Below are 51507 nucleotides of genomic sequence, written 5' to 3'. Positions count from 1 at the left end.
TTGAACGCCGCTTTGGTGATGCCGCCGCCACGAGTTTCAAACTCAACCTCTATAAACAGAGCCCCACTTTTCCCAAATGTGATACTAGCCCGTTTGTTTGCGTCATCGGCGGCAGTGAGCCTGTATTGCAGTCCGCTCATTCCCGTTCCTCCTGTAGGGCTGCGGTGATCATGGCTTTCCAGCATTCCGGAGCGTCTGTCTCGTTGACATCATCAACGCCGTTCGCTGCAAGACCCGTTTCTCCGGCCTCACACATCGCCGGCGTCGGCTCCCGCATTGCCTCTATGGCAGCACGGGCCAGCGCATTGAATTCTTCCGGGCGGCGTTCATAGGCATCGTTTCCGGTCATGCCGTAGTCGCCGTCCTCGTGCATTTTCCCCGCTATCGCCCGCGCCACGCGCTCAATCATTCCGGTCATCAGCAAGCCCTCGCGTAATCTGGCGCTTCTGGCACGAAATCGATGTCGTTCAGAATATCGATGATCTTCTTCCGGTTCTGGACGATGAACTCAGCCTCAATCTCGTGGATTATGCAGTCAGGCCCTTCATTTTGGGTGTGGTCGAGATGAATAAGATCAGACATGGCCGCGCTCTCCCGTGTCTTGTGGATTGTTCCGTCTGTTGCTTCGTATGCTGTGATCTCTTTCATGTCTGCTTTCCTCTCTGCGCTCATTGGCGCGGTGGGGTTTTATCAGCCCGCGACAAGCGTTGACGGGCGCCACGATCGCGGATTAAATTCGTAGTCGTTGCAGTCGATTTCGTCTGACACCCACCCCTGAACCGACGGGTGAACATACCAGTGGCATTCGACCCATCCGCAATCTGGATCAAAGGCCTGAAACGATCTTCCGTCTTTCGGCGCGGTGTCCATGCTTTCGAAATCATCATTCGGGGTTGTCATCCATTCACTCCTCTATATCGTTTCCGTTCCGCTCTCGCGGGTGTTGGTCATGTGGTGACGGCGCATTAAGTTTGTCCACGACCTCCCGAGGTAAGCCCCGTACCCTGAAGCTTTTGCCGTTTTTCAGTGTAACCTCTGATAGGCGGGAACTCTCGAAGCCGTCCTTCTTGACGTGAAGAACTTCAGTTGGATCGACGGCGAAATCATCATCAAGCAGTACGATCATTTGCCTTCCCCCGTTTCCTGTTCCACAGGGTTGCTGGCGTGAGAGGCGAGGGCGAATCCTGCGATTACCTCGATGTTCTCAAGGGCAATATTCACGCCGTCATTGTAAGCCGTCGATCGCTTGTGGCCTATCGCTTGACGCTGGATTTCCTCAAGCGCCTCAATCAGCGCCGACGCATCCACGGCAGGGACAGGGGCGGCGTAGAGATAGACCACTTCCGGGTCGCTGCCGACCATCTTGGCGTTCTTCTCAATGGCAGAGATGTCGCGGGACATGTGCTCGCAGCCCGTTCCGTCGATGAAGTATGCCGCTTCAGGCTCCTGCTCCTTCAGCCCGGCAAGCTCGGCGCGCAGGCGTTCTATGGTGTCGGCGGCTTCAAACCGATCTGCATGCATCGTCTGCCACCCTTCCGGCTTCATGCTCGGTGACTTTCTGAGCCGTTCCACGATGTCAGTCATTGCCGATCTCCTGTCCAAATATCGGAAGGCCATTCTCGATCTGATCGCGGGCCGCTTTCGTCCTCGGCACATAGCCGAATTTCACCAAGTACTCGCGCCGAGCCGCTTGCCATGCTTTGCGCGGCCACGAACCACGGACGCCGGATCCGACCTGATCGACGATCCTGATGCGCTCTTGCAGCGACGTGTCTCGCGGCAGATCAGCGGTCGCCTTCTGAATGTCGCGAGCGTATCTGTCTTTCCATGATCCCGTCATTCTGTCTTCTCCTTCAGGTGTTGGCGTCCGGCATCGGTGATCGAAAGGTTTCGCGCGCCAAAGCTTGATGGTCCGAGTTCGGCAAACCCAAGCGCAACCAGCTTCTGCGCCGGCTTGTAACTGTCCACCACATTCCGGCTGTTGTCGGATATTTCGACCAGCAAGTAGTATTGCGGTGCTGTCAGTTTCACGGCTTTAGCCATCTGCCTTCTCCCTTACTTGAATAAAGCGAGTTGGGATGGACTGGATTACGCCACCTGACAAAATGCAAACCGCGTGTAGGCCTTCAATTCTTCCTGAAGATTTAGATCTGTCTTGCGTTGACGTATGAATGAACGCGATGATCGTCGCGTCGTATTCTCGATATGGCCGATCTCTCAATCCCGTCGGTTCTGAAACATGAACGTCAATTTGCATCAGCGTTATCCTTCAGTGAGCGGATGGCGAGGGCAAGCCCATTACACGCCTGCTCGTAATCTCCTCCGGTGTTTTCAAGCGCTTCGTCGCTGCACAGTTGCGCCGCTTCCTCCAGCGCCTGATTGCGGGCCTGCGTTGCCGCTCCGGCCATTTCCTTCATGGTTGCGTATGCTCTGACTTCCCGCTCCATCGCATCGGCTCCGGCCCGTAGCATGGCGGCGGTTTCGAACTCCGCCAGCGGATCGTAAGCGTGTTCCGCCTTTCGGCGCAGGTCGTCAGGTGTGAACTTCATCAGAATATCCCCTCGCTTTCATCGCTTTCGCGTTGCTGCTGTTCCGCCTCTTTTTCGAGATGCGAAATGTCGAATTCTTCGATGATTGCCATTGCCCTCGCTCCTGCCTCCAGCATCTTCGCGATTTCTGGTCTGGTTTCCTTATGAAAGGCCGCTGCGTTTCGCAGGTCTTCAGGTGTGTAGGTCATCGCCCCGGCTCCACTTCCGTCAGCATCCCGAGAAGGGCCGGAGCAAACTCCGAAAGCGTGATATCGGAATAGTCCGGATGCATCTTCCGATACATCTCCAGCGCCATTGCTGCGGCTTGGCCGAAACCTGATACCGCAGCATGGAACTGCTTGCCCGGCTGATCCTGAAGTTGCGTGACGGACAAGATTGCTTCTTTCACGCGGTCCATTGCCAGGACGTTCAGGTCGGCGTCTGTTTTGTCGGAATCGGTCATTGTTTCACCCTGATTTGAGATATTGGATATTCTTCGATCAACCCGTTTTCCATCACGCATATGGCGTGAGTCCCGGAATGGTTTCCGTGTCGCCTCGATGTGTCTGGCGTCGATGTGTTTACGAAACCAACGATGGTGACATGATATTCGTAGTATTGAGGGTCTGAAAATCCGGTTGGCTTTTCAATGGTTGCCTTGATATTGGTCATCTTCCCGTCACTCCCTGCATAATCACCGCCGTAGCGGCCTCGGTTGCAGCCCGGCATGCCGCCCGGCCCTTGTCAGTGATCGAGTAGATCCGACGCGGATATCCTTCGATCGTCTCCTCCGGCTCCTCCTCAGACGAAACAAGGCCTGTGGCTTCCAGTCTTGCCAGATGCACATAGACTGATCCTCTCTTGAGGATATTCGAACGTTTCACCATCTGAAGGCCATAGAGGCGCTCGCCTGAAGAAAGCAGCATCAGGATTTCCATGTTGGCAGAAATCATGCTCAATCCCTTTCCATCACATACCGGCCCTTTGACCAGTCGAATTTAGCGCCCTTTGGCTTCTGGAAGCCCCGTGACGGCTTCTTTATGCCAAGGTGCTTGTCCTGCTGCCGTCTCGTCTTCGCAGCTACTGGAACGTCATGCCTGGCTGTTTTAAACCGGTGACACTTGATGCAGACCGCAGCGCAGTTTTCCAGCGAGTTATCGTGCGAGTTGGCATCCAGAATGATGTGGTCAAACTCAACCCCATAGGAGAGGCTTGCGTTGCATCTCTGGTTGCCCTTGAGACCGTACCATGTACCGACTGCCTCGCATAGCATTCCGGAACGCTTCAGGGCTTCTCGCTTTGTCGCTTTGGAGAACTCGTTGCGGGGCATCTCACGTCCTTTCAATCAAAACAGGCAAACTCTTGGATCAAGTCCACGCCTTAGTGCCTCACGTGGCGGGCAGAGCCCTTCAGCTTGCTCCTGCCATCTGCATTCATTCGCCTTCGGACAATCGTATTCCTTTGGAGGCATTCTGGTCTGCCGTCGCGGCTGGTTAGGGCCGACGACAAATGATGCTCCGTCGTGTTCGTCCGCCTCATCGACCGCCATCATCATTCCGCCGCCTTGACAAGCCATTCCCCACCATGCGCAACCTGTCTCAAGGTCGCGATCATGACCGGGGCAGACCGCATCATACTTTCCTGTCCACGGCGACCCGTTTGGAGCGATAAGCGGACACATGCTTGCTGGGCATTTCATACAGGATTCAGACATCACGCATCCTTCCCAAATATCCACCGAATGAACCGTAGCCTCTTTCTGGCGCGGTATTCTCTCATGCAAAGCTCGTTCTCTCTCCGCAACTGTGCTGTCATGGCGTCTCTCTTTTCCTTTTCAGTACAGCGACGTTCGAAGGTGCCTAGCCTTGCATGTGGGTGCTTAGTGGCGGTGGTGTGGAGGTCGTTCATTCGTCACCCTCCATCGCAATCAGGGCACGATCAAGAATCCGCCGTGCCGCTGGGTATTGCCCTTCAAGAGCCCGCAGGTGGTCTACCGTCTCTTTATCCGTAGCGCCGTCAAACATTTCGAGAATGTCGATTGGCGCGCCATCAACAGCATCAAACTGCAGATCCGAAAACAATGCATCCCACAATGAGCGGCATTCTTCGTGGCAATAGTAGCTGTAAAAATCACCATCGAATTTTCCTGCGAACTTCAGTGCCTTTGCTCCAGCTTGAATTTCGCCGCCGCAATGATCACATCGCTTCTTCGTTTTGGTGGCGTTTACGACGCTTGATGAATGAAAATCATAATACCCCATCTCATTGCCCTTTCACCCACCGCTTTTCCTTCGCGGCATATTCCTCTGCCTTGTCTGTCAGCTCGACCATGCCGCGATATAGCTTCGATCGCCGAACCCATCCGCCCGCTTCCATCGCATTCATCAGCCCCGTATCCGTGAACCAGAAAGGCTTTCCGCTTCCTGAGTGCTGCATTATCTTGCTGTGGATGGCGGTGTTCATGTCCAGAATTCCCTCAAGACCGAAATCACGGCCTCGGCCTGCTTGCGCTGCTTCACCTCTCTGATGCGAGCATACGCTTGATCAATGGCCCGCTCTTCATTGTCCGTGAAGTGTTCGACCTTCCCCTCGATTTCAACACGATACGTGCTCTCTCCATCAACAAGGCGAACTAGCTTCATGCTGTATCCGAACTCTGCGCCGTCTATCGCTTCCGCTATCTTCGCTACAATCCTATCATCGACGGTTCTCATGCTGCCTCCTCCTGTGTCTCTATGCCGTAGCTCTCCCACCATTTTTCGAGATCTGACGGCACGGGTAAAACAACCCCTCTCTCTGCCCATACGCGTTGCATCTCATCGAGATAGTTCCGCATCTCTGGCGCTCCCATTTGGCTTGTGACCGGGAACGACATAGGGCCTTCAAGGATTTCCAGTTTCGTGTCATACGGAAGCGGCTTGACGATCCTGTCGTACTGCTCCCGGAATATCTCATTCGTCTCCCGGAGGATCGGAACGCCGTAGTGAAGCTTGCAATAGGCCTTTACCTGGTTCGGCGTTCTGTCTCCGAAATAGGCGGCGATCTCGGCATACCACATGTGTGATAGACGGTTCTGCGGGTTTGACCGCTTCAGTCCGTCTATGATTGTCACGGTGAACTGGCCTTGACGGTGCTCGATGAAGCGGATCAGATCGCGCTTGTCGAAGTCGTTCTTGACGTGCTTCGTGACTGGTTTCTTGCCGTCCATGTCGCCGTCCTTTGTTGGTTAAAACGGAACCTGATCGTCCAGATCGTAGCCGATCGGCCTCTGGTGACTATCCCTTGCCGAGTATCCTGCCGAGGCGTCGCGCTGGGGCGCTTCCCGCTGCTGACCGGCGTCTTCGTTGCTGCGACCGTCGAGTATCGTCAGGACGGCGTTAAATCCCTGAAGGACTATCTCGGTGGAGAACTTGTCCTGCCCGCTCTGGTCGGTCCATTTGCGCGTCTGTATCTGCCCTTCGATGTAGACCTTGCTGCCCTTGCGGAGGTACTGTTCCGCTATCTTGCAGAGGCCTTCAGAGAACACAACTACGCGATGGAACTCTGACCGTTCCTTGCGTTCCCCGGTGGACTTGTCACGCCAATTTTCAGACGTGGCGACCCTCATATTGACTACAGGGTTGCCATTGGCCATGCGCCTTACCTCAGGATCAGCCGTGAGGTTTGCAACCAAAATTGCCTTGTTGACTGTTCCGCTCATGCTGCGTCCTTATTGTCTTCTTCGATCCTCTTGCTGAGGTCGGTTTCGTATCCATCGAACAAATCCTTGAGCTGTTCCATGAAGGTGATATTCCAGCCGTTCTTTTTTGCCTCCTGCCTGTAGCTCTCTTTTAGGCGCTCAAACTCTCCGAACGTGTGAACATCGTTCATTGCATCGGCGATTTCGGTTGATACAGTTTCCCATTGCCCCTCGCGCTTTAGCTGGGCTGAAGATTTGGTCTGAACATCAGGTTCGCTCTGAACCTTGCTCGGCTTACTATCCTTAAAGTCGTCAGCTTCTTCCTCGGAGTAAATGAACCCAGACATTCCCAGAAGCTTAAGCGCAACGCGATCCTTTGCGCGCTTTTCAGCCATGGCATAAGGATATGCGTTCTTGTTGTTGTCCTTGCTCGCTTCTCCAAATGACCATTCGGAGCGGTCGCCAAATTTAGCAGTGATGCAAATAACCACCATCTTTTTGTCTGGGTCGTTTACGATCATCTGCGGCAAGCCGAATTCGATGCCTGCTTTTGCTGCCATCCGCTCGATAGCAGCGTGATAGGCGATCCAGGTGCCGTGGCAATCCCATACCGCATCGCGGCTTTCGCCATACTTTTTGAGCAGCTCGACAAGCCTGTCATCAATCTTAGGCATAGTTAAACATCCTCATCCTGCTTTCGTACCATTTCGCGTTTTCATTCATTCGCTGAGCCTCTCCTTTGAGGTAGGCCCGCCGCCGCTCATTCCGCTCAGCCGCCGCGTCTTGCTCGTATTCCATCGCCAAATGCCGTGCATTGACGAGCGCGTATTCAAGCGCGTCGTTGTATGCCGTCTTTGTCATCGTCCGTCCTCTTGTTAACCAGCCCTGACGCGCCTTATAATCACGTCCTCGCGGGGCTTGAGATTTGCGCGGTAGACAAGGTTGATCGCCTCTCTCATCTCCTCGCCTTTCTGGTAGTCGTAGACGGTCGCCACCATCATCTTGTCGGCGTCTTCGATTGCCCAATGAGGACCGTCGCCTACGATCCGTACCGGGGTCTTGATACTCATTTCCCCATGCTCCCAATAATCGCTCCGATGAGCGCGCATGTCGGCCCCAGCGTAACCATGCAGATGAAGAAGCCGGACCAGAATGCCGCTTGCGTTTCGAGAGATGTCCGGTTGAACTTGCGGATGTGGATCATTTGCCCGTTCCTTTCTCTGCGCGGTCAAGGCGCTCGATCGGATCGAAGTTGCGCCCCTTGACACGGATAGCTGTGAGCGCCGTAGCGTCGTATTCCGTGAGGTCCATGGCATCGACATCGGCCTGAGTGATGCCGCACTGCGCGAGCACGTCAGCGGCTATCGGCGCATCGTGATGCAGGTTCATGAGGTTGCAGCACGCGATCAGGTAGCCGCGCTTGTACTCAAGCGCCTGTATCGTCCCGGTGACTACCGGTTTGAGCGCGGATTCATAGTAGGCTTGAGCAGCAGCTTTAGCTGAACCAATATCAGCGAAAACATCCGGCAGAAGCTTGTCGCACATGCCCGGCATGGACCAGATGACTTCCCACCTTTCATCTCCATATGGCTCTACTTGGATTTTTCCGATGATAGGAAGGAATGCCCACTCCACCTGATCAGGTATCACGATTTGCCATTCCAGCGGCTTGACCTTCACCTGTCCCTCTGTGGTCTGAGGGGAGCGGCCGATGAAGCCCAAGAGGTGCCGTGCGGCGGCTTCAACAGTCGCCTCGTCCTGCTCCGACAGTTCACGACCAGCAAGCATTTCCGTCTCGATAGAGACGATCAATTCGCCGCTGATTTCGACGGCAACGCGCCAGTGTTCATGCGGCTCTGCATTGCTCATGATGCGTCTCCTGTTCCTTCGATCTTGGCGAGGACGGCGCGGGCGTCGTCCCATGCGGGGTGCGGCTCATACACGCCGTTCTCCTGAGCGCGAACCAGAGCTGATAGCGCCTCGTGCATCTCAAGAATGGCGGTTTCCATGGCAGGGACGCGGCGAAATCTCTTGGCGTTCGCAAGCTGCGAAGATGCCCGCCGGACATCCTTTCTCGCCGCGCCAGCACAATAGGGCGTGACAGAGTGAATCTCGGCCAACCATGTATCGAAGTCATTGCCGGTTTCGCCGGCGGGAACGATCACATGCGATTTCGGCATCCCCCAATCGGAAAAGCCCTCTTGCAAGTCGAACTCTCCCGGCGTCCCGTTCTCACGATCTCGCTTGATATCTTGTATGAGGCTCATGACTGGGCCTCCGAGGCATTTATGCTCTCTCTAACCTTGTCGATGTCGATGCGATTGATCGCGTTTTCGGCGGCCTTTCGAAAAAGGTCTCCTTGCGGAACATTCCCCTCTGCTATTGCGCCGGATGCCGCCACTAACCAAGCGGCATTGACGAAAATTTCCGCTGTGAGCGAGGTCGCCTCTCTGACAGACTGACCATACTCTGCAAAGTCTTCAGCTATCCGAAACGCAGCTTCGCTCACCTGCTTCGACAGCACAGGAAACGCCGCTTGTGACTTCTCAGATGCCATGAAGTCGTTTTCATCGCTCATTGCCGTATCCTCTCTTCAGAACTCGTTTCCATGTCCCGCCATGAGGCGAGACGCGGAGGCGCTTCAAACGCCCATCATCTTGATCTGCCCGGCGGCGATCTGGCGCGACAAACGGGCGCGCTGTCTCTTGCCGATGTGCGGGGTGTATTTGCTGCAGCTCTTGAAGCTGCGACCAGTGCCTCTCGACGGAATGTGCCGTGGCTCAATATAGTCAAGGGCGGCATCATCCCCGACGAATGGAACGGCGCTTCCCATCACAAGGGTTGCAAGCGATCCTAGGTGAAAACGTCTCATGATCTTTCCTCTCAAGCCGCTCTGTCTGCGGCGGTCTGGCTTCACAGAGCCGTTGCGTTGTAGGTTCCGTATTCCTTGGCAGGACTGAACGACTTCGGCCCTTCGGCTTCTTCACGCGCCGCGTCGAACTCCGTTTCAGCGTCCTTGCTTTCTTCGATGCGGTCCGCGATCATGCGGAAAAGGCGCTCCTTGAAGGGATCGGGAAAGCCCATGTTGCCGGAGCCCTTGGCAAGCAACAGCGTGCCGTCATCAAGCTTGATGCGCTTGACGTAAAAGCCGTATTCTCCGTCTTCGTCACAGGCTACGAGCGTTGCCGTACCCCATGCCATCACCGCCTCACCAAAGACGCGGATTTCCTCGAAGCGGTATTCCATTTCAAAAAGGTCTGCGCTGTTCATTGGTCTTGTCCTCGTGAACTGGTCACGCCAGCGGCATCAGGCCGCGCGCTGATCGGTGATGATGTTTTCGGAAAGCTTCCGCATCGTTTCGCGAAGCGGGTTCATGAACTCGACTTCCACGCCGTATTCGTTGCCCTTGTCGATGACCTTCGCGAGTAGGTTGGCAAGCTCGCGCTTCTGCCGGTCTTCCTTTGAGGGGATTTTGTCGAGGTATCGATTTGCGTTGCCGATCAAAACTTCGATGGTATCGCCTTCAATATGCTGGAGCGTATCTCCATCCTTGGAGATGCCATCGCCCCACAGGTAAAGAGCCGGTCCTTCGTTTGACTTGAAATCAATCTCCGCGCGTGACCTTGGAATGACGAGGTCCATCATCCGGGCACAGAGTTCATCGACGGCCTTCTGAATTTCATTGCTGCGCATTGCCTTGTCCTCTCTCGTTATCCGCTCCGTTTCGCTGACTTCGCCTTGGCGGGCTCATTCGGTGCGGGGGTGTGTGATCAGGCGGCGCGCATCTGTTCGCGAGCAGCGCGGTCTTCACGGTCGATTTCCCGTGCGCGCAGAAGAAACTGCGCGCAAAAATCTCGGTCTTCATCAGTCATCGCGTAGGTGAAGAACGTCGCCTTCGACATAAATTCCGGATCGCGAATGATGGCGATCATGTCGTCGGTGTAGTCGTTGCTCCAGAAATCATGATCAGTGATCGCGGGCCGGGCTGTTTCAGCCATGCGGCGAGCTTTCTTGAGCGCTTCCATGTGGGTGATGTTCACTTTGTCGTCTCCTCTTGTCCGCATTCGGTGCGGGGGTGTGTTTCGCTTTGTGGTTAAAGCGGCCTGTTGACCGTGCAGTGATCCATGCAGAGATCAGCCGCCTTGATCATGTTGACGGTGGGAGAGAAGCCCGGAAGGCGAGACCCCAAGGCCATTGCTGAGAGAAAGACTGCCCCAGCTTTTCGGGGGTGCGTGGTGGCCCCAATCCTCGTGCTGAAATCGCACTTGCTTCCGCCATATCGAAACGCGATAGCCTTGGCGTTTGCCTGACCAGATACGCCCCGTTTCTTTTTTCCTTCTGCACTCATTGCCGTCTCCTCTTGTCCGCATTCGGTGCGGGGTTGATGAGGATGACTATATACGCAAACCGCGTAATTGCAAGACGCAAATACGAAAAGTGCGTAAAATAACGACACGCTTGAGGAACCCCATGAATTTCAGGCACAAAAAAGCCCGCACGGGGCGGGCCTTAATGAGAGGATTGATTGTTGGTTCCGCTAATGGTAGGTTGATCTCGTCCCATAACGCGAAGACCGAGGAGATGTCCTTGCCTGCCGGAAACGGATAGCGTTATGGGACCGCGATTTTCGGCTTAACGTTCCAGACGTTGAATATTCGATCATCCATGGCGTGGGAGTGCTCGACGTCAATCGAGTATTTGTTTACCACATAAGCGACCAGCTCCTTCTTGAAGTCTCCAAGTTCACCCGATTCATGCCGCTTGTTTCTGGCACAAGCAAGGGCGCCAAGGGTGACGTCAAGCAATTGCAGCATATGCTCTTTCTTTGATGAAACAGGCTTTATCTCAGCAATTGAAGGCCCTTGCACATCAAAGCGCGTGGATATTTCATTATTGAGGCCTGTCAGCATATTGGGAAGATAGCTCGTGCAGTTGCCGTTATCCGGTCTGATGTAGATCTTACAGCTTCTTGAATAATATCTTCCTGCTCGGTGTAAAAGCAGCATATAGAACGCTTTGCTCACGGTGTCGGTCTCGTGCCGATTGCCGCTTAGTTTGTGGTCATAGTCATTGAACGGCTGAAACCGAAGATGCAGGTGGACCTTCTTCGACTGTATGAGTTCATACAGGTAATCTATATAAAATTTATAGATATTATCCCGTCGCCTCTTTGCGGACTTCCACATGACCTCGGATGTTACGCCGAACATAGCGTTCATCTCCCTGAGCTCATTGCACACTTCCGAAGCTCGTGTCGGTGTAATCGCTAGACCACCGACCGCCATATGTTCGGAGCATCGGATGCTAGATTCATCACAGAAATAAAGTAGAGCCTGCTTACCCTCGCTCATCTCATCCCCCATTTCCCAATCTCTCACGCGGCAGGATTACCGCCGGGCAATCACCCCACAGATGCGTCCGATGATCGTTAGCCTGCTAAGCTCGACCGTGAAGCTTTGCAGACTGGTGTTGTCCGAAATGATAATCACCTGCGCCGGATCGCTGAATGGGACTTTTTGCAGGCGCTTGATCTGCGGCTCGCCGTCGCCGTCGCTGATTGCGTAAACCGTATCTGACACGAACCTGTTTTGCGAAAGGTCGATCAGTACGCGATCGCCGGGCTGGTAAGCCGGAATCATGCTGTCGCCGACGATCTCCATGACGATCGTGCTGGCCGGCGATGCCTTGGCTTCGTTTCTGAGGTAGGTAATCGGTAACAGCCATTCGGCGACAACGCCGTGGCCTGATATGGATTGCTCGCCTAGCGGTATATTGACGATATCCCCTACCTGGCCGGATCCAGCCCCAAGCTTTGCGTCGATCTCGGGAAGCGCACCCTCGACCGATCCGCGCCAAAAGTCGCGGGTAAATCCACCCTCGCTGTCGTTGGCTTCATGCTGATCTGGATCGTATGACCCTATCAAGGATGCCTTGGGGGCTTTGCGCGGAGCTCCCGTTAGCTCCCATATCTCATCTGCGCGGATCGGCGGGTTTCCTTTCCCCGCCAATGCCTGCTCGAATTTCTCTGCCACGTCGGGGGCGATGTAGTTCTTCTTGTAATCCGCCTCTGAGAAGTAGCGCTGGATGCTGGACGCGCCCTTATACCCCATGGCTTTCGCCATAGCTGCGAGTGTCATTCCAGAGCGATTTTGCAGCTCTCGAAGCTTGGCCGGGACCTGTGTTTCTTTCATAAAATCACGTTACGCACATCGCGTTTACGCATTCCACGTTGACTTGTTACGCAGAGTGAGTAATAGTGCGTAAAACAACGCGATGGAAATGAGCCGTGGAACACGAAACTCCTGCCTCTCTGATCATAAACAAGCTGGGTGGCCTCACCAAGACAGCCAGAATTTTGTCGTCAGACGAAAAGCCCTTTGCCGTATCGACGGTGCAGGGCTGGAAAGAGCGTGGGCAGATACCGCAAGCGCACTGGCCCGCCCTCATCGAGGCTGCGAAGGCTGAAGGCGTTAATCTGACATTTCCGATGTTCCTTGGCATTTCCGAGGACGCGGCATGACCAATCCGACGACAAACATTCGCAAGGCTATTCGAGACCGCCTGTCTTGGCTTCGGGTCCGGGGACAAGAAGCCACGATAGACGACTTGGCTATCGAGATGCTGAAGCGGAATGGCCCGATCGAAGGCAGCGAGACTGAACGGTATCAAGACTATTCCTATCGCGAACTGAAGCTTTTGGCTGAAGTCGTGCTGTTGTCGGAGGACGCAGCATGACCCCGCGCCAGTTCGAACCCGGCTTCTCTACAGAGTTCGGAGCCCTTCAGCTTTTCCTTGAGCGCCATGGCTACGGCCTGAAGGTGGCAAGCAACCGCTGGCAGGTGAGGCTCCCCGGCTCTCGCTGGAAGGGCGCAAGTTGGGACGGCGTAATCAAGATCGTTGACGACATACGGGCCTCTCAGGGGCTCGAAACAATCAGGGTGAGGAAAGCGGCATGAACGCCTCGTCCGCACGATTTCTTTTTCGGCGCGTCTCGGGCGGCGCAAATCAAAGAAAAGGCGGGTCGCCCGAAGACGCCCGCCAAGAGGTACTGTCGATGAGAAATGTAGCAGAACGCCCCGCAGAGGGCAACAAGACAAGCAAGATTGCATCCGTAAATTCTCCGGATCGTAATGCGTCCCTCTGGTTGGACGATCAGATCGCCCGCGCTCAGGGCGGGGTTATCACTCAGGTCGTTGATCTTGACCCTCCGCTGGCGCGCGTATTGCTTGCTCGGAACCCGGATAACCGCAAAGTCAGCGCCAACACCATCGAGAAATACGCCCGCGACATGGCGAACGGCGGCTGGGTTTTCAATGGCGAGCCGATCATCGTATCCCGTGACGGCAAGCTGAATGACGGACAGCACCGTTGCGAAGCTGTTCTGCTTGCCGACGAGACCATCCAAGCAATCATTGTAATCGGGACGGACAGGGCAAGCCGCCTTACTGTAGATCAGGGTAAGGCGCGCATGGCTGGCGACTATCTCGGAATGAACGGTCACACTGACAGTGTAGCTCTTGCCGCCGTAGCGAAATACATCTGGCAGCATCAGTCTTTCGGCAGGGTTAGCCACCATTCGCAGCTGAGCCCAACCAAAGGTGAAATTCTCGAACTCGTCGCCACTACGCCAACGATCGCTGAAAGCCTGAAACGCATTCAGAAGAAGGGTTCCGAATCTGTAGGTGGCCGGTCGGTCTTGGCGTTCTGCCACTGGACGTTTAGCCGGGTCACTGGCAGCCGCACGGATGCTGACGCCTTTATTGATGGGCTTATCAACGGTTCCAATCTCGGAATTCGCAGCCCTATCCTCTATGCCCGCAACCGCTTGATGGCTGAGCGCGGTCGTCTGAAGGTTGGCGAAAAAGCAGAACTGATCATTCGGGCATGGAACGCAACACGTCGCGGGGGGAAGGTTTCTTCCTTGCAGATCAAGGGCGGCGCTCTCCCGACCGTGGAGCGTTAAGCCATGATCCAGTCGCTTCCCATCCAAAACATAGTTCGTCGGCCTGATGTTCGGCCCCTAAATATCGATGCTGTTGCAAGCATTGCTGACAGCATTGCGTCTGTAGGGCTCATCAATCCGGTCCGCGTCCGCGCCACTGGTGACGGGTGGGAAGTAATCGCAGGTTCCCACCGTCTGGAAGCTTGCAAGCGTCTCGGTTTGGTAGAGATCGAGTGCATCGTTGTAGCCGATGATGATCTCCACGCCGAACTTGCCATGATCGATGAAAATCTGATGCGGGCCGAATTGTCCGCGTCGGAACGCGCTTCGCAAACGGCTCGGCGCAAGGCGATCTATCTGGAATTGCATCCCGAGACAGCGGCTCATGTAGCCGGAGCTTATGGATCGAACAAGGCTCAAGGTAACGCAACGGACAACTTGTCCGCCGCGTCCTTTTCCGCAGAAACCGCCAAGGCTACAGGCAAGGACGAGCGCACAGTCCGACGCGACGCCGAGCGCGGCGAAAAAGTCATTCCCGAAGTCATTGCCATGATCGCGGGTACGAAGCTCGACACCGGCACGTACCTCGACCGCATCAAGAACCTTTCTCCGAATGATCAGGTCGTAGCAGCCAAGCGTGATTTGTCGGCTCTCCGCAGCAACGAGAAGCCGCAGAAGCCAACCCCGGCTCCGAAGAATGAATTCGATGTACACGAGGCTCAAGTCTCCGCTCTTATGGCTGCTTGGAATAAGGCCAGCAAGGAAGCCAGAGACGACTTCCTAAGCCGGATTGACACGCCTGTCTTTGATCGGAGCGTGGCATGACCCCCGAAGAATTCTTCATCAAGGGCATTCTCCCGATCCTCACCGTGTTCTGCATCTTCGCATGGGGTCGGCTGACACGTCAGATAGAGGAGCGCAGGAAGTGATTATGACGATTTACGATGGTGGGTTGAGCGCCGCAATCTGGCTGCTCTCCGCAAAGCATTGGCCCGCTAACCTCTCCTCCCTTGGCTGGCCAATGGCGTCCCGGGTCCCTCCCTACCGGGACGCCACCTTTTTCAGAGCGACAACGCTCAACAATTCTAAGCGCCAGAGAGCCGAGAGGGACGGCGGTTTCTAAACTCTCTGGCGCGGCAATGACCGGTAAGGACGGGAATCTTTCCCGGTCAATGCAATCAGAATTTGGCTTCGTGTGGTTCATCTAAAGCCCCTTTGACAAGGACAATGAACCACAGATCAGGAGCCGGTGTTTTGGGAAACGTAACCAGAAAACAGGTTAAGCGTAGTCAAGTTTCGAGTGAGCCCATGGAAGACGTCAAACAGGCGAGATTTTTGATCGAACAGATCGGCGAAGGCCGCTCAGTCGGAGAGATCATCTATAGCGCATACGAGGCGCTTGCGAAACTCTATCCGCACAAGGGCGATGCCAAGAAGCAATGGACAGAACGTCGTCTGAGGGCGTGGTGGAATGGGGAAACGGACGTGGTTCGTTTCTGGCAAATGATGGAATTGTTCGAGGCTGCAAAAGCCGTTTCCGATGAAGAAGAACGGGTCAAGAAGGCGAGGAAAGAGCATGCAGAGTTCATCGAAAAGACCGCCGCTATTGCTGCGATGGCTGAGCGTCGATCGGCGGATTTCGATTGCCGCTAGGTGTCGCCATGGCGCTGCATGGTTCGCCGAATGGATAGCGCCGGAAATCAGGGGTGAGTGAATGACCGTAGTCGCTTCAAATTACGCACGAGCCGAGAACGATCTCTATCAGACAGAACCGTGGGCAACGGAAGCGTTGCTTCGGCATATTCCTGTAGCGTGGAAAACTGTTTGGGAGCCTGCCGCCGGAAATCATCTCATTGCCGACGTGTTACGAGAGAACAAGGCAATGGTCTTCACCAGTGACATTTGCACGTATGATCGAGAGCACGTTGAGATATTCGATTTTCTCAATCCCGGTCATGATGACCACACAGGCGCTTTCGATGCCATTATAACAAACCCGCCTTACGGCAAGGGGAATAGAGACGCAGTGCGGTTTGCCAAGCTGGCGCTGGATAGGTGCAGCGGCTACGTCGCGTTGTTGCTGACGGCCAAGTTCGACTTTGGAAAGACGAGGCAGTTTCTGTTCAAAGAGAACCCTCGGTTTCTAATGAAGATTGCGCTTGTCGATCGCATCCAGTGGTTCCCCGGCGAGACGAGCGGAACGGAAGATCACGCATGGTACGTTTGGGGGCCGACGCACCTGCATCACACGCCAGTGATGGTTTGGGAAGGTCGTGAGTGAATGACCGATCGCCAGACAATCACCCTGCCTTTTCCGCCAAGCGTGAACAGCCTGTACCGGAACGTTCCGCGTCGTGGCAGGGTCAGGACGGACAGCTACAAGCAGTGGGTATCTGAGGCCGGTTGGGAGTTGCGTTTGCAGAACCCTGAGAAGTTCACAGAGCGCGTCAACGTCACGATCAGCATGAACCCACCACGCAGGAACTGCGGAGACGTGGACAACCGTAGTAAGGCCGTTCTGGACCTTCTCGTAAAGCATCAGGTCATCCCCGATGACAAGGGCGAGTTTGTCGCATCGGTGCTTTGCAAGTGGGTGTCTGAAGGTCCGGAATGCACGGTAGAACTGGAGACGGTAGATTGAAAAAGACATTCGCAATAGCTGACCTTCACGGGCGCTACGATCTGCTTTGCAAGGCGATCGATTATCTCGACATATCGTTTCCGAATGGCGGCAAGGTCGTCTTCACGGGCGACTATGTGGATCGCGGGCCTCAGAGCGCGCAGATTATCGAGATGCTCAAGAATGGCCCTCAGGATGACAGATGGCAGTGGATTTGCCTCCAAGGCAATCACGAAAGCATGATGCTCGAATGCCTGGATAATGTTCGCCTGATAGGCGGTTGGTGGTCCCCGAATGGCGGCGTGCAGACTTTGCTTTCGTACGGCGCTAAAGAAGGAGATTCCGTCGTTTCTGCGGCTGCAATGGTGCCGCAAGAGCATATCGACTGGATCAAGGGCCTTCCGCTTTATCACGAGGACGAGCATCGCGTATTCGTTCATGCCTTCGCCGACGAGGCGTTGGATTTGTCGGATACACCGGCTCACACCCTGCAATGGGAATGCTACGACAGAGAATACCCGCATGGCTATCGCGGCAAGCATGTCGTTCATGGACATGTGCAGTATGCAGACGGCCCAATCATGCACGATGGACGCACCGATCTGGATACCTTCGCATGGTACACCGGAAGGCTTGTAATTGGCGTTTTCGATGACACGCAAGGCGCTCCTATTCGCATCATTGAGATCAAAGGCGATCCGGCTTCCGGAATGCACGGTAGAGATTGAGGTGGCGTGATGGATGAAGACGACGACTGGAAAAGCGCAGGTGAGTTCGCGGCGGAACTGATCGAGAAGACGAGGACGGCACATGATCAACGAAAGACGAAGCCACGAGGAAATGGTCGAACGGCTTGAACGGATGATGTGGTCAAAGCAAAACTGGCTGGATCGCTGTTCGAGCGGGCAGGGCAAGAGGCCGGATTTCGAGATTCAGACACAGCGAGAGAACCTTGAGGTTCTGACACAGGCATACCGGGACTACAAGAACGCGGCGGAACGGGTAAGGCAAAAAAGGACGGCATAGCATGACGACGACGGCATTCAACGTTTCTGATTTCAAATCCTCGCAAGCCTATGCGGAAATGAACAGCATGAGGCGCGATATCCGGCGGTCGAAGCTGATCAGCAACAACAAGCGGGCGTTCCTGCTTGAGATGGTCAACATGTGGTTCTACTGGCGCAACAACACCGGAGAGATACACCCCGGCGTCACAAAGCTTTGCAAACGCCTAGCCCTGTCGGAGAGAACCGTCAGATCATTCCTTGCCGAGTTCCGTTCTCTTGGCGTCCTGATCGTCAAGAAGTTTGCCAAGGGCGGCAAGAACGCAACGCACTACGCCGTTGACCTTGGGGCGGTCCTGAATGTCGTTGTGCCTCACAATGTCGTCACGGTTCCGGGTGAGCTGGTGGAGTTCGATCAAGGGCATTTGGTCGATGCGGAACAGCCGGAATACGACGAAGAAGGGCTTCCGGTTCTCGACAGTCATCCGTCTGATTTCATTGACTGTTCAACCGATGAAAAAGACGATACAACTTTTGATACCCCTGCAAAAATTGCAGACGATAATATAGGCCGTGCAAGCCTCATAGTCTCCAAGTCCGATAGGCCGTTTACTCCGTGGTCGATCAAGCGTCATCGCTCACCGTCTCGCGTCGGCGTGTCCCGAAACGCTGTTTTGCCCTACCAGGAAGGTAATAACCCTGTCCGCCGGTTCATCTCGACGTTTCGGAGATACTCAGGCCAAAGGAATTTCTCTAATCCTGCCAAGGAAAATACCGACATAGCCGCGAATGAGGTCCGCCATGCGTGAACTCAGGCCTCACCAGATCAAAGCAATCGACATGCTGAAGCGATCGATCATCGCAGGGCACAAACGCCCGCTGATCCAAGCGCCGACCGGTTTTGGGAAGACAATCCTTGCGGCTCGCATTGTTGACGGCGCGCAAGCCAAGGGCAACCGCGTGGTGTTCACCGTGCCGGCTGTCTCGCTCATCGATCAAACGGTTCGTTCGTTCTACGACAACGGCATTCGTGATGTCGGCGTGATCCAGGCTGACCACCCGATGACAAACCCGAGCCGTCCGGTTCAGGTTGCCAGTGTCCAAACGCTTCAGCGCCGCGACCTTCCGGAAACGGATATGGTTCTGGTTGACGAAGCGCACCGCGCGCACCGGATCATTTTCGAATGGATGGCCAAAAAACCAAACTTGCTGTTCTGCGGCCTGTCCGCAACGCCTTGGACAAAGGGGCTCGGCAAATACTACGACGACCTCATAATCGCTTCCACGACGCAGGAACTTATCGATACCGGATACCTCTCAGACTTCCGCGTGTTCGCGCCGTCCAAGCCTGATTTGACTGGCGTGAGGACAACGGCAGGCGACTATAACGAGGCCGATCTTTCCGAAGTGATGGACGAGCCCGGCCTTACCGCCGATATCGTGTCGTCGTGGATCAAGCTTGGCGAGAACAGACCAACGCTCTGCTTTGCGGTGGATCGCAAGCATGCCAAGAGCATCAAGAAGGATTTCACCGATGCCGGAGTTCCTGTCGCTTACGTTGACGCCTTCACCAGCGATTACGAGCGTGAGGACATACGCAAATCATTCGCGGCGGGTCACACAAAGGTCGTAGTCAATGTCGGGGTTCTGACGACTGGTGTTGATTGGGACGTGAGGTGCATCATTCTGGCGCGGCCGACAAAGAGCAACGCGCTCTATACGCAGATCATCGGGCGCGGGCTGCGCACCGCTGACGGGAAAAGCGATCTTGTTATTCTGGATCATTCAGACACTACGCAACGCTTGGGTTTCGTGACTGATATCCATTTCGATGAACTCGACAAGGGGAAGCTTGCAGGATCACAGTCGTCGAAGAAAGAGCGCCCGGTTCCGCTTCCGAAGGAATGCCCGTCTTGCAAGTTCCTGAAGCCCGCCAAGGTCCATAAGTGCCCTAGCTGCGGGTTTGCGCCCGAGCAACAGACCGATATCGAGGTTGCGCCGGGCGAATTGAAGGCCTTCAAGGGCAAAGCCAAAGAGGTGACGACAGAGGAAAAGGTTGCGTTCTACGGTGAGCTTATCTGGCATGCGCGCGATCGCGGATGGAAAGACGGATGGGCCTACCACAAGTGCAAGGAGCGCTTTGGCACGTATCCGCCTCGAAAGCCGGACCCGTCGATGATCCGGCCACCGTCGGCGCAAACCTTCTCTTGGATCAAATCAAGGCAGATCGCCTACGCCAAGGCTCGCAAGAAAGCGGAGGCGCAACATGTCGCGGCTTGAATGCGTCACCGATCTGGCAAAGGGGCGATGGACAAGCATTCTCCTCGACCTTGGGATTGATCGCACATTCCTTACGAAAAAGCACGGTCCTTGCCCTTTCTGCGGAGGTAAGGACAGGTTCCGGTACACCGACATAGGCGGAACAGGCGGTTGGATCTGCAATCAGTGCGGACACGGTTCCGGCATTGATTGGGTGATGCGGGCAATGAGCGTCGATTTCAAAGGTGCCGCCGATATGGTGCGCCCCCTTGTGGAAAGCGCAACGCCCGAAACGGTTCAGGAAATCCCGGAATGGAAAAAACGGGAATGGATGAACCAGCTTTGGAAAGACAGCCGCCCGGTTGTGCAAGGCGATCCGGTTTGGCTTTGGTTCAATCGTAGAGTCGGCGGTTTCAATATCCCGAAGACGATCAGATATTGCGAGCGATGCGAATACAAGTTCGGTGGCGTCCACGAGTATCACCCGGCCATGGTGGCTATGATCCACGGGCCGGACGGAAAGCCGTGTAGTCTGCACAGGACATACCTCACGAAGGACGGACGAAAAGCCTCGGTTAGCAATGTGCGCATGATGATGCCGAGCAACATGGCTGACGGCGCAGCTATCCGTCTATGCGAGCCGGGTGAAGCCATGGGGCTTGCCGAAGGTATCGAAACGGCAGCGTCGTTCATGAAGCTTTTCAACGTCCCGACATGGGCAGTGATGAACGCGACAATGCTGGAAAAGTGGGAGCCGCCGGAGATCGTCAAGCGCGTCTTCATCGGAGGCGACAACGATCAGAATTTCAGGGGGCAGAAGGCGACCTTCACCTTGGCAAACAGGCTGGCATTGCGGGGTATCGAGGTGGTGCCCGCGATACCTGGATACTCGATTGACCGGAAATTCGAAGGGCACGACTGGAATAACGAATTGGAAGCAGGGAGTATGACGGCATGAACATAGCAGTGACATGGAGGGATATCCCGATCCCAAAGAAGGTGGCGATCATCAAATCGGTGTATCGATCGGATGAGGAAGAAACAGCGCGAACAATCGCGGAGAAAGTGTCTGTTGCGGTTGGACAAAGCGTCAGCAGAAACGCTATAATCGGGCTATACAGCAGGCGCAAATCAGAGCTTGCGGACGCACCGCTAACCGGGGTTAAGCCCGTGGCAACGGGCAGGACGAAGAAGGAAGCCGAGAAGGCACCGGATACGCCCATTGTTGCCGAGGGCGTGAAGGAAATAGAGGTAGAGCCCGTCGTTATTATCCCGCCTTCGGAACCGCCACGAATGCTGCACCTCACTGTGCTTGAACTGGACGGAAACACATGCAGGTTCCCGACGACAGGGACAGGAGCAGACATGCTTTCATGCGGACTTGAGACGGAAGGGCGGACATACTGCCCGTATCATTCGAAGATCGCATATCGGCCTAAGACGAAGCCCAAGGAAATGATCGATCGCGGAGAATACGTGCCACAGGTGGCGGGATGACGGCGTACTACAACGAGATCGATCCTTATGCCGCTCAATGGCTTCGAAACCTCATAGACGAAAACCTTATCGCTCCGGGTGATGTCGATGAAAGGAGCATCGTAGATGTCAAAGCAGATGACCTTAAGGGATATGCACAGTGCCATTTCTTCGCCGGAATTGGCGGGTGGAGCCTCGCCCTCAGAAAAGCAGGGTGGGAAGATGAAAGACCTGTTTGGACAGGATCTTGTCCATGTCAGCCATTCAGCGCGGCAGGCAAACAAGAAGGGTTCGAAGACCCGAGGCACCTTTGGCCGCAACTCAAGAGACTTATTGAGAAGCGATTACCTTCAGTCTTCTTTGGAGAGCAGGTTGCGAGCGCAACTGAATGGCTCGCCATCGTGCGACGTGATTTGGAAGAAGTGGGATACGCCATGGGGGCAATACCGGTTGAGGCCGCGAGCGCGGGCGCGGATCATCTCAGAGATCGTTTTTGGATTGTGGCCGACTATGACATCGAATGCCCCTGCAAAGAACGGGAACAACGAAGCGGGGAATTCTGCGGGTCAAGTTGCGTTGCGGAAGATCATGTTTTCGTTCTATCCGACTTGCAGGGCGAACGAGGGAACCGGGGCGAAGATACCCCCGAACCGTCAAGGTGGAATGGCCTTGAAGTCGTTCGTTTTGGGAGCCGCAAATACCTTGAGTTTCCCGACGGAAAATGGCGGCACGTCCCTTCATCCGGAGTTCGCTGGATGGGAACTGGGATTCCCGCCAGAGTGGGTAAGCTGCGCGCCTTCGGAAACGCCATCGACTGGCGGCCGGCGTCTGAGATCATAAAGGCGCACATGAGCATAAAGGACGCGGCATGAACCTCTGGCAGAAAGACACGATCAAGCCTGTAGAGTGCGCCTCCTGTGGCTGGGCAGGCAGAAGAAAGACAGGACAGATTGTAACGTGTCCCAAGTGCGGCGAGTGGGCAACGTTTAAGGCGGAGGGAAAGTCATGAACCGGGTTGTCATCAACATGGACGAACAAGGGGGCTTCACCGTTACGAGTGATGAGCCGATCGAGTTCTTCGTCGTGTGTGACCACATCAAATCCGATCGGGTCTATCAGATGGACGTTGATGTCGGGGTGGAAAAGGTCCGGGCAGAACTCCGCGACGATATGGTTGGTCACAAGATGGATGACAGGCAATTTGGTCAGGGTTATGGGCCTGCCAAGCCGCCATCGAAACCAACTCTGAAGCTTGTGGATTAAGACGGAATAGACGGCAAAGGACGGCGGCATGAAAGCATACAGCAGAGCGGCAAAGCTGGAAGTGAAGCGGAAGCGCAACCGGCGCACCAAGAAGGAGATCGAGAGCCTTCCCCGCACAGACAGCGGGCAGTTGTCCCGAGCCAAGGAAGACCCCCGCAAGGTCGCTACATCTGCCCGCATGAAGCACTGGAAGGTTGACAAGAAGACAGCGCTAGACCCGCGTGGCGGTGACCAGATCGGCATTTGGTTTCAGCAAGGCGAGATCGACAAAAGGCAGTATGAGGCATTCGATATTTTTGCAAAGCTGCATGCCGCCTATCAGAGGATGGAGCAGTCGCCTGACAGCCTCGCGGTTGTCGCCGGACATGGCTCTCATGTGACGCTCAGTGATGAGGAGCAAGCAGAGAGGCGCGCCCGGATCACGACGCGATACGACGCTGCCAGGACGGCAATCGATGCGCTCGGCAGGGGCTTCAACACGACGACAGACGCCATCATGTTTCGCCGGATAGAGATGCCCAACGCACTGCCTGTCATGCGCAAGGTTGGAAATGCGTTGGCGGACGTTTTCGGGTGTTGACATAGGGCGGCAAATCAATTTTAATGCACTCAATGGTATTGGCCGAAGTGCGAGCACAAGAGGCCACCGGATAATCAGACAGTTTCGAGGCGATAGCCTCAAAGAGTTTGGGCGTCCATCGCGTGTCTATCTCATCGGCTTAGGGTCCGAGCGCGAAGGGTGAAAGCTCAATCAGCTTGGCGGCGGCGCTGAAGGAAGCGCTACAAGCGTCGGCATAATGGGGCAATGTGTTGTGCGCAACCCCGCGCCGAGGGTGGCAATCCTCTCCGCACAACAGGGTTGCAGCCGGTATCAAGCCCGGCCCGCCAATTCAATTGCCTGAAAGGGCAAAGAGATGAAGACTTTTCGATTTGATGATTTGCTTCTTCTCATTCCGGTGGGCCAGGTCGCGCTGCTGATTTCTATTGCGCTGTTCGTCTACTGAATTCCTCTGGCGCTGCATAGCGACGGAAAACAGATATGTGGCCTCCGCACTTTCCGACTGCTACCTCCAGCGAGCGGAACAAGCCCATGATCGACCGGGAAGACCGGCGTAGATGGAGGCCAAAGCGCAAAGGTGTTGGCGCGCCTGCTTTCACATAGGTCTGCGTAATCATGGGAAGCTGGAAACAATTCGCGGGTGTGTCCAAGGTGGGCAAGCAGTGCTCCACACTGCCGGGCTCGGTTCGATTCCGGGTATCCGCTCCAGGTTCACCGGTTCCAAGGGATTGAGGGTTCTCGATCGCGAGGTAACGCTGCAGCGCAGGTGGTTCATTTATGGTGATGACGGATTGACCACTTCGACGTGGAAGACGTTTCAATATCAGCGCTTTGAGGTGATGACCAATGACCTTAGCATCAGACCACGACATTGCCAACGAGCAGAACGAGCGCGACCGTCATTGCAGGGTGCGGGTTAAGCGGATGAAGTGGGTAAATCTCCCGCCGCTTCCGTACCGCAACAATCCCAAGCCTCCGATCTATCGAGTAGGAGCGGGGGAGTCCGTTACGCCTTGGTATCATCCTAAGACCGGTAGTGACCCCCGCTTCGGATATCCCGTCACCACCTGCTGATCGCGCTTAGGAGATGATCATGCTGGCAATGAAGTTCTTCGGAAACGGCTATGGCATGGGCGCTCCGTACCATGATCAGAAGTTCTATTGGCTGGTCGATACCGCCTTGGGCCGGGAGACAGGCTATCGACATGGGCGGTTTTACACCTTCTCCGGCGGGCTCGGCGCGCAGCTCAATAGTTTTGAATGGCGCTGCCCGAAGCCAGGAACTCGCCGGTTTCTAGGTGGAAAGGAATTCGCTGTGTTCTCGGCATCTCGCGGCCGATATGGGCTCATGTGGGATGTTGCTTGGGCGATGGTCAGCCTGCCGAGAGACGTTGACGGCGCGAACGCAGCAATCCGACAGTTCGGCGAATCTCTCGGTCGCGCTTAGTCCAGCGGTAAGACGCCGGATTTTGGATCCGAAAACCTTGGTTCGAGCCCAAGAGCGCGAGCCAGTCACTCGGAGAACAGTTTAACCGGGTCCAGGTTATGATAGAGCGCTGCGAGGGCAAGATCGCTCTCAGGCCTAGGCGTACCGCGATTCTCGTAGTTCCTGATGGTCTGTAGCGTCCAGCCTGTGCGTGATGCGAGGTCAGAGCGCCAACCATGTCCGGACTGGATAACACCGCGCTCCTGAAGGATTTGCGCGGCTCGTGAGAATTGTTCGGGGGTCATTGTCTGTCCTTACATGCTGGCGACAAGGATTGCCGTTTTGATGCATGGCGCAAGCCCGCAGAAGGCCAGAATAAGCCACATGGACCATGCAAACAGTGCGCTTTGTTCGATTTTGCGAATTACCTTAATCATGTCCGTTCCTTCCGGGTGATGAATTCGTTTCGATGATTTATATATAGCAAACTGTTTTGCTTTTGGCAAGCGCTAATGCAAAATAATTTGACTATTTCTGCGGTCAATATTGAGAAAAGTTTCATGAGGTAGCGCGATGACGGCAGGAAAGGACGAATCCACCGGTCGTTTCCTTCCGGGGAACAGGTTTTGGGAGGCTCGATCCTCTCACGGAGCCAAGCCGAAGTTCAAGAAGGCCGCCGATCTCTGGAATGCATGCACCGAGTACTTCGAATGGGTCGAGGCCAATCCCTTGTGGGAGGATAAGCTCGTCACGTTTCAGGGCACGGCAACACATGAGCCTGTCGCCAAGATGCGGGCCATGACGATCAGCGGGCTCTGCTTTTTCATCGATATCGACCCCATGACGTGGAGCGATTGGAAGTCAAGCCGCCCCGATTTATCTGGTGTCATCTCGCGAGCCGAGGGCGTCATACGCGACCAGAAGTTTGCCGGCGCTGCTGCTGACCTTCTGAACGCCAACATCATTGCCCGAGATTTGGGGCTCGCTGAGAAGAATGAACACACTGGTAAGGACGGTGGGCCTCTCGCATTGATCGTCAGCAAGGAAGACGCGGAACTGTGACAGCAACGCTGACGGAAAAGCAGAGAGAGGCAAATCGTCTCCTCGCTGGACCGGCGCGCAATGTGATGCTTCGCGGTGGCTCGCGATCGGGCAAGACGTTCCTGCTTGTGCGGGCGATTATCCAGCGGGCAATCAACGCTCCTGGATCGCGGCATGTGATTTTCCGGTTTCGGTTCAATCACGCCAAGACATCGATTTGGGCCGATACGCTGCCGAAGGTGCTGAAGCTGTGCTTCCCGGCGCTTGCGGTGCGGTTCGACAAGACGGATTTCTACATCGAACTGCCGGGCGGATCACAGGTCTGGATTGCCGGGCTGGATGATAAGGAGCGGGTCGAGAAGATCCTCGGGCAGGAGTATGCGACCCTCTATTTTAACGAGAGTTCGCAAATCCCGTGGGCCTCTGTTGAAACGGCCATGTCGCGACTGGCGCAGAAATGCGAACTCGCCACGGAAATAGCGGCGGCGACCGGGCGGCGGTTTCTCAGGCTCAAGGCGTTCTTCGACTGCAACCCGCCTTCGAAACTGCACTGGAGCTTCCAGCTTTTCCGCTCGAAGATGAAGCCTGGCACGAAAGAGGCGCTGGCGAACCCGGACGATTACGTAGAGATGCGGATTAATCCGGTGGACAACGCCGATAATCTGCCGGGGGAATACTTCGACGTTCTGGCTTCCATGTCTGCGGCAAAGCGGCTGCGGTTCGAGGCCGGTGAGTGGGCAAGCGAGGTCAATGGTGCGCTTTGGGCCCTTGAGGATCGCAAGGCTTATGACGGGCAAACGATCCTCGGTCTCGATAGCATGCGGGTCGCGAGCGCGCCTCAGATGCATCGCGTTGTTGTGGCTGTTGACCCTTCTGGAACGCGGGGCGATGACGGCGGCGACGAGATCGGCATTGTTGCGGTCGGTAAGGGCGTGGACGGTAAAGCTTATGTTTTGTCTGACGGATCATGCAGCTTGTCCCCGGATGGCTGGGGGCGGCGTGCTGTTGATCTGTACCGCTTCCACAACGCTGACAGGATCGTTGCTGAGCGCAATTTCGGCGGCGCAATGGTCGAGCATGTCATCAAGACCGTTGATCGCAAGGTGAGCTATAAGGAAGTCGTTGCCAGTCGTGGCAAGGTTACGCGAGCCGAGCCGGTCGCGGCGCTCTATGAACAGGGCAGCGTCTCGCATGTCGGAACGTTCCCCGACCTTGAAGATCAGATGCTCAATTTCACTGTGAACGGGTACGTCGGTGAGGGGTCACCTGACCGGGCCGACGCATTGGTTTGGGCTCTTACAGAACTGATGCTGACCGGTGCGGCTGATGCGCCGACGGTCGATGTTGGAAAGCCGCCGCCGAAGATCAATCTCGGTACGGCCAATTCGCGCGGATGGATGAGTTAATGGCGAAGAACAAGAAGCTATCCGACGAAGACCTGATCAAGGAAGCAAAAGAGCGCTTTGGTCGTTGTGAGGATTGGGAAGCTACGTTCCGCGTTCGTTTCGTCCAGGATTTGAAGTTCGCCAACGCCGACCCGGACAACGGCTGGCAGTGGGATACGGAGATCGCGCAGAACCGGTCGAACGATAAGAAGCCGTGCCTCACGATCAACAAGACGCGCCAGCACAACCTTATCATCATCAATGACGGTAAGCAGAACAAGCCGGGCGTGAATATCCGTCCCGTTGGCGATGGAGCGAGCTACGACGCGGCGCAGGTGTTCGAGGGTGTCATTCGGCATATCGAGTATCAGTCGAACGCCGAGCAGGCCTATGACACGGCCAGCGGGTTTCAGGTTCAGGGCGGTATTGGCTATTGGCGCGTCGTTACCGACTATGTGAGCGACGACAGCTTTGACCAGGAAATCTATATCCGCCGCATCAAGGACCCTTTGAGCGTTTATCTCGATCCGGATATCTCCGAGGTTGACGGTTCGGACGCTCGCTTTGGATTTGTTTTTGACGACGTTCCGACTGACCAGTTCAAGGCGGAATATCCTGACGAAGCGGAATACGTCTCTCGGTCATCGTTTGGCTACGATGGTACGTGGGCCGGAAAAGACACGGTTCGCATCTGCGAGTATTATCGCCGCGAGGGCCTGAGCGACACACTAGTAGCGATGACGATCCCGGAAGGGTATGAGGGCGCTGGCGAGCAGATCATTGTTCGTAAGTCCAAGATGGATGATGCGCAAAAGGTCGTCTATGACGTGCTGAAACAGCTTGGCACTGTGTCAGAGCGCCCGATCGTCACCGATGAAATCATGTGGTACAAGATCGCTGGCGACAGAATCGTTGACAGTCGACCATGGCCGGGAAAGTACATTCCGATCGTCCGCGTCGTTGGTGAGGAAACGATCATAGACGGTCAGCTTGACCGCAAGGGACACACGCGCTCCATGAAGGATGCGCAGCGCATGTACAACTACTGGACCAGTGAGGGCACGGCGCAGGTCGCGATGCAGACCAAGACGCCTTATCTCGCGCCAGCGGAAGGTATTGAGGATTATCAGGAGTATTGGAAGGCATCGAACGTAGATAACTACGCCGTGCTTCCCTATCGCAGCCTTGACGACAACGGAAACGCTATTCCGCGCCCGTCGCGGGAACAACCGCCGCAAATGGCCTCCGCCTATATCCAAGGCATGCAGATTTGCGAAAACCAACTGATGATGGCATCGGGCCAGTATCAGTCTCAGTTCGGGCAGAATGAGAACGCCACGTCTGGTGTTGCGATCAATGAGCGCCAGCGGCAAGGCGACAATGCCACGTATCATTTCATCGATGGGCTTGCGATCGGCATTCGCTACACAGGCGTTATCCTCCTCGACTTGATCCCGAAGGTCTACGACACGGAACGAGTGATCCGTATCCTTGCCAGGGATGGTTCGGAGAGCCAGGTGCGCGTCAGCCCGGAATCGCCGCAGGCCTTGCAGAAGATTGAGCAGAAAACCGACGATATTGAGGAAGTAGAGGCGATATTCAATCCGAATGTCGGTCGGTACGAGGTGCAGAGCGACGTTGGGCCCGGATACGCGACCAAGCGTCAAGAGGCGTTCAACGCCATGACGCAGATCGCGGCGCAAAATCAGGCGTTCATGAGCGTTGCCGGCGATCTGATGTGGAAGTCGGCAGATTTCCCGCTTGCCGACGAACTGGCGAAGCGTTGGGAGCGGATGATCCCGCCGAACGTCAAGGGTGATCAGCCTCCGCCGGAATTCATGCAGGCCCAGCAGACAATCAAGATGCTGGAAGGCAACATTGTCGAGCTTCAGCAGCGCCTTAACGACAAGGAAGCTGAGATCGAGGTGAAGCAATACGACGCCACATCGAAGCGCATCACTGCTCTTGGAAATTCCGGACCGGCTATCTCACCGGATCAGATCCAGCCGGCGGTAATGGAGGTGCTTCGCCAGGTGATCATGCAGGGCGGTGATTTCGCCACACAGGGCAGCGCACAGGCCGCGCCGATGCAGATCGGTGGGCCGATGCAACCGCAAGAGCCGTCCTCGCTTATGGCTCCTGGAATTCCGCCACAACAGCAGATGTGAGGTCTCATGCTTCTGAATATCCGACAGGGCGAAGTCCCTGACCTGATCAAGAACACGGCGCAGGAAATAGCCGGGGCCTTCTACGACGCGAACCGGACGGAGCGTTTCAGGCAGCAGGCCGGATCGCAGGATGATTTCGTTCGTCGGCACTGGAAAAACCATATCGACCATGCCGTTGAGGCCCTATCCATGGTTCTCGGTCAGCCCGGAACGCCGGAAGACCAGAAAGAGGCGGTCTATGACGCGATTTGCGAGTATCGCGAGCGCAGTCAGCGAGGAACGCCACAGATCACGACGCGGAGGCTGCAATGAAGAAGCCCGGAGCTATTTACGATGTGTCGCTAGTTCTTTCGGGCATTCCGCTCCTCCTCATTGAGGTTCCCATAGTCCATACCTATAACTTGATCGGAGATTCCCTGGACTGGCGGGATTTTATGACAGTGGTTGCTCTTGATGTTGTTCTGTTGCCGCCGATCTATTTGCTTGTTTATTTCGGCATATCAAGACTTTACCATTTCCTTGAGAGGGCACGGTAAGATGAAGAAATCGACCATGAGCCCGGTTCGCAAGGCATCCGGGCCAGCCAAGACATCGGCAGCGAAGAAAGCGCCGTCGAAGGCAGCGAGCAAGAGCGCACCGACATCTGTCTATCCATCGTCATCCGACGAAAAGCGGTGGAAGACCGAAGACGCGATGCACACAATCATGCGCGCCGAGGAACTGAAGAAAGACCGCGCCTTGATGCGCGACGTGAAGGCGATGGCCCGCGAAAAGGCCAAGAAGTTGAACAACCTTTGCTGAGGCAAATCAATGTTTAATCGAACGACGACTGTGATGCACAATAGCCCATCGGATATCCATTATACAATTGAGGAAAAACGTGCCCCGACAGAGGAAAGCGTCCGCCTCCTGAGAGAGATGGAGCGCGAGGTTATCAATCGGGTGGATGGAAAAGTTCGCCTACATGATAATGATTTTGAGTGTGTAGCGCACGCGGAGTTCGATGACCTCAATGGAGAGACGGTGATCTATATTCGCTTCATGCTCGCAGGTCGTAGGATGAAGACGGAATGCAGGATAGAGGGCGACAAAAACATCGACGCCGTTGGACAAAAAGTTGTCGATTCCATTTCAAAAACGATTGCTCAAGAGGCCCTTGGATCGATGGCTCAAAGCATGCTGCCTATGTTCCATAATTTGCTGATGAAGGATGTCGCATAATGGCAACGATTGGCGTGGCTGTTTCAGCCGTATCGAACCGCACCAGTAGCGGACTGAATGGCGTTGTGTCGTTTCTCGACGCGCCGCCGCTCCTGTCGGAGTCGGTGACATCTGCCGGAACATCGGCACAATCCACCCTCGTTGTTCCTGCGAACGACTCGGCAAGCATGTTCTGGTCGATCACTGCGGCAGATGGCGCGGTATGGGTCGCATTTGGCACTAACCCAACGGCAGAGGCCGGGGTGCATTACCTTATCCCTGCCGGGGCAACCGCTGTCTTTTCGGCTCGTGCTGGCGACAAGGTCGCAATCATCGACGCATAACAGTTCCCGACACGGCGGGTAATCCGTGGCCCGTACCTGTGCGGCACACAGGGCTTCAAGCAACATGGTGAAACATGGCTAATGAACTGGACCGGACACAGCCGGGGTCTGATGGTGAAACTGTGGCTGAAAACGAGGAAGTCGTAACCAATGACGAACTCGGTACAGACGATGACGCTGCCGGCGAAGATAACGAGCAGGAAGCGGACGAAGGAGCCGAAGACGAAGGCTCTGAAGAAAATGACGAAGGCGGCGACGAAAACACTGGCGAAGAAGACGCCACCGCCGAAGACGACGACAAGCCGAAGCCTAAAAAGAAGAAGCTGACGTGGGAAATGCGGCGTATCCACGAGGAGACGAACAAGCGCCGCGCGATCGAGCAGGAAGCCGATAAGCTTCGCAAGGAAATTGAGCGCCTTCGCAAGGGCGGTTCCGATGCTCAGGACACGACCGGCGATAATGACCAATCGGAGGATGCTGTAGAGCAGCGCGCGCGTCAGATCGTCCAGCAGAACGAATTCCAAGGGCGTGTGAACGCATGGGATCAGGCCGGGGCAAAGGAATTTGGCCGCGAAGATTTCGATGAGGCATGCAACACGGTTGCCACACTGATTGAGACGCCGGATCAACGGTCGTTCATGGAGACGATCACAGACCCGGATATCGTGCAAAACGGGCACAAGCTTGTCATGGAACTGGCGAAAAACCCGGAGGAGGCCGAGCGCCTGTTTCGGATGCCGGAACGCAAGCGGACGATCGCTCTGGCGCGCATGGCTGACAAGCTTTCCAGCGATCCCGCACCGAAGCCCAAACCGATTTCAAAGGTTCCGCCCCCGGTAACGCCGGTTGGCGGGAAAACTCAAGCGTCGTCGCGTCTCGATGATCCGAACATCGATATGGACACGTTTGCAGACAAATTCCTCAGCGACCTGGCAAGCCGCCGTCGCTGACCTATCAACCCTTCGAAAGCACACGCCGGAGGAAAAACCGCGTCGTGCAGACTGCCGGACTTGGCCGGTCAAACCCAAGGCTCTTTCGGTCACTGGTCCGATATCCAGGCATTCGCCCAGCTTATCAATCGCGGTCACGGGCTCCGCAGAACCTCGCAGTGGAAAGGCTGCGATTTCCCTTCGAAACCATCGAATAGGAGCCTACCATGGCCAATAATATCCTCACGATCGACATGATCACGCGGGCCGCTGTTTCTCTTTTCAAGAACAGCAACATGTTCATTCAAAACCTGAACACGCAGTATGACAGCCAGTTCGCCGTTGACGGCGCAAAGATTGGCGACACGCTGCGCATCCGCCTGCCGAACGACTTCACGGTTCGTACCGGCGCTTCCCTGTCCACGCAGGACACGGCGGAAAAGTACACCTCTCTGCCGCTTCAGAGCCAGAAGGGTGTTGACGTTGCGTTCAGTTCCGCTGAGCGAGCACTGAAATTGGACGATTACTCAGAACGCGTCCTGATGCCGATGATGAACAACCTCGCCGGCGACATCGCTTCTGATGTCATGAGCGGCGTTGAATCCGGCGTCTGCAATTTCGTATCGGCGGTAGACGGTTCGGGAAATATCATCAGCCCGACATCTTCCACAATTCTGGAAGCTGGCGCATCGCTTGATGACAATTCGGCCCCGACCCAGCCCGGACGCAAGACCGTGCTTGATCCGTGGTCGCAGGCCCGTGTCGTCGGTTCTCTTTCCGGCCTGTTCAACCCGACGCCGGAAATCTCGCAGCAGTACCGTACCGGTCAGATGAAGAACGGCCTCGGCTTTGATTTCTTCATGGACCAGACGGTCATCAAGCACACCACCGGTACGTTTTCGGCGGGTGGTGCGGCCAGCAGCGCGGGCCAGACCGGCAGCACTCTTGCTGTTTCGGCGATCACTGGCACGATCAAAAAGGGCGATATCATCACCATTGACGGCGTATATGCCGTTAACCGTGTGACGAAAAAGACGACTGGCAAGTTGCGCCAGTTCGTTGTCACGGCTGATGTCGCGGGCGGCGGTACGTCGATTTCGATCTATCCCGATATCATCCCGGCCAGCGGCGGCAATGCGGTTCAGTACCAGACCGTTGACGCGTCTCCGGCGAATGGCGCTCAGGTGCGACTTGTGACCAAGGCCTCCGAGGTCTATCGCAAAAACATCTCCTACGCTCCCGAAGCCATCACGCTTGCCACGGCTGACCTGGTTCTGCCGAAGGGCGTGCATGAAGCGGCGCGTCGTCAGTACGACGGCATTTCGCTCCGTATGATCACCGACTACGTGATTGGTTCCGACCAACTCGCGACCCGCCTTGATGTGATCTACGGCTACAAGTTCATTCGCCCCGAATGGGCCGTGGCGCTCGCTGACAAGATCTGACTTTGAATCGGCCCCTTCGGGGGCCTTTTCTCTTTCCCAATCAGGAGTAATCGAATGATCGAATATCCGAAGATGCTCTATCACCCGGATCATGCGGCCATGGGGCAGGTCGTCCAGAACGAGGACGAAGAACTGGCGCTGCTTGAAGAATGGCACGGCGAAGCCCGCGACGAAAACGCGGACGATCAGCCCGATGATGCCGATGTTTCGGAGGTCGGTAACGATGATGCTGAAGACGACGCAGAAGCCGGCGAGGGCGATAGCGATGACGCTGAACCCGCCGACAGCAACGAAAGCGAAGCTGGCGATAGCGAGGATGACGCCAAGGCCGAGATGAAGGCCGCACGTGACTTGTATGTTGAGACGTTCGGCAAGCGCCCAGGCCCGAAATGGACCTTGGAGCAGATCAACGAAAAGATCGCAGAAGCCGGCGAGGGCGAGTAAATGACGACGGCGCGCGACCTCATTCTCTTGGCGATGAAAGACGCTGGCGTGATCGGTGTGGGCCAGACTCCGCTTGCCGAGGATATGAACGATGCGCTGTCAAACCTCAATGCCATGCTGGCGCAATGGTCTCGCCGGCGCTGGATGGTCTATCATCTGGCGGATGCCTATTTCCAGGCCACGGGAGCGGAATATTACACTCTCGGGATTGGCGGCGATATCAACGTCGCTCGTATAGATTCCGTCGAAAGCGCATATTTCCGCATCACGGGCGGTCCCACCACAACGCCAGTCGATGCCGAGCCCGATACGCCTTTCGGTGTTGATGGTGGCGCTACGCTCTCGGTTCAGTCAGGCGGATATGCTCAATCGAATGTTGACTATCCGCTTCAGGTTCTGACCTCGAAAGAGGAATACAACCGCATCGCTCTGAAGCAGATGACCTCCTTTCCCGCTGCGCTGTTCTACGATTCAGGGTGGCCACTCGGGAAGGTCTATATCTGGCCAGTTCCATCGGCTCTATACGAAATCCACATTTCGTTCAAACAGCCGCTTCAGCGCTTTTCGTCTCTGGACATCAATCTATCCCTTCCTCCGGAATACGAGGAAGCACTTCGACTGAGCCTAGCTGTCCGCCTGAGGGTTTCTTACCGTCTGCCGATCGATCAGGGGCTTGCCACTCTGGCCAGCGCTGCGGAACGCACAATCAAGGCCGCAAACACGCAACTTGCAAAGCTTCAACTGCCGAGTGACCTTCCGGGCTCTCGTGGCGGTCGGTACAACATCTTTTCCGATGGCGGTGGCAGATAATGGCGCGAATACCGCTTCTCGGGGGTGCGTATCAGGCGCGTAGTCTGATCGCTGCGGCACAACGGTGCGTCAATCTCTACCCCGAGGAAAACCCACGGGCATCGACGCCTCCGGTTCCGGTGACGCACTATCTGACGCCGGGTCTTCGACCAGTATCGGTATCTCCGGCTTCGGGGCGGATACGGGCTCTGTATCGAGCAACGAACGGCAGTCTTTTTGCCGTGGTCAATTCGACGGTCTACTATATCAACGAAAGTCTGAACTGGACCTCGATCGGGACGGTTCCGCTGAAAACGACGCCGGTTTCGTTTGCGGATAACGGCTTAGTGATTGTCCTTGTCGATGGCTCGGCAGGCTGGGCTATTCGCATGTCCGACAATGCCTTTGGGGCCATTACTGGCGCGTCCTTTTATGGTGCTACCACCGTGGCCTATCTCGACACGTATTTCATTTTCAACCGCCCCGGAACGGCGGAATTCTACATCTCTCTGTCCAACTCTGATTATGATATGCTCACGGGCGGAACGGCGTTCGACAGCCTGGATATAGCGGCAAAGACCGGGTCTGCTGATCCGATTGTTGCGGTCGCGTCAAATCACGGTGAGTTGTGGCTTATCGGTGAACTGACATCTGAGATTTGGGCCAATACCGGGGCGGCAGATTTCACCTTCGGAAGGATACAGGGGGCGTTTGTTGATCACGGATGCGCCGCGCCGTACTCGCTCACGCAGCAGGACGTATTCCTGTTCTGGCTGGCGCAGGACCGGCAGGGGAAGGCCGTCATTGTCCGGTCGAACGGCTACGCGATCAAGCGGATATCGACACATGCCATTGAGCAGGACATTCAAGGATATGCCAAGATTGACGACGCAATCGGATATTGTCACCAGATCGAGGGGCATTCCTTTTACGTCCTAACGTTCCCGTCGCAGGATAGGACATGGGTATACGAGCTTTCCACCGGCCAGTGGCATGAACGGGGCTCTGTGGATGGCAACGGGGTTATCATTCGTCACCGGGCAAATGCCTATGCCTTTGCCTACAACCATAATTTCGCAGGCGATTTCCAGAACGGAACGCTCTACGTCTACGACCAGAATTACTACCTCGATGGAAGTCAACCGATCCCGCGCATTCGGACCTTCCCGCATATCGTTGGTGACGGGAACCGAATCGAATACACGCGGTTTGCAGCCGATCTGGAAGTTGGGCAGACCGGGGGCACAATGACGGATGATCCGCCGATGATTTCGCTCAGGTGGAGCGACACACGCGGCGCGACATACGGCAATCCCGTTCTTCAGTCCATGGGATCTGCGGGACAGGTCTATGTTCAGCCGCAATGGAGGCGGCTCGGAATCGCACGGGATCGCGTGTTTGAGATTTCGTGGTCCGCACCGGTCAAGACAAGCCTGAATGGCGCATGGGTTATTACGAACGGGAGCGAGACATGAAACCCGTCATCCCGGCGTCAAATCAGCCCATTGCGAGCCGAGACGGCTTCCCGACGCCGCTTTGGGTGCGGTTCTTTAACGCGCTGATAGGGCCAGCGGAAGCAATAGCGCCGATCTCCGCGCCATCGTCGCCGACGGTCATTGCCGCCTCTCAGAGCGGTTCTTTGTCGATTTTGGGCGGAACGGTGTCGGCGATCAGTCTAAAGCGCGCCCGCGTCACCATCGACGTGACCGGTGCTCAATTCGTCCCTGTCGCAACCGGCGACGTGGTTACGATCACGCATTCGTCATCTCCGACCGTGCATTTCATTCCAGATTGAGGCGTCAATGAAGTATTTTCAGCAGCTTGCGGCGGGATTGAATGTCACGCCGCTCATGAACGCGTTGCAGCGCCAGCCCGAGCTTTGGGACGCGAACCCGATCCGCACGAAGCACCCCGGCACGGCACATGCGCAGGCAAGCGACATTTTGCTTCGCTTCAACGACCTCGACGAGTTTCTGAAGACCGGCGATCCGGCCACGATCGTTGATGACAAGGAATCTGAGGCGCAAGCCGCGTGGCATCGGCTCCCGCACGTTCGTCCGATCATTTTCGACCTCATGCGCACCGTGGAAGCAACTCGACTTGGCCGTGTGGTCATCACCAAGCTTGCGCCGGGAAAAGTGATCGAGCCGCACGAGGATCAAGGCGCGCCCGCTACCTACTATGAGCGATATCAGATCGCGCTTCAGTCTCTTCCCGGCGCGGTGTTCCATATCGGCGATGAGACGGTGAATTTCCGGAGTGGCGATGTTTGGTGGATCAACAACGCCGTCGAACATTCCGTGGTGAACAATTCGGCAGATGACCGGATCGTCATGATCGTTGACTTGAGGTGCGAGTGATGTTTACCGCGCAGGTGGAAGACCTTAACGAGACAACGCTTGAAGAGATTAAGCGGCTTCTCCCCAAGCACTACAACGAGCTTTCGGAGCATCGCGCCGAAGGCATTCCGCTTGATCCGCAATATGATCTATACCTCGCCAGATCGATGGCCGGACAGGTGATCTATATCACGCTCAGGGAAGCAGGCGAACTGGTCGGGTATATGGTCAGTTTCGTTGTTCCGGGCTTGCACTATCAATCTTGCCTGACCTGCACGGGCGATATTTTCTTTGTCTATCCCACGAAGCGCGGCGCGAACCATGGCCGCATTCTGTTCGATGCATGGATCGCGGAATGCAAGAGGCGCGGCGTCCGCCTGATGCAAGTCGGGATCAAGACGAAACATGCCCGCTTCGCCCGTCGCCTTGTTGAGGCTGTCGGCTTTTCCGAGACGGAAATCATGTTCTGGAAATTCCTTGACGAGGAGAAAAGCTGATGGTTGCTACTGCAATAGTTGGCTCCGCTGTCGTTGGTGCTGGGGCCTCAATGGCGGCTTCAAGTAAGCAGGCCAAAGCCACAGACAAAGCATCTGACCAGCAGCTTGCTATGTATTCACAGACGAGGGAAGATCTATATCCGTATCGCAATCTTGGTGAGTACGGAAAGAACATGCTTTCCGCTCAAATCGACAGCCTGTCTTCCCCTATCGTCATGGACCAAGCCACGCTTGAAAAGACCCCAGGATACCAGTTCAATCTCTATCAGGGGTTGAAGTCGACGCAGAATAGTGCTGCGGCACGTGGGCTTGGCAGTTCTGGCGCGGCGCTTAAAGGGGCGGCGGCCTACGCCACGGGGCTCGCTGACAGCACGTATCAAAACCAGTTCAATAATGCGCTGGTCAATAAGCAGAACGCTTATAACATGTTGACCGGGATCACAAATATCGGACAGAACGCGGCGGCTCAGACGGGAAGCTTTGGGACTCAGACGGCGCAGAGCGTTGGGCAGAACACTATTGCAGGCGGCACGGCGCAGGCCGCTGGCATGGTTGGCGCGGCCAACTCTCTCGGCAATGGCGTATCAAATTACCTGACGTGGAACGCGATGAAGCAATCGCCACAGAGTAACGCCCCAAGATTCTCCAGCGGACTGTATTAAGGGATTTTAAGATGGCCGACATCGACACCTCTTTCTATCCTCAGGCGAACCAGAATTCGCTTATCCAGAACCTCGGCACGGCGGCGCAAATCCGCAACCTTGGCGAACAGAACAAGCTTTTGCAGGGGCAGCAGACCGCGCAGCAGGTCCAGATTGATCAGCAGCGCTATAACCTCGCCATGGAGCAGTACAAGGGGCTTAGCGCTTTGGTCGGGAGCCTTGCTCAAGACCCGCGCATCGGTACGCCGGAGGGCCCCGCCATTGTTCAGCAGTATGCTGATAATGCCGTGAAGCAAGGTTTCATTCAGCCGGAACAGGCGCAAACGGCACTCGCGACTATGCCGAGTGATCCGTCACATCTTCCGCAGTGGCTTCAGACTATGAATGTGCAAGTACAGGACGGCGCAACCCGGTTCCAGCAGATTTACGGAACGCCCGGCACGATCAGCAACGGGAGTCAGACGCTGCCGGTCACGTCCAGTCCGATTACCGGCGTTCGTGCGATCGGCGCGCCGATCGATCAGACCTTGAGCCCTTCGGAGCGCGGGCAGCTTGTCCAGACCACGGATGAGCAGGGCCGCAGCGTTCTTGTTCCGAAGGGGAATGTTCTGTCGCAGTCCGGCATTGACCCGATGACGGCAAATCCCATTCAGCAGGGCGGCAATGCCCTTCTTGGGGCGGTTGAGCGCGGCGGACCTCTGCCTCCGGCGACACCGGCTCAAAATGTTCCGGGTGGGTTTGTCGCGAGCCCACCGGCTGGGCAGGTCGAGGCTCAATCCGCACAGGCTCAGGCAAGCACCGCCGCATATTCGAAAGATGTCGAGCGGGAGGGCAATTTCCAGCAGGAAATGACGCCGCTGACCAAGGCTTATGATGCTCTTTCCAAGCTTGGTCCGACAGGCACCGGCCCCGGCACGGAGCAGATCAACGAGGTCAAATCGTTCTTGCTTTCGATGGGCGTTCCAATTCCCGGAGACCAAATCAAGAACTTCGATGAAGCGCGGAAATATTTGGTCCAATACGCCGCGTCCGTTGGCGACACCGGCACGAACGACAAACTCGCAGCCGCCTTCAGCGGAAATGCGAACGTGGGGATTTCGAACGCCGCTGCCGTCGATGTGGTAAAAACCACAATGGCGCTCCGCCGCATGCAGAATGCTCAGGCCCGTGCGTTTGGTGCCACAGGCGCGAGCCCATCGGAATACAATCGCTGGAAAAGCGAGTTCAACGCTCAGCAAGACCCGGTTGCGTATGGTGTAGACTTGATGTCGCCGCAGGACCGGGCGGCATATTTCCAAGGCCTGAACGACGCCGGTAAACAAAAATTTCTCGGCTCGCTCAATACCGCCGTCCAGCTTGGACTTGTTTCGCCTCCTTCTGCGGAGTGATCAATGGCAGGGCAATTCAACACGGTCGGCAACTTTGTGGCGCGCGGCGCTGACAAGGTTGATCCCGTTCTTGTCGATATTCTCAGCAAGGCTGCGGATGCCACCGGCTTTACCGTTGAGGCATATTCTGGCTATCGTCCCGGTGACAAGCGCCAGCATGGCCACGGCAATGCCGTTGATATCCGCATCATTGGCCCCGATGGAAAGCCGCTCGACAATTACCAGACCGCTGACACCTTCCCGATTTACGAGACCTTTGCGCAGGCCGCGCGCCAGGTGCAGCAGGCCGAGTATCCCGAGCTTGGCAAGCAGTTCCGCTGGGGCGGCTACTTCTCCGGCAAGAAGGGAAAGTATGGGGCTATGGACCTCATGCACTTCGACGTTGGCGGGTCCGATAACCTCGGTATGGCTGGCGGATCGTGGGAGAAGGGCCTTACCGATCAGCAGAAGGCATATTTCCCCGGCGTGGAAAGCGTAGGTGCGCTTGCGTTCAATGGCGATGTTCCACAAGGTAATCGTGGCGCACAGGCCCTCACGGCCTTTGCTGGCGGCGGACAGATGCCTTCTGCGCCTCAACCTCCGGCGAACAATCAGCTTGTTGCGCAGAACGTTCCTGCTCCCTTCAGCAATCAGCCTGCCAATTTTCAGAGCCTTTTCCCTCAGACGCAACTTGCGCCGGCCAATCTGACGCCTCAGCGTGAGGAGAAAAAGGAGGAAGATTATTCCGGCCTGATCAAGTCGTTCGGTCTCGATGCTACGGCCCCGGCGCAGCAGCCCGACAATTCCGCGCTCGTGCAGCAGTTTGGCCTTGATGGCGGTTCCAGCACCCCTGCGAGCGGAAACGGCGGTCTGTACGGTGATCTAATCCAGAAATTCGGTCTTGACTCCGCGCCCGCTGCAAAGATGGCAGAAGCGGTAAAGGAAGCGCCCGGTAGTAGCCTTGCTGGCGTCCAGGACACGGTTAAGTCTATTGGCTCTGGCCTCACTCGTGGCGCGGCTGAATTGGTCGGTGTTCCTGGTACCGTATATGAACTTGGCGCAAAGGGGGTGAACTGGCTTACTGGCTCCGATCTCCCGGAGAACCATCCTGCTTCCGGGCGAGCATTTCGGGGCTACATTGATGCTGCGACTGGCGGTGCAGCTTCCTATGAGCCGAAAACGACCGTTGGGAAGTACGCCGGAACTGCTTCTGAATTTATCCCGTCGGCGGTAGCCGCACCGGGAAATCTGCTTGCGAACGCGATCCGATTTGGTGTTGTGCCTGGTGTCGCAAGCGAAGCGGCTGGGCAGGCCACGGAAGGAACGGCTCTTGAGCCTTGGGCGCGTGTCGGCGCAGCTATTGCGTCTCCCTTCGCTCTTGAGGGCGGTGTAAGAGCGATGTCGAAGGGCGCAAACATGCTTTCCGGCGCTACGCCTCGCGGTGCGGCTCGTAACAACCTCATGGAGGCGATGCGCGCCAGCGGCAAGACGGCTGATGATGTCGCTGCGGAAATGGCGACAAATCCGCGCCTCGCTCCGATGGACGTTGATCCGAACTTGCAGCAGATGAGCATGAACCTCGCTAATCAGGGCGGCGCGCCTCGATCGATCCTTTACGATGCCGCGCAGACCAGATCGGCAGGGGCGAAGGATGCCGTGACCGGAGCCTTTGACGATGCTGCCGGCACGGCTCCCGACACTGTGAAAATCCTAAACGATCTTCGCGCTCGTGAATCCGCCGCCGTGTTGAAGCCGGAGCAGGTTCGACGCTCGCTTGATGATGCTCTTGGGCCCGCTGCCGATCCAAAGGGCGCTCTTGACGCCATGGTGACGCAGCGCTCGCAGGCCGCGCGTCCGCTCTACGAAAAGGCCCTTTCCAATAAGGTCGCATGGGATGAACGGCTTCAGCAGTTTCTTGATGATCCGGTTGTCGGCACGGCGCTGAACCGTGGCACGCGCATACAGCGGCTTGAGAGCCTTGCGGATGACGTGCCATTCCGCCCGGAAGATTACGCCATTAAGGAATTCAACGCCGCTGGCGATCCGATCATCAGCGGAACGCCGAACATGCGGACCTTGAACGTGATCAAGAAGGGCCTTGACGACATGGTCGAAAGCGCCCGCGATCCGGTCACGGGGCGGCTTTCGGAGGAAGGGGTTGCGGTCAACAAAGTACGAGCCTCATTCCTCAAGAAGCTCGACAGCGTCAACCCGGACTATGCTGCGGCAAGGGAAGCGTGGGCCGGTCCGTCCAAGGTCATGGAGGCTTACGACAAGGGGCTTTCAATCTTCTCGACAGGGACCGGCAAGAAATCTCTTGAGAACACGCCGGCCCAGCTCGAAAAATGGGTGAAGTCCGCATCACCTGATGAAATCCAGGCGCTCAAGTACGGCGCGCGTTCGTCCTTGGAGCAGTCCATGGCGAATACGTCGGGGCAGGTGGACCGCGTTGCCAAGCTGGCGAGTATAGAGGCAAACCAGAAGAAGCTTTCTATCCTGATGGGTGAGAAAGAGGCGAACAAGATCATCGCCAGCCTCAAGGCGGAATATGCCGATCCTGTTGGCGATGCCTTCGAGCGCGGTCTTGGCATCCTTCGCAACAGAACCGGCGCATCTGGCCTAGAGGATCGTCCCGAATTCTGGCGCGAATGGATTTCCAGCGCATCGGACGCGGAGAAAGAAGCTGTCCGTCAAGGTGCGCGCGTGGCGATGGATACGCAGATCAACGCGGTTCGATCGGCAGCGGCCAAGGGCGCGGGGATCCCTGAAGTCGGCATGAACCGGGCTCGGCTCGAAATCATCCTTGGGAAGGCAGAGACTGATAAGCTGTCGAAGATCCTTGCAGATGAGCAGCGGATTGCGCAGACGAATGCCAAGCTGTTTGCTGGATCGCAGACCGCACCGCGTCAGGCCGTGAACAAGCTTACGCAAGTGACGGAGGTTCAGCCCGGTATTTCGATCACGACGCCGATGGCCGGCATTGCTGGCTTTCAGGTCGGAGGTGTCCCCGGCGCTGCGGCTGGTGTTGGCCTATCAATGGCTCGTAAGGGCGCGCAAGCGGTCAAGCGTGGCCGTGACGTTGCCAGAAACGAGCTTATGGCGCGGGCCTTGTCCGGAGATACGAGGGCGTTCATTGATGCGTTGCAGGCAGGGGCTGCGGCGAAGACCGCTAACCGGCTGATGATGGGTTCGAGGCCAATGCTTAAAAGCGGCGGACTTGTACCGGTCCCAGCGGCAGGGAACCTCTTAACCAACGGACAAAGTCTCGAAGGGCAACGTAGGTAGCAACAACGGAGCCGCAGAGGATAATCGCAAGAAGTGATAGCGCCAACGGCTGCGCTTCCCATTTGAAATACAAATTGCAGCAAACCGAAATAGCCACGGCGGAAGCATAGAAAAACCTCCATAGCGTCCGGTACGCCAGTTCGTCGGCATATCGGAGACGCCATTTTTCAAACTTGCGATGCTCTAGCGGATCATGGTCGATGGTTTTCACTTCGGGATGCATCTCACTTGGCTTGGAGGAAGCGATTGCTCATAAGCTGAGACTTCCTTCTCTGTTGCAATTGAACAGAAGGGTTTCGGCGTACCAGAAAACCCGTTGGCTTGAAGGCATCTTGTGATCTGGCGATCGCGAAGGTCTCTATTCGCATCAACTGTTCCAATAATCGGCATTCCTTGCGAAAACCCGCCATAACCATTTGGGAGCGTGAATCCCGGTACAGACATCACCCTTGGATCGGATGGAACTTCGTGAAGGGCGGCTATCTTACATGCGTCGACGGCGTCCTGAATTTGAGATCTACTGTAGCCTTCTTTGTATACGTACATCTTCACCGGTCCGCCTCTTTCGACGCATCCGGACAAAACCAACACCGCGCATATAGCTGCAACAGACTTCATTATTTTCCCCTGAACTTATCCCCAGAAACAAGGTCGCGCGCAGTCGGGGTCGTGTCAAGTCAGTCGTTCTTTTTGGACTTCTTGTTCTGCGCGACGAATTCGGCAACAGCCCTTTTGGCAATCTCTAAAACCAGAGTCTTTTCGGTGTCAGTACTGGGCCAATCAGCCTTGGGAGCATCGATGTCTGCGACATCGGCATCGAAGGTAAGTTCAAGGCGGTGAATGATTTCCGAATTCATCGACCGGCCATTTTTATCCGCTTCCTCGCGGATGCGTTCACGCATTCCGTCTGGAAATCGAACCATAAATTGATCTGTTCCTCTACTCGGTACTCGGCCCAATTCAATCACTCCTGTGTGGGATGATACGCTAAGCCTACTATTTTGATTGACGCAATGATATGCTTGGCATATTAGTATGCTTGCGATATGATTTGGAATTCGAAAAAGGAGATTGGAATTGATCATCGCAAGCCGAGGAATGGACCAGATTGCATTGCGTACGCCCGATGGCCTTCGGGATCGCATCAAGGCGGCGGCTATCGAAAATGGCCGGTCGATGAATTCGGAGATCGTCTATCAGTTGGGTAAGATTTACCCGGCTAATGCAGCGACGGAGGGTCAGATTGGCGTCGGCTCCTCCGCCGCTGCTTCAAGCAACAGCGCCGACTTGGCGGGCGGCGCGTCTATCACCACCGGTATTAGAGGTACCAACGATGAATGAGCACATTATCCAGAAATCCGGCCCGCTTGTCTACAACGGCGTGACCATCGGAGCGAAAAGCGAAATGCTGTCGCTCACCGATATGTGGAAGGCGGCGGGGTCGCCGGAAAATCAAAATCCTGCACAGTGGGTAAGGACACCAAAGGCCGAAGCGTTCATAGAGGCCGTGGCGATCAATGTGGGAAAATCCCACAATGAACTCATCAAAACTGTTCGGGGTGGGAGAAATCCGGGAACAACAGCCTATTGGCAGATCGGCCTCGCCTACGCCAAATACCTGAACCACGAGTTCCACATGTGGTGCAACGAGGTTGTCCGGGCGCATATGGAAGGCCGAGCCGTCGCGACTGCTCATAACCTGACCGACTACGACAGGCAGATCATCGGGAACATCGTCAAGAACTGCACTGGCGTCGTTATCCGCGAGCAGATTGAGGCCCTTCTGCCGGTCCTGATTGAGCCGTTGGTGACGGCACGCCTTTCCGAGCGAGATTTCATGATCCGCCACGGAAAGACCGCCAAGCAGATATGGGATGAGCATCGGCTTCCGCCCAAGCTGCGTGGATCCACGGTCTGGTTCGGCAACCGCCTGAAGGAAATGGGCGCTGCAATCGAGAATGACGGGCGATATGACCGTGGATCACAGGCAATTCGCCTTTTTGATCCTGACAAGGCCGCCGTTTTCCTTCGCAACGGGCTTCTGCATCGCGCCAAGGTCTACGCTTCGGAGCGAATGGGGCAGGGCAAGTTGCGCCTCATTCGGAAGGAGGTCGAGTGATGCAGGAAGTAGCAGAGCATGCTTTCGCGACCGGCCTTCGCGCTATGCCTATCATCGGCGATGCCTTTGAGCCTCGTCTTCGGAGCGGGCTTGACTATGTGCTTCTGGCCCCGGTCGAAAAGTATCAGGGACCCGGCATCTATTATATCGAGGTGCACCCCGGAGCCGGAGAACTCTACCGGGTAGAGCCAAGCTTCGAATATGGCGACAACAAACTGAAGCTGACCCGCGACAACGGGAACTTCATGGAGTTTTGCATTCCGATCGATTGGTTCAATCTCAAGGTTATGGGGATCGTCGCCGCCGAAATCCGCGTCCAGAACGAACATTTTCTGGCCGCATAGCTCGAAGTAAAATCTGAAACATCAATCAGGCTCGCTCACGCGGGCCTTTTTCTATGGGTGAAAACATGGCAACAATCCTCCCCGAGGCCAAAACGACCTTTTTCGATAGCAATGGGCAACCGTTGGCCGGCGGGAAGGTTTATTTCTACATCCCGAACACGACCACACCAAAAGACACGTGGCAGGATCAGGAACAGACGATCCTTAACACGAACCCGGTCGAACTTGACAGTGCGGGACGTGCGATCATATTCGGTTCCGGATCGTATCGCCAGATCGTCAAAGACGTTTTCGGCAACGTGATTTGGGACAAGGTGACATCGGAGCCGCTGATCACGAGCATTTCGTATGGCGGCACGGCAGGCGGGACGGCGAACGCCATTACGCTATCGGCATCGAATTTTACCGCCACGGATGGCGCAACGATTGGTTTCTTTGCCAGCGCGACAAACACCGGCGCGACAACGCTTTCGGTCGGCGGTTCGCCTGCGGTTCAGGTGCTGAAGAATAGCCGGTCATCGGGTCCGACTGCCTTGTCTGCAAGCGACATTCGGCAGGGGAATTTCTATTGGGCGATCTACAGCAATTCGTATTCCGGGTTTGTATTGATGACGACGCCCGCCTCGGCAGACACGTTTACAGGGCAGATTATCATTGCCGCACCTCAGCCGACGTTAGCTGAGTTCAAGAGTACGGTATCCGGCGATGCCAGAATTCAGTTCACTTCAGATAATGGCAGCAATTCATACGCCGAGTTCGGCCAACGCACAGGCTCGGACGCCTATATCTGGTCACGAGGAAAGCAATATGTTTTCCAGTCTGACGGAGTTTTCACGGCGGGAAACTGGTTCGTTGGAAACGACGGAAATATAAATGGTTCAGCATGGAATGCATGGGGGAGCGCGTCAGCGTTCACATCAATCAACTCTCGAATCGAGGATCGGTCCTATAATCGGACGCGAGACTGGATTGTTGCTCAAAACAATGGCGACATAGGCACGTACGGATGGTTCCGACTCAATAATTCTACGCTTCCTGGAGACGTGGTGTCAGGCTCAATCTTGACGTTTTCCGACGGCGGGGGCGGGTCTTACGGAGGCGCTGTTACGGGGTCATGGAAGTGTATGGGTTTTGCCCCAGCGTCCACGAGCACTACTCTTTTCATGAGGATCGCGTGATGTACGAATTCAGAAATGCTCGGTTCTCGTCTGCTGATAATCTTTTGATCGACGCAGAGATCAACCACCAGGAATATGGGTGGATACCTCACACAGTCGCGAGCGGGACCGAACTATTCGAATCGATGGCAGCGGAGGCGGATGATTACAGTCCGCCCATTGTCACAGCGATACAAGTGAATAGAGAAAGAGACCGGCGCATCGACGCCGGTTTTTCTTTTGGTGGAAATCAATACCAGTCCGGCCCGGATGATCGTGAGAATATAGCGGGTGCTGCCACTGCGGCTCTCGGTGCAATCATCAACGGCGCACAGGCGGGTGACTATCGCTGGCATGGCGGTGACGAGGATTTTGTCTGGATCGCCAGCGATAACACAACGCATCAAATGGATGCGCAGACCATGTACGCCCTCGGCCAAGCAGCTTTGGCGCACAAGCAAGCTCACATCTTCGCGGCTCGTGCTCTCAAGGACACAGTACCGATACCCTCAGACTTCACGGACGACGGCCACTGGCCCGCCTAATCTCCCAAATCATCGATACATAGGAGCCGCGCAATGGCTAATGACCCCCTGCTTATGCGGGACTTTCCTCCTGTTGCCCTCAATCAGGTTGTTGGACTCGCAAGCGACAACACGCCGGGCAGAATGTCGATAGAGACAATCTCGAATGCGATCGTAACGACGGGCGAGAACGCGGAAGCGGCGGCGGCATCTGCGGTGGCAGCGGCTATCTCAGGCGGAAGTAACGTCGTCCCCCTTACGAATGTCAGCGGCGTGAACGACATTATTGCTACGTCTCCAAAGTCGCTAACCAATGGTGAGATGGTATTTATCCCTATCACGGCGACAAATACCGGCCCAATGAGGGTGTCTCTCGATGGCGGGGCAACGTTTCTCAAGCTTCTTGACAACACTCTGGACGATATCCTCGCCGGTCTCGTAACCAAGGATATGTACCTGCTTGGCGTTTACGATGCGAGCAAGGAACGCATCCAGGCGCTCATGTTCTTCAACTCAGAGGCGGCTGCCGCGCAATATGCCGCGCAGACCGCTGCCGATGTAATCACGACAAATGAAAACGTCGTGATTACGGACGCTAACAAGGTGCAGACCGGCTTGGACCGGGCGGCCGCAAACACTTACAAAACCCAGGCTTATGCCGCAATGATCGCGGCTGGTCTGGGCGAACCGGTCACGTCTCTGCCCGATCCCGTGCCTGCTGACGGCACCAAGGTGCTGTATGCATTCTCGGCGGGTATGTGGATATGCGAGGTTGTCGGCGGGGAGTGGACATATGTGACGCCTGTTGGAAAAGTTGAGTTCGGTACAGTGTCAGAACTCCTTTCGTTTCCGGGGCCGCTTGGGCCGGAAGGCACCAGAATTCAGGCTGACGCCTTTTGGTATGAAGTTGCCGAACCATCGGTATCGGATCATCAGATCACGACATTGGGCGGTGTGAAACTGTATGAAATCCGTACCGGCGGCGGCGGGCGCTTCAAATGGGTCGATCTTCTTAACCCGGACGGACCATCTGGCAACCTGCTTTTTCGGAATCCGAACGCTGGACCGACGCGCATCCATATAGAGCCAAACGGCCACGTCGCCAGCGGGACGGTGGCGAAACTGGATTTGATGCTCGACCCCTACGATGACGATCCGACCTATTATCGTATCCTGAACTTCTACACGCAGGTCGGTGATCAAGCCGGGACGGGCGAGCCGGGTATAGCGGTGATCAACGTGAAGAACGTTGGCAATCACTGGGGCACCTGGACCTCCATGCATTTCGGCTTCCAGGATGATTCTTCCACGGCCGTGCCCTTGAAACTGTATCTCCTCGATCACACCGCCCCACAGCACTACACGCCCCACAAGGGTGGTTGGCGCGAGGGTATGGCAGTTGCGGCAGGAGACCACGTTACGACGCTGGTGGCCGGCGTCGGCCGCTTATACGTGGCCGCCTCCACGGGCACCACCGGGGCAAACGTTCCCTCGCACGGTGCTGGCACGGTTTCTGACGGGGGTGTGAGTTGGACCTTTGTTCGCTCTGTGTCCGCAGGCTCGGTGCGGCCTGTCGTCGTGATTGGCGACAGGGATGATATGCCGATCCTCGGCTTCCCGGATGTGCGCCTCCAGATGCACGGGGACATGCTCGTCAAGTGGGGGTACGACATGTACTTCCTCGACCCATCCAACGTGAAGATCGGCACGCTCCGTTCAGGCGGCACGGGGGCTGGCAGCGAATGGCTGGAAATGGGGATCGAGGGCGGCGGATATACCCGCTGGCACAAGCAGCTCAAATTCGTCCAGCACGTCAACCTCGCGCGATGCACCTCCGGCTCCACGGCGGGAGACGGCGACACGACGCCAGACGTGACGGGCATTGAAACGCTCGTCCTTGCCAATTCGGCTGCAACAACGATCACCGCGCTGGACGGCGGCCAGCCCGGCCAGCGGGTGCGGCTGGTCGCAAACAACGGCAATACGACAATCAAACACACATCAGCGACCAGCGGCGGCCTGATCCGTAATGCAACCGGCGCGGATATCGCGATGGTAACCGACGGGGCTTTGGACCTGGAGCGATCGCTGACCGCCAATTTCTGGCGCGTCGTCGGGGTGGGATATTAGGAGCGCTATCGTGACAACAACGGACATCCCAAAAATGCAAATTGCAATTTTGATCATCGCATTGTTAGGCCTCGCATATATTTATTGGCCGTGGTTTAAAAACTTAATCATGACGAAGCGGCATCAACCTGCCCGTTCCCACACAATCGAGGCCTCGTCGCTTCAGGCGAATTACGGGATTATGGTGGCGGGTGATTATAACCAAAAGCCTCAGCGAGTCCTTTCGGAAAATGATAAGGCCGAGATACTCAGGCGACTTGATAATAGTCTAGAGACCACCACCAACCCAACCACCCGCCTCTCCTCTGAGGCGGGCGGCAACGCCTGAGGAGGCGGATAATGACCGACTTCAACTATTTCAAAGGCCGCGCCAAGCGGATCGATGATATCGACCTGCCGCGCATTGGCCATCAGATCGGCGTCGGCGAGGATGAAATTCACGCTTTCCTCGACGCGGAGACACGCGGCAACGGCTTCGACAAACAGGGGCGTCCGCGCATCCTGTTCGAACGGCACAAATTCTACAAGTTCCTGCCAGATGACAAGAAAGCCGCTGGCGTTGCATCCGGGCTCGCGAACAAGTCGCCGGGCGGCTACGGCAAGGAAAGCGAACAGTATGGCAAGCTGATGCGCGCCATGGCGATCGATGAGCGCGCGGCGCTGCTGTCTTGCTCATACGGCCTCGGGCAGATCATGGGCTTCAACTACGCTCTTGCCGGTTACGACAGCGTCGAAGAAATGATCTTCGCCTTCATGGACGACGAGGAAAACCACCTTCAGGCAGCGGTCAACTTCATCATCGCGGCAGACCTTGACGACGAGCTTCGCAATCACGATTGGGCCGGGTTCGCGCGTGGCTACAACGGCTCGAACTACCGGATCAATCGGTACGACGAGAAGCTTGCCGATGCGTATGCCAAGTGGGCCAAAATCAGGGACACGCCGTTTGACCCCGTGAAAGACGCACGGAAGCCCATACAGAGCGATCCGCCCCCGGACGCACCGACACAGCCCGAAACCCCGCCGTCCGCATGGGCGGCTTTTTTTATGGCAATCGCCAAGCTTTTCGGAAGGAAGACCGATGTTTGAAGACGGATGGCGCCAGGAATTCAAACGCTGGTCAACGCGCGTTGTCGCTTTGTCTGCGGCGATGGTGGCAACATGGCCGATCGTGCCCGCTGATATCAAGGCCATGTTGCCGGACTGGACTGAGCCGGTAATCGCCGGGGTGATGCTGTTCGCGTACCTTCTGGCTCGCAACACGAAACAGAAGCGGGGTCCAGATGGTCGCCTTACTTAAGCAGGCTCCGGCAGCGATTACCGGGGCTCTGGTTGGCGCTGCCGTGGTCTTCCTTCTGATGGAGATGATCTTCCTGCCACGCGCCAGGATCGAAGGCCGCGATGCAGAACGCGCGGCAGTCGCGCAAGCCACACTCGATGCAACAAAAGAAAGGGTGAAGGATGATGCGAAACTTCAGCGTCTTGGCGCTTATGATCTGTGTGTCGAGTATCTTGGCCGGGTGCCAGAGTGTGAGCGGCTGTGGGCCGTTCGTGGCGAATAACCTCTCTCCGAATGAAACGGTTGCCCTCCTCGCTGTCGGTGAAGGCGGCGGGTTGCGAGTGATCGGAAATGACCGGGCCGGCGAACGCCTCGGCTGTTGGTGAGATAGAGCAGGCGGCGGCATGGGTTCCGAAACAGATTTGATAATGCAGGAGCTGCGCGAGATCAGGCAGGACTTGCGCGATTCCAGAGCGGAAAGCACTGAGAGCCGAAAGGCCATCAGAGACCGCGTTGACAGGCTTGCGGAAGACGTAGCCCAAGCTCGCACAGACATCACGATCGGCGTCCATGCCGACGCACAGGTGCGCGAGGAGTTGAAAGACCTGAAGGCCGCTGCCGCCGACTGGAAGCGGATCAAAACGCTTGGCCTTGGCGTCGCAGGATTGATTACGCTGTCAGGCGTTTCAGTGGGTGTTATCGCTGCTTCAATGGGCGAGGCGTTTGCACAATGGGTTCGCCATCTGCTCAGAATACCTTGACCGATCCCCGGCGACATGCATTTCTCATCTCCACCAACAAGGGAGATGATACATGGCAAAGAAGCCGACTGTTGAAGGGCTGGACCTTTCCGCCCTGTCTATCGATCAGAAAAAGCAGATCATGGAGGCCTTGAGCGCTGACGTTGACCGTTCTCGAAAGGCCGAAGAGCGCCGTCGCGAGCGCCTCAAGGAAGTCTTCGATGAAGCTGAATTGAAGCGTCAGGGCATTCTTGAAGACCTGCAATGGCTCCGCGCTCAGGAGCGAAAGTACAAGATCGAACTGATCAGCGAGGATTTCAAACGGCCCTTCCTCGACAAGAAGGGGGCATTTTCCCCGGCGAATTTCTGGCCTCCGATCACGGATTGAGGGCCGATTTTGGTTTACATCTGAAACGGGCGAAAGCTGATTCTATTGGCATTTTTCGGGGTGGTGGTGTAAACTGATCGCCGCACAAGTCATTGCATATATTGCAACATCTGGATTGATTTCTTGACTGGGGGTCAAGGGGTCGTGGGTTCGAATCCCGCCACCCCGACCATTT

Annotated in this window: 79 protein-coding genes and 3 tRNA genes (1 of these 82 only partly in view); 51 read left to right on the top strand and 31 right to left on the bottom strand. The window is 56.0% G+C overall.

Annotation, left to right across the window (positions count from 1 at the left end; genetic code table 11):
- The 30 genes from V6767_RS20410 to V6767_RS20265 all read right to left on the bottom strand — a co-directional run.
- On the bottom strand, window positions 1-140 hold the 5' portion of the coding sequence (locus tag V6767_RS20410; RefSeq protein ID WP_448475147.1) for a hypothetical protein. The gene continues 94 nt to the left of window position 1, outside the view; the window shows 140 of its 234 coding nt (coding positions 1-140); it begins with the start codon at window positions 138-140; its stop codon lies off the left edge, out of view.
- Entirely contained in the window at window positions 137-424 is a 288-nt protein-coding gene (locus V6767_RS20405; protein ID WP_448475146.1) for a hypothetical protein, read from the bottom strand. The genes V6767_RS20410 and V6767_RS20405 overlap by 4 nt, the downstream gene beginning before the upstream one ends.
- The gene (locus tag V6767_RS20400) at window positions 418-648 is read right to left on the bottom strand and encodes a hypothetical protein (protein ID WP_448475145.1); all 231 of its coding nucleotides are present in this window, start codon (window positions 646-648) and stop codon (window positions 418-420) included. Before V6767_RS20400 ends, V6767_RS20405 begins: the two co-directional genes overlap by 7 nt.
- A 256-nt stretch (window positions 649-904) precedes the next feature.
- Window positions 905-1126 carry a hypothetical protein gene (locus tag V6767_RS20395; protein WP_448475144.1) on the bottom strand — a complete coding sequence of 74 codons (222 nt, stop codon included), beginning with the start codon at window positions 1124-1126 and terminating at the stop codon, window positions 905-907.
- Window positions 1123-1584 carry a hypothetical protein gene (locus V6767_RS20390; RefSeq protein ID WP_448475143.1) on the bottom strand — a complete coding sequence of 154 codons (462 nt, stop codon included), beginning with the start codon at window positions 1582-1584 and terminating at the stop codon, window positions 1123-1125. Before V6767_RS20390 ends, V6767_RS20395 begins: the two co-directional genes overlap by 4 nt.
- Window positions 1577-1840, bottom strand: a complete 264-nt coding sequence (locus V6767_RS20385; RefSeq protein WP_448475142.1) for a hypothetical protein — start codon at window positions 1838-1840, stop codon at window positions 1577-1579. The genes V6767_RS20390 and V6767_RS20385 overlap by 8 nt, the downstream gene beginning before the upstream one ends.
- Window positions 1837-2043, bottom strand: coding sequence for a hypothetical protein (locus tag V6767_RS20380; protein WP_448475141.1), 207 nt, complete (start codon window positions 2041-2043; stop codon window positions 1837-1839). The genes V6767_RS20385 and V6767_RS20380 overlap by 4 nt, the downstream gene beginning before the upstream one ends.
- Window positions 2044-2246: 203 nt before the next feature.
- Window positions 2247-2549, bottom strand: coding sequence for a hypothetical protein (locus V6767_RS20375; RefSeq protein ID WP_448475140.1), 303 nt, complete (start codon window positions 2547-2549; stop codon window positions 2247-2249).
- Between the two features lie 184 nt (window positions 2550-2733).
- Entirely contained in the window at window positions 2734-2991 is a 258-nt protein-coding gene (locus V6767_RS20370) for a hypothetical protein (protein WP_448475139.1), read from the bottom strand.
- Entirely contained in the window at window positions 2988-3200 is a 213-nt protein-coding gene (locus V6767_RS20365) for a hypothetical protein (RefSeq protein WP_448475138.1), read from the bottom strand. Before V6767_RS20365 ends, V6767_RS20370 begins: the two co-directional genes overlap by 4 nt.
- Window positions 3197-3481 carry a PadR family transcriptional regulator gene (locus tag V6767_RS20360; RefSeq protein WP_448475137.1) on the bottom strand — a complete coding sequence of 95 codons (285 nt, stop codon included), beginning with the start codon at window positions 3479-3481 and terminating at the stop codon, window positions 3197-3199. Before V6767_RS20360 ends, V6767_RS20365 begins: the two co-directional genes overlap by 4 nt.
- A gap of 2 nt (window positions 3482-3483) precedes the next feature.
- Window positions 3484-3858 (bottom strand): HNH endonuclease signature motif containing protein, encoded by a 375-nt coding sequence (locus V6767_RS20355; protein ID WP_448475136.1) that lies wholly within the window; start codon window positions 3856-3858, stop codon window positions 3484-3486.
- Between the two features lie 574 nt (window positions 3859-4432).
- Entirely contained in the window at window positions 4433-4789 is a 357-nt protein-coding gene (locus tag V6767_RS20350; protein WP_448475135.1) for a hypothetical protein, read from the bottom strand.
- Between the two features lies 1 nt (window position 4790).
- Window positions 4791-4991 carry a hypothetical protein gene (locus tag V6767_RS20345; RefSeq protein ID WP_448475134.1) on the bottom strand — a complete coding sequence of 67 codons (201 nt, stop codon included), beginning with the start codon at window positions 4989-4991 and terminating at the stop codon, window positions 4791-4793.
- Window positions 4988-5242, bottom strand: coding sequence for a hypothetical protein (locus V6767_RS20340; protein ID WP_448475133.1), 255 nt, complete (start codon window positions 5240-5242; stop codon window positions 4988-4990). Before V6767_RS20340 ends, V6767_RS20345 begins: the two co-directional genes overlap by 4 nt.
- Window positions 5239-5736 (bottom strand): hypothetical protein, encoded by a 498-nt coding sequence (locus V6767_RS20335; RefSeq protein ID WP_448475132.1) that lies wholly within the window; start codon window positions 5734-5736, stop codon window positions 5239-5241. The genes V6767_RS20340 and V6767_RS20335 overlap by 4 nt, the downstream gene beginning before the upstream one ends.
- 18 nt (window positions 5737-5754) lie before the next feature.
- Complete coding sequence (gene ssb / locus V6767_RS20330) at window positions 5755-6228, bottom strand: single-stranded DNA-binding protein (protein ID WP_448475131.1); 474 nt, start codon at window positions 6226-6228, stop codon at window positions 5755-5757.
- Window positions 6225-6881, bottom strand: a complete 657-nt coding sequence (locus V6767_RS20325; RefSeq protein ID WP_448475130.1) for a hypothetical protein — start codon at window positions 6879-6881, stop codon at window positions 6225-6227. Before V6767_RS20325 ends, ssb begins: the two co-directional genes overlap by 4 nt.
- Window positions 6874-7068, bottom strand: a complete 195-nt coding sequence (locus tag V6767_RS20320; RefSeq protein WP_448475129.1) for a hypothetical protein — start codon at window positions 7066-7068, stop codon at window positions 6874-6876. The genes V6767_RS20325 and V6767_RS20320 overlap by 8 nt, the downstream gene beginning before the upstream one ends.
- Window positions 7069-7082: 14 nt before the next feature.
- Window positions 7083-7277 (bottom strand): hypothetical protein, encoded by a 195-nt coding sequence (locus V6767_RS20315; protein ID WP_448475128.1) that lies wholly within the window; start codon window positions 7275-7277, stop codon window positions 7083-7085.
- Complete coding sequence (locus V6767_RS20310) at window positions 7274-7411, bottom strand: hypothetical protein (RefSeq protein WP_448475127.1); 138 nt, start codon at window positions 7409-7411, stop codon at window positions 7274-7276. Before V6767_RS20310 ends, V6767_RS20315 begins: the two co-directional genes overlap by 4 nt.
- A complete protein-coding gene (locus V6767_RS20305; RefSeq protein ID WP_448475126.1) occupies window positions 7408-8076 on the bottom strand; it encodes a hypothetical protein in 669 nt (222 codons plus the stop codon). The genes V6767_RS20310 and V6767_RS20305 overlap by 4 nt, the downstream gene beginning before the upstream one ends.
- Window positions 8073-8474, bottom strand: a complete 402-nt coding sequence (locus V6767_RS20300; protein WP_448475125.1) for a hypothetical protein — start codon at window positions 8472-8474, stop codon at window positions 8073-8075. The genes V6767_RS20305 and V6767_RS20300 overlap by 4 nt, the downstream gene beginning before the upstream one ends.
- Entirely contained in the window at window positions 8471-8785 is a 315-nt protein-coding gene (locus tag V6767_RS20295; RefSeq protein WP_448475124.1) for a hypothetical protein, read from the bottom strand. Before V6767_RS20295 ends, V6767_RS20300 begins: the two co-directional genes overlap by 4 nt.
- Window positions 8786-8848: 63 nt before the next feature.
- A complete protein-coding gene (locus tag V6767_RS20290) occupies window positions 8849-9079 on the bottom strand; it encodes a hypothetical protein (protein ID WP_448475123.1) in 231 nt (76 codons plus the stop codon).
- A gap of 41 nt (window positions 9080-9120) precedes the next feature.
- Window positions 9121-9477, bottom strand: a complete 357-nt coding sequence (locus tag V6767_RS20285) for a hypothetical protein (RefSeq protein ID WP_448475122.1) — start codon at window positions 9475-9477, stop codon at window positions 9121-9123.
- Window positions 9478-9513: 36 nt separating this feature from the next.
- On the bottom strand, window positions 9514-9852 hold the full coding sequence (locus V6767_RS20280; RefSeq protein WP_448475121.1) for a hypothetical protein: 339 nt from the start codon (window positions 9850-9852) through the stop codon (window positions 9514-9516).
- A gap of 125 nt (window positions 9853-9977) precedes the next feature.
- A complete protein-coding gene (locus V6767_RS20275; protein ID WP_448475120.1) occupies window positions 9978-10247 on the bottom strand; it encodes a hypothetical protein in 270 nt (89 codons plus the stop codon).
- A gap of 570 nt (window positions 10248-10817) precedes the next feature.
- A complete protein-coding gene (locus V6767_RS20270) occupies window positions 10818-11570 on the bottom strand; it encodes a DUF3800 domain-containing protein (protein WP_448475119.1) in 753 nt (250 codons plus the stop codon).
- 24 nt (window positions 11571-11594) lie between these two features.
- On the bottom strand, window positions 11595-12398 hold the full coding sequence (locus tag V6767_RS20265; protein WP_448475118.1) for a S24 family peptidase: 804 nt from the start codon (window positions 12396-12398) through the stop codon (window positions 11595-11597).
- A gap of 95 nt (window positions 12399-12493) precedes the next feature.
- Here V6767_RS20265 and V6767_RS20260 point away from each other — a divergent pair, with 95 nt between their 5' ends.
- The 38 genes from V6767_RS20260 to V6767_RS20075 all read left to right on the top strand — a co-directional run bounded on the left by V6767_RS20260 (window position 12494) and on the right by V6767_RS20075 (window position 42651).
- A complete protein-coding gene (locus tag V6767_RS20260) occupies window positions 12494-12727 on the top strand; it encodes a carph-isopro domain-containing protein (protein WP_448475117.1) in 234 nt (77 codons plus the stop codon).
- Entirely contained in the window at window positions 12724-12942 is a 219-nt protein-coding gene (locus V6767_RS20255) for a hypothetical protein (protein ID WP_448475116.1), read from the top strand. The genes V6767_RS20260 and V6767_RS20255 overlap by 4 nt, the downstream gene beginning before the upstream one ends.
- A complete protein-coding gene (locus tag V6767_RS20250; RefSeq protein ID WP_448475115.1) occupies window positions 12939-13163 on the top strand; it encodes a hypothetical protein in 225 nt (74 codons plus the stop codon). The genes V6767_RS20255 and V6767_RS20250 overlap by 4 nt, the downstream gene beginning before the upstream one ends.
- Window positions 13160-14170, top strand: coding sequence for a hypothetical protein (locus V6767_RS20245; protein ID WP_448475114.1), 1011 nt, complete (start codon window positions 13160-13162; stop codon window positions 14168-14170). The genes V6767_RS20250 and V6767_RS20245 overlap by 4 nt, the downstream gene beginning before the upstream one ends.
- A gap of 3 nt (window positions 14171-14173) precedes the next feature.
- Entirely contained in the window at window positions 14174-14974 is an 801-nt protein-coding gene (locus V6767_RS20240; protein WP_448475113.1) for a ParB/RepB/Spo0J family partition protein, read from the top strand.
- 483 nt (window positions 14975-15457) lie between these two features.
- Complete coding sequence (locus tag V6767_RS20235; RefSeq protein ID WP_448475112.1) at window positions 15458-15802, top strand: hypothetical protein; 345 nt, start codon at window positions 15458-15460, stop codon at window positions 15800-15802.
- 61 nt (window positions 15803-15863) lie between these two features.
- On the top strand, window positions 15864-16430 hold the full coding sequence (locus tag V6767_RS20230) for a hypothetical protein (protein ID WP_448475111.1): 567 nt from the start codon (window positions 15864-15866) through the stop codon (window positions 16428-16430).
- Window positions 16431-16790, top strand: coding sequence for a RusA family crossover junction endodeoxyribonuclease (locus V6767_RS20225; RefSeq protein WP_448475110.1), 360 nt, complete (start codon window positions 16431-16433; stop codon window positions 16788-16790). It abuts the gene before it with no gap.
- Complete coding sequence (locus tag V6767_RS20220; protein ID WP_448475109.1) at window positions 16787-17497, top strand: metallophosphoesterase; 711 nt, start codon at window positions 16787-16789, stop codon at window positions 17495-17497. Before V6767_RS20225 ends, V6767_RS20220 begins: the two co-directional genes overlap by 4 nt.
- Before the next feature lie 82 nt (window positions 17498-17579).
- Window positions 17580-17795, top strand: coding sequence for a hypothetical protein (locus V6767_RS20215; protein WP_448475108.1), 216 nt, complete (start codon window positions 17580-17582; stop codon window positions 17793-17795).
- A gap of 1 nt (window position 17796) precedes the next feature.
- Entirely contained in the window at window positions 17797-18582 is a 786-nt protein-coding gene (locus V6767_RS20210; protein ID WP_448475107.1) for a hypothetical protein, read from the top strand.
- The gene (locus V6767_RS20205; RefSeq protein WP_448475106.1) at window positions 18575-20053 is read left to right on the top strand and encodes a DEAD/DEAH box helicase; all 1479 of its coding nucleotides are present in this window, start codon (window positions 18575-18577) and stop codon (window positions 20051-20053) included. The genes V6767_RS20210 and V6767_RS20205 overlap by 8 nt, the downstream gene beginning before the upstream one ends.
- Window positions 20040-20990: a DUF7146 domain-containing protein gene (locus V6767_RS20200; protein ID WP_448475105.1), complete on the top strand. Its 951-nt coding sequence runs from the start codon at window positions 20040-20042 to the stop codon at window positions 20988-20990. The genes V6767_RS20205 and V6767_RS20200 overlap by 14 nt, the downstream gene beginning before the upstream one ends.
- Window positions 20987-21529: a GcrA family cell cycle regulator gene (locus tag V6767_RS20195; protein ID WP_448475104.1), complete on the top strand. Its 543-nt coding sequence runs from the start codon at window positions 20987-20989 to the stop codon at window positions 21527-21529. The genes V6767_RS20200 and V6767_RS20195 overlap by 4 nt, the downstream gene beginning before the upstream one ends.
- Window positions 21526-22380 carry a DNA cytosine methyltransferase gene (locus V6767_RS20190; RefSeq protein ID WP_448475103.1) on the top strand — a complete coding sequence of 285 codons (855 nt, stop codon included), beginning with the start codon at window positions 21526-21528 and terminating at the stop codon, window positions 22378-22380. Before V6767_RS20195 ends, V6767_RS20190 begins: the two co-directional genes overlap by 4 nt.
- 133 nt (window positions 22381-22513) lie before the next feature.
- Window positions 22514-22771: a hypothetical protein gene (locus tag V6767_RS20185; protein ID WP_448475102.1), complete on the top strand. Its 258-nt coding sequence runs from the start codon at window positions 22514-22516 to the stop codon at window positions 22769-22771.
- A 28-nt stretch (window positions 22772-22799) separates the two neighbouring features.
- Entirely contained in the window at window positions 22800-23351 is a 552-nt protein-coding gene (locus V6767_RS20180; protein WP_448475101.1) for a hypothetical protein, read from the top strand.
- 615 nt (window positions 23352-23966) lie between these two features.
- Window positions 23967-24038: transfer RNA gene (locus tag V6767_RS20175), tRNA-Gly, on the top strand.
- Between the two features lie 385 nt (window positions 24039-24423).
- Window positions 24424-24777, top strand: coding sequence for a hypothetical protein (locus V6767_RS20170; protein ID WP_448475100.1), 354 nt, complete (start codon window positions 24424-24426; stop codon window positions 24775-24777).
- Window positions 24768-24841 (top strand) — tRNA-Gln (locus V6767_RS20165). The genes V6767_RS20170 and V6767_RS20165 overlap by 10 nt, the downstream gene beginning before the upstream one ends.
- 488 nt (window positions 24842-25329) lie before the next feature.
- Entirely contained in the window at window positions 25330-25818 is a 489-nt protein-coding gene (locus tag V6767_RS20160) for a terminase small subunit (protein WP_448475099.1), read from the top strand.
- The gene (locus V6767_RS20155) at window positions 25815-27203 is read left to right on the top strand and encodes a phage terminase large subunit (protein WP_448475098.1); all 1389 of its coding nucleotides are present in this window, start codon (window positions 25815-25817) and stop codon (window positions 27201-27203) included. The genes V6767_RS20160 and V6767_RS20155 overlap by 4 nt, the downstream gene beginning before the upstream one ends.
- Window positions 27203-29350: a portal protein gene (locus V6767_RS20150; protein WP_448475097.1), complete on the top strand. Its 2148-nt coding sequence runs from the start codon at window positions 27203-27205 to the stop codon at window positions 29348-29350. Before V6767_RS20155 ends, V6767_RS20150 begins: the two co-directional genes overlap by 1 nt.
- Before the next feature lie 6 nt (window positions 29351-29356).
- Window positions 29357-29662, top strand: a complete 306-nt coding sequence (locus tag V6767_RS20145) for a hypothetical protein (RefSeq protein WP_448475096.1) — start codon at window positions 29357-29359, stop codon at window positions 29660-29662.
- Between the two features lie 171 nt (window positions 29663-29833).
- On the top strand, window positions 29834-30151 hold the full coding sequence (locus V6767_RS20140) for a hypothetical protein (protein WP_448475095.1): 318 nt from the start codon (window positions 29834-29836) through the stop codon (window positions 30149-30151).
- 9 nt (window positions 30152-30160) lie between these two features.
- A complete protein-coding gene (locus tag V6767_RS20135) occupies window positions 30161-30571 on the top strand; it encodes a hypothetical protein (RefSeq protein ID WP_448475094.1) in 411 nt (136 codons plus the stop codon).
- The gene (locus V6767_RS20130) at window positions 30571-30894 is read left to right on the top strand and encodes a hypothetical protein (RefSeq protein ID WP_448475093.1); all 324 of its coding nucleotides are present in this window, start codon (window positions 30571-30573) and stop codon (window positions 30892-30894) included. The genes V6767_RS20135 and V6767_RS20130 overlap by 1 nt, the downstream gene beginning before the upstream one ends.
- A gap of 74 nt (window positions 30895-30968) precedes the next feature.
- Window positions 30969-31844, top strand: coding sequence for a hypothetical protein (locus tag V6767_RS20125; RefSeq protein WP_448475092.1), 876 nt, complete (start codon window positions 30969-30971; stop codon window positions 31842-31844).
- Window positions 31845-32050: 206 nt separating this feature from the next.
- Window positions 32051-33268: a P22 phage major capsid protein family protein gene (locus V6767_RS20120; RefSeq protein ID WP_448475091.1), complete on the top strand. Its 1218-nt coding sequence runs from the start codon at window positions 32051-32053 to the stop codon at window positions 33266-33268.
- Between the two features lie 54 nt (window positions 33269-33322).
- The gene (locus V6767_RS20115; protein ID WP_448475090.1) at window positions 33323-33712 is read left to right on the top strand and encodes a hypothetical protein; all 390 of its coding nucleotides are present in this window, start codon (window positions 33323-33325) and stop codon (window positions 33710-33712) included.
- Window positions 33713-34522 (top strand): hypothetical protein, encoded by an 810-nt coding sequence (locus tag V6767_RS20110; RefSeq protein WP_448475089.1) that lies wholly within the window; start codon window positions 33713-33715, stop codon window positions 34520-34522.
- Window positions 34522-35976 (top strand): hypothetical protein, encoded by a 1455-nt coding sequence (locus V6767_RS20105; protein ID WP_448475088.1) that lies wholly within the window; start codon window positions 34522-34524, stop codon window positions 35974-35976. The genes V6767_RS20110 and V6767_RS20105 overlap by 1 nt, the downstream gene beginning before the upstream one ends.
- The gene (locus V6767_RS20100; RefSeq protein ID WP_448475087.1) at window positions 35973-36296 is read left to right on the top strand and encodes a hypothetical protein; all 324 of its coding nucleotides are present in this window, start codon (window positions 35973-35975) and stop codon (window positions 36294-36296) included. The genes V6767_RS20105 and V6767_RS20100 overlap by 4 nt, the downstream gene beginning before the upstream one ends.
- A 7-nt stretch (window positions 36297-36303) precedes the next feature.
- Window positions 36304-36861, top strand: coding sequence for an aspartyl/asparaginyl beta-hydroxylase domain-containing protein (locus tag V6767_RS20095; protein WP_448475086.1), 558 nt, complete (start codon window positions 36304-36306; stop codon window positions 36859-36861).
- A complete protein-coding gene (locus V6767_RS20090; RefSeq protein ID WP_448475085.1) occupies window positions 36861-37337 on the top strand; it encodes a hypothetical protein in 477 nt (158 codons plus the stop codon). The genes V6767_RS20095 and V6767_RS20090 overlap by 1 nt, the downstream gene beginning before the upstream one ends.
- On the top strand, window positions 37337-37999 hold the full coding sequence (locus V6767_RS20085; protein WP_448475084.1) for a DNA transfer protein p32: 663 nt from the start codon (window positions 37337-37339) through the stop codon (window positions 37997-37999). The genes V6767_RS20090 and V6767_RS20085 overlap by 1 nt, the downstream gene beginning before the upstream one ends.
- 11 nt (window positions 38000-38010) lie before the next feature.
- Entirely contained in the window at window positions 38011-39387 is a 1377-nt protein-coding gene (locus V6767_RS20080; RefSeq protein WP_448475083.1) for a hypothetical protein, read from the top strand.
- Window positions 39388-39390: 3 nt separating this feature from the next.
- Window positions 39391-42651 carry a hypothetical protein gene (locus V6767_RS20075; protein ID WP_448475082.1) on the top strand — a complete coding sequence of 1087 codons (3261 nt, stop codon included), beginning with the start codon at window positions 39391-39393 and terminating at the stop codon, window positions 42649-42651.
- 677 nt (window positions 42652-43328) lie between these two features.
- Here V6767_RS20075 and V6767_RS20070 read toward each other — a convergent pair.
- The gene (locus tag V6767_RS20070) at window positions 43329-43736 is read right to left on the bottom strand and encodes an Arc family DNA-binding protein (RefSeq protein ID WP_448475081.1); all 408 of its coding nucleotides are present in this window, start codon (window positions 43734-43736) and stop codon (window positions 43329-43331) included.
- On the opposite strand from V6767_RS20070, the gene V6767_RS20065 reads away from it, so the two are divergent.
- The 13 genes from V6767_RS20065 (at window position 43729) to V6767_RS20005 (ending at window position 51504) form a co-directional block, all read left to right on the top strand.
- Complete coding sequence (locus tag V6767_RS20065) at window positions 43729-43992, top strand: Arc family DNA-binding protein (RefSeq protein WP_448475080.1); 264 nt, start codon at window positions 43729-43731, stop codon at window positions 43990-43992. The two genes, V6767_RS20070 and V6767_RS20065, sit on opposite strands and share 8 nt — an antisense overlap.
- Entirely contained in the window at window positions 43985-44770 is a 786-nt protein-coding gene (locus V6767_RS20060; protein WP_448475079.1) for a KilA-N domain-containing protein, read from the top strand. Before V6767_RS20065 ends, V6767_RS20060 begins: the two co-directional genes overlap by 8 nt.
- Window positions 44767-45114 (top strand): hypothetical protein, encoded by a 348-nt coding sequence (locus tag V6767_RS20055; RefSeq protein WP_448475078.1) that lies wholly within the window; start codon window positions 44767-44769, stop codon window positions 45112-45114. Before V6767_RS20060 ends, V6767_RS20055 begins: the two co-directional genes overlap by 4 nt.
- Window positions 45115-45179: 65 nt before the next feature.
- Window positions 45180-46292, top strand: a complete 1113-nt coding sequence (locus V6767_RS20050; RefSeq protein ID WP_448475077.1) for a hypothetical protein — start codon at window positions 45180-45182, stop codon at window positions 46290-46292.
- A complete protein-coding gene (locus V6767_RS20045) occupies window positions 46292-46816 on the top strand; it encodes a DUF4376 domain-containing protein (RefSeq protein ID WP_448475076.1) in 525 nt (174 codons plus the stop codon). Before V6767_RS20050 ends, V6767_RS20045 begins: the two co-directional genes overlap by 1 nt.
- 33 nt (window positions 46817-46849) lie before the next feature.
- On the top strand, window positions 46850-48925 hold the full coding sequence (locus tag V6767_RS20040) for a hypothetical protein (protein ID WP_448475075.1): 2076 nt from the start codon (window positions 46850-46852) through the stop codon (window positions 48923-48925).
- 10 nt (window positions 48926-48935) lie between these two features.
- Window positions 48936-49253: a hypothetical protein gene (locus tag V6767_RS20035; protein ID WP_448475074.1), complete on the top strand. Its 318-nt coding sequence runs from the start codon at window positions 48936-48938 to the stop codon at window positions 49251-49253.
- 11 nt (window positions 49254-49264) lie between these two features.
- A complete protein-coding gene (locus V6767_RS20030; protein ID WP_448475073.1) occupies window positions 49265-50014 on the top strand; it encodes an N-acetylmuramidase family protein in 750 nt (249 codons plus the stop codon).
- Window positions 50007-50225: a DUF7940 domain-containing protein gene (locus tag V6767_RS20025; protein WP_448475072.1), complete on the top strand. Its 219-nt coding sequence runs from the start codon at window positions 50007-50009 to the stop codon at window positions 50223-50225. Before V6767_RS20030 ends, V6767_RS20025 begins: the two co-directional genes overlap by 8 nt.
- Window positions 50209-50487, top strand: a complete 279-nt coding sequence (locus V6767_RS20020; RefSeq protein ID WP_448475071.1) for a hypothetical protein — start codon at window positions 50209-50211, stop codon at window positions 50485-50487. The genes V6767_RS20025 and V6767_RS20020 overlap by 17 nt, the downstream gene beginning before the upstream one ends.
- A gap of 121 nt (window positions 50488-50608) precedes the next feature.
- Complete coding sequence (locus tag V6767_RS20015; RefSeq protein ID WP_448475070.1) at window positions 50609-50965, top strand: DUF1515 family protein; 357 nt, start codon at window positions 50609-50611, stop codon at window positions 50963-50965.
- A 52-nt stretch (window positions 50966-51017) separates the two neighbouring features.
- A complete protein-coding gene (locus V6767_RS20010) occupies window positions 51018-51332 on the top strand; it encodes a hypothetical protein (protein WP_448475069.1) in 315 nt (104 codons plus the stop codon).
- Between the two features lie 56 nt (window positions 51333-51388).
- A tRNA-OTHER gene (locus V6767_RS20005) sits at window positions 51389-51504 on the top strand.
- The last annotated feature ends 3 nt before the right edge of the window (window positions 51505-51507 follow it).

The sequence above is a fragment of the Martelella sp. FLE1502 genome (assembly GCF_053484255.1).
Note: the sequence above shows the minus strand (reverse complement) of the source record. Positions and strands in the feature narration are given on the sequence as shown.

Excerpts from the sequence above, each read along its gene's own strand:
- V6767_RS20360 (WP_448475137.1), bottom strand. The coding sequence starts at position 3,481 with ATGATTTCTGCCAACATGGAAATCCTGATGCTGCTTTCTTCAGGCGAG.
- V6767_RS20195 (WP_448475104.1), top strand. The coding sequence starts at position 20,987 with ATGAACATAGCAGTGACATGGAGGGATATCCCGATCCCAAAGAAGGTG.
- V6767_RS20200 (WP_448475105.1), top strand. The coding sequence starts at position 20,040 with ATGTCGCGGCTTGAATGCGTCACCGATCTGGCAAAGGGGCGATGGACA.
- V6767_RS20340 (WP_448475133.1), bottom strand. The coding sequence starts at position 5,242 with ATGAGAACCGTCGATGATAGGATTGTAGCGAAGATAGCGGAAGCGATA.
- V6767_RS20290 (WP_448475123.1), bottom strand. The coding sequence starts at position 9,079 with ATGAGACGTTTTCACCTAGGATCGCTTGCAACCCTTGTGATGGGAAGC.
- V6767_RS20060 (WP_448475079.1), top strand. The coding sequence starts at position 43,985 with ATGAATGAGCACATTATCCAGAAATCCGGCCCGCTTGTCTACAACGGC.
- V6767_RS20270 (WP_448475119.1), bottom strand. The coding sequence starts at position 11,570 with ATGGGGGATGAGATGAGCGAGGGTAAGCAGGCTCTACTTTATTTCTGT.
- V6767_RS20180 (WP_448475101.1), top strand. The coding sequence starts at position 22,800 with ATGAAAGCATACAGCAGAGCGGCAAAGCTGGAAGTGAAGCGGAAGCGC.
- V6767_RS20020 (WP_448475071.1), top strand. The coding sequence starts at position 50,209 with ATGGTCGCCTTACTTAAGCAGGCTCCGGCAGCGATTACCGGGGCTCTG.
- V6767_RS20215 (WP_448475108.1), top strand. The coding sequence starts at position 17,580 with ATGATCAACGAAAGACGAAGCCACGAGGAAATGGTCGAACGGCTTGAA.
- V6767_RS20085 (WP_448475084.1), top strand. The coding sequence starts at position 37,337 with ATGGTTGCTACTGCAATAGTTGGCTCCGCTGTCGTTGGTGCTGGGGCC.
- V6767_RS20070 (WP_448475081.1), bottom strand. The coding sequence starts at position 43,736 with ATGATCAATTCCAATCTCCTTTTTCGAATTCCAAATCATATCGCAAGC.
- V6767_RS20105 (WP_448475088.1), top strand. The coding sequence starts at position 34,522 with ATGGCGCGAATACCGCTTCTCGGGGGTGCGTATCAGGCGCGTAGTCTG.
- V6767_RS20380 (WP_448475141.1), bottom strand. The coding sequence starts at position 2,043 with ATGGCTAAAGCCGTGAAACTGACAGCACCGCAATACTACTTGCTGGTC.
- V6767_RS20125 (WP_448475092.1), top strand. The coding sequence starts at position 30,969 with ATGGCTAATGAACTGGACCGGACACAGCCGGGGTCTGATGGTGAAACT.
- V6767_RS20400 (WP_448475145.1), bottom strand. The coding sequence starts at position 648 with ATGAAAGAGATCACAGCATACGAAGCAACAGACGGAACAATCCACAAG.
- V6767_RS20365 (WP_448475138.1), bottom strand. The coding sequence starts at position 3,200 with ATGACCAATATCAAGGCAACCATTGAAAAGCCAACCGGATTTTCAGAC.
- V6767_RS20150 (WP_448475097.1), top strand. The coding sequence starts at position 27,203 with ATGGCGAAGAACAAGAAGCTATCCGACGAAGACCTGATCAAGGAAGCA.
- V6767_RS20285 (WP_448475122.1), bottom strand. The coding sequence starts at position 9,477 with ATGAACAGCGCAGACCTTTTTGAAATGGAATACCGCTTCGAGGAAATC.
- V6767_RS20385 (WP_448475142.1), bottom strand. The coding sequence starts at position 1,840 with ATGACGGGATCATGGAAAGACAGATACGCTCGCGACATTCAGAAGGCG.
- V6767_RS20095 (WP_448475086.1), top strand. The coding sequence starts at position 36,304 with ATGAAGTATTTTCAGCAGCTTGCGGCGGGATTGAATGTCACGCCGCTC.
- V6767_RS20205 (WP_448475106.1), top strand. The coding sequence starts at position 18,575 with ATGCGTGAACTCAGGCCTCACCAGATCAAAGCAATCGACATGCTGAAG.
- V6767_RS20050 (WP_448475077.1), top strand. The coding sequence starts at position 45,180 with ATGGCAACAATCCTCCCCGAGGCCAAAACGACCTTTTTCGATAGCAAT.
- V6767_RS20240 (WP_448475113.1), top strand. The coding sequence starts at position 14,174 with ATGATCCAGTCGCTTCCCATCCAAAACATAGTTCGTCGGCCTGATGTT.
- V6767_RS20130 (WP_448475093.1), top strand. The coding sequence starts at position 30,571 with ATGGCAACGATTGGCGTGGCTGTTTCAGCCGTATCGAACCGCACCAGT.
- V6767_RS20335 (WP_448475132.1), bottom strand. The coding sequence starts at position 5,736 with ATGGACGGCAAGAAACCAGTCACGAAGCACGTCAAGAACGACTTCGAC.
- V6767_RS20255 (WP_448475116.1), top strand. The coding sequence starts at position 12,724 with ATGACCAATCCGACGACAAACATTCGCAAGGCTATTCGAGACCGCCTG.
- V6767_RS20375 (WP_448475140.1), bottom strand. The coding sequence starts at position 2,549 with ATGAAGTTCACACCTGACGACCTGCGCCGAAAGGCGGAACACGCTTAC.
- V6767_RS20160 (WP_448475099.1), top strand. The coding sequence starts at position 25,330 with ATGACGGCAGGAAAGGACGAATCCACCGGTCGTTTCCTTCCGGGGAAC.
- V6767_RS20310 (WP_448475127.1), bottom strand. The coding sequence starts at position 7,411 with ATGATCCACATCCGCAAGTTCAACCGGACATCTCTCGAAACGCAAGCG.
- V6767_RS20325 (WP_448475130.1), bottom strand. The coding sequence starts at position 6,881 with ATGCCTAAGATTGATGACAGGCTTGTCGAGCTGCTCAAAAAGTATGGC.
- V6767_RS20320 (WP_448475129.1), bottom strand. The coding sequence starts at position 7,068 with ATGACAAAGACGGCATACAACGACGCGCTTGAATACGCGCTCGTCAAT.
- V6767_RS20025 (WP_448475072.1), top strand. The coding sequence starts at position 50,007 with ATGTTTGAAGACGGATGGCGCCAGGAATTCAAACGCTGGTCAACGCGC.
- V6767_RS20040 (WP_448475075.1), top strand. The coding sequence starts at position 46,850 with ATGGCTAATGACCCCCTGCTTATGCGGGACTTTCCTCCTGTTGCCCTC.
- V6767_RS20190 (WP_448475103.1), top strand. The coding sequence starts at position 21,526 with ATGACGGCGTACTACAACGAGATCGATCCTTATGCCGCTCAATGGCTT.
- V6767_RS20045 (WP_448475076.1), top strand. The coding sequence starts at position 46,292 with ATGTACGAATTCAGAAATGCTCGGTTCTCGTCTGCTGATAATCTTTTG.
- V6767_RS20370 (WP_448475139.1), bottom strand. The coding sequence starts at position 2,991 with ATGACCGATTCCGACAAAACAGACGCCGACCTGAACGTCCTGGCAATG.
- V6767_RS20075 (WP_448475082.1), top strand. The coding sequence starts at position 39,391 with ATGGCAGGGCAATTCAACACGGTCGGCAACTTTGTGGCGCGCGGCGCT.
- V6767_RS20245 (WP_448475114.1), top strand. The coding sequence starts at position 13,160 with ATGAACGCCTCGTCCGCACGATTTCTTTTTCGGCGCGTCTCGGGCGGC.
- V6767_RS20030 (WP_448475073.1), top strand. The coding sequence starts at position 49,265 with ATGACCGACTTCAACTATTTCAAAGGCCGCGCCAAGCGGATCGATGAT.
- V6767_RS20300 (WP_448475125.1), bottom strand. The coding sequence starts at position 8,474 with ATGAGCCTCATACAAGATATCAAGCGAGATCGTGAGAACGGGACGCCG.
- V6767_RS20315 (WP_448475128.1), bottom strand. The coding sequence starts at position 7,277 with ATGAGTATCAAGACCCCGGTACGGATCGTAGGCGACGGTCCTCATTGG.
- V6767_RS20265 (WP_448475118.1), bottom strand. The coding sequence starts at position 12,398 with ATGAAAGAAACACAGGTCCCGGCCAAGCTTCGAGAGCTGCAAAATCGC.
- V6767_RS20225 (WP_448475110.1), top strand. The coding sequence starts at position 16,431 with ATGACCGATCGCCAGACAATCACCCTGCCTTTTCCGCCAAGCGTGAAC.
- V6767_RS20305 (WP_448475126.1), bottom strand. The coding sequence starts at position 8,076 with ATGAGCAATGCAGAGCCGCATGAACACTGGCGCGTTGCCGTCGAAATC.
- V6767_RS20135 (WP_448475094.1), top strand. The coding sequence starts at position 30,161 with ATGTTTAATCGAACGACGACTGTGATGCACAATAGCCCATCGGATATC.
- V6767_RS20345 (WP_448475134.1), bottom strand. The coding sequence starts at position 4,991 with ATGAACACCGCCATCCACAGCAAGATAATGCAGCACTCAGGAAGCGGA.
- V6767_RS20395 (WP_448475144.1), bottom strand. The coding sequence starts at position 1,126 with ATGATCGTACTGCTTGATGATGATTTCGCCGTCGATCCAACTGAAGTT.
- V6767_RS20355 (WP_448475136.1), bottom strand. The coding sequence starts at position 3,858 with ATGCCCCGCAACGAGTTCTCCAAAGCGACAAAGCGAGAAGCCCTGAAG.
- V6767_RS20210 (WP_448475107.1), top strand. The coding sequence starts at position 17,797 with ATGACGACGACGGCATTCAACGTTTCTGATTTCAAATCCTCGCAAGCC.
- V6767_RS20350 (WP_448475135.1), bottom strand. The coding sequence starts at position 4,789 with ATGGGGTATTATGATTTTCATTCATCAAGCGTCGTAAACGCCACCAAA.
- V6767_RS20010 (WP_448475069.1), top strand. The coding sequence starts at position 51,018 with ATGGCAAAGAAGCCGACTGTTGAAGGGCTGGACCTTTCCGCCCTGTCT.
- V6767_RS20145 (WP_448475096.1), top strand. The coding sequence starts at position 29,357 with ATGCTTCTGAATATCCGACAGGGCGAAGTCCCTGACCTGATCAAGAAC.
- V6767_RS20235 (WP_448475112.1), top strand. The coding sequence starts at position 15,458 with ATGGAAGACGTCAAACAGGCGAGATTTTTGATCGAACAGATCGGCGAA.
- V6767_RS20250 (WP_448475115.1), top strand. The coding sequence starts at position 12,939 with ATGACCCCGCGCCAGTTCGAACCCGGCTTCTCTACAGAGTTCGGAGCC.
- V6767_RS20280 (WP_448475121.1), bottom strand. The coding sequence starts at position 9,852 with ATGATGGACCTCGTCATTCCAAGGTCACGCGCGGAGATTGATTTCAAG.
- V6767_RS20230 (WP_448475111.1), top strand. The coding sequence starts at position 15,864 with ATGACCGTAGTCGCTTCAAATTACGCACGAGCCGAGAACGATCTCTAT.
- V6767_RS20090 (WP_448475085.1), top strand. The coding sequence starts at position 36,861 with ATGTTTACCGCGCAGGTGGAAGACCTTAACGAGACAACGCTTGAAGAG.
- V6767_RS20110 (WP_448475089.1), top strand. The coding sequence starts at position 33,713 with ATGACGACGGCGCGCGACCTCATTCTCTTGGCGATGAAAGACGCTGGC.
- V6767_RS20120 (WP_448475091.1), top strand. The coding sequence starts at position 32,051 with ATGGCCAATAATATCCTCACGATCGACATGATCACGCGGGCCGCTGTT.
- V6767_RS20080 (WP_448475083.1), top strand. The coding sequence starts at position 38,011 with ATGGCCGACATCGACACCTCTTTCTATCCTCAGGCGAACCAGAATTCG.
- V6767_RS20185 (WP_448475102.1), top strand. The coding sequence starts at position 22,514 with ATGAACCGGGTTGTCATCAACATGGACGAACAAGGGGGCTTCACCGTT.
- V6767_RS20015 (WP_448475070.1), top strand. The coding sequence starts at position 50,609 with ATGGGTTCCGAAACAGATTTGATAATGCAGGAGCTGCGCGAGATCAGG.
- ssb (WP_448475131.1), bottom strand. The coding sequence starts at position 6,228 with ATGAGCGGAACAGTCAACAAGGCAATTTTGGTTGCAAACCTCACGGCT.
- V6767_RS20295 (WP_448475124.1), bottom strand. The coding sequence starts at position 8,785 with ATGAGCGATGAAAACGACTTCATGGCATCTGAGAAGTCACAAGCGGCG.
- V6767_RS20100 (WP_448475087.1), top strand. The coding sequence starts at position 35,973 with ATGAAACCCGTCATCCCGGCGTCAAATCAGCCCATTGCGAGCCGAGAC.
- V6767_RS20390 (WP_448475143.1), bottom strand. The coding sequence starts at position 1,584 with ATGACTGACATCGTGGAACGGCTCAGAAAGTCACCGAGCATGAAGCCG.
- V6767_RS20170 (WP_448475100.1), top strand. The coding sequence starts at position 24,424 with ATGCTGGCAATGAAGTTCTTCGGAAACGGCTATGGCATGGGCGCTCCG.
- V6767_RS20115 (WP_448475090.1), top strand. The coding sequence starts at position 33,323 with ATGATCGAATATCCGAAGATGCTCTATCACCCGGATCATGCGGCCATG.